The organism is [Clostridium] saccharolyticum WM1, from assembly GCF_000144625.1.
Taxonomy (GTDB): Bacteria; Bacillota; Clostridia; order Lachnospirales; family Lachnospiraceae; genus Lacrimispora; species Lacrimispora saccharolytica.
In genome coordinates this window covers 1,960,082-2,017,752 of the sequence record NC_014376.1, presented here as the reverse complement: position 1 = coordinate 2,017,752, position 57,671 = coordinate 1,960,082, and the positions used below count along the sequence as shown (strand labels likewise).

At 45.5% G+C, this 57,671-nt stretch carries 49 protein-coding genes and 3 tRNA genes (2 of these 52 running past the window's edge); 5 read left to right on the top strand and 47 right to left on the bottom strand.

The window, feature by feature from the left end; translation table 11 throughout:
• Positions 1-245: the 5' portion of an acylphosphatase gene (locus tag CLOSA_RS09450; RefSeq protein WP_013272539.1), read on the bottom strand. The gene continues 40 nt to the left of window position 1, outside the view; only the first 245 of its 285 coding nucleotides appear in the window; its start codon is at positions 243-245; its stop codon lies beyond the left edge, outside the window.
• A 6-nt stretch (positions 246-251) separates the two neighbouring features.
• On the bottom strand, positions 252-2,294 hold the full coding sequence (locus tag CLOSA_RS09445; protein ID WP_049791652.1) for a bifunctional diguanylate cyclase/phosphodiesterase: 2,043 nt from the start codon (positions 2,292-2,294) through the stop codon (positions 252-254).
• Between the two features lie 255 nt (positions 2,295-2,549).
• Between CLOSA_RS09445 and CLOSA_RS09440 the strand changes: the two genes are divergently transcribed.
• Positions 2,550-2,622, top strand: a tRNA-Thr gene (locus CLOSA_RS09440).
• A 135-nt stretch (positions 2,623-2,757) separates the two neighbouring features.
• On the opposite strand, the gene CLOSA_RS09435 is transcribed toward CLOSA_RS09440, so the two are convergent.
• Positions 2,758-4,017: a cytochrome P450 gene (locus CLOSA_RS09435; protein WP_041709076.1), complete on the bottom strand. Its 1,260-nt coding sequence runs from the start codon at positions 4,015-4,017 to the stop codon at positions 2,758-2,760.
• 268 nt (positions 4,018-4,285) lie between these two features.
• Here CLOSA_RS09435 and CLOSA_RS09430 point away from each other — a divergent pair, with 268 nt between their 5' ends.
• A complete protein-coding gene (locus CLOSA_RS09430) occupies positions 4,286-4,852 on the top strand; it encodes a DUF4489 domain-containing protein (RefSeq protein ID WP_013272537.1) in 567 nt (188 codons plus the stop codon).
• Positions 4,853-5,029: 177 nt separating this feature from the next.
• Here the strand turns inward: CLOSA_RS09430 and pta are convergent, their stop codons facing one another.
• The 29 genes from pta to CLOSA_RS09285 all read right to left on the bottom strand — a co-directional run bounded on the left by pta (position 5,030) and on the right by CLOSA_RS09285 (position 41,910).
• Positions 5,030-6,001 carry a phosphate acetyltransferase gene (gene pta / locus CLOSA_RS09425; protein WP_013272536.1) on the bottom strand — a complete coding sequence of 324 codons (972 nt, stop codon included), beginning with the start codon at positions 5,999-6,001 and terminating at the stop codon, positions 5,030-5,032.
• A 167-nt stretch (positions 6,002-6,168) separates the two neighbouring features.
• Complete coding sequence (locus CLOSA_RS09420) at positions 6,169-7,050, bottom strand: GGDEF domain-containing protein (protein WP_013272535.1); 882 nt, start codon at positions 7,048-7,050, stop codon at positions 6,169-6,171.
• 16 nt (positions 7,051-7,066) lie between these two features.
• Positions 7,067-7,612, bottom strand: a complete 546-nt coding sequence (locus CLOSA_RS09415; protein ID WP_013272534.1) for a flavodoxin domain-containing protein — start codon at positions 7,610-7,612, stop codon at positions 7,067-7,069.
• A 140-nt stretch (positions 7,613-7,752) separates the two neighbouring features.
• A tRNA-Glu gene (locus CLOSA_RS09410) sits at positions 7,753-7,824 on the bottom strand.
• A gap of 25 nt (positions 7,825-7,849) precedes the next feature.
• Positions 7,850-7,923, bottom strand: a tRNA-Pro gene (locus CLOSA_RS09405).
• A 155-nt stretch (positions 7,924-8,078) separates the two neighbouring features.
• Positions 8,079-12,629: a PolC-type DNA polymerase III gene (locus CLOSA_RS09400; RefSeq protein ID WP_013272533.1), complete on the bottom strand. Its 4,551-nt coding sequence runs from the start codon at positions 12,627-12,629 to the stop codon at positions 8,079-8,081.
• Positions 12,630-12,637: 8 nt separating this feature from the next.
• The gene (gene ispG, locus CLOSA_RS09395; RefSeq protein WP_013272532.1) at positions 12,638-13,693 is read right to left on the bottom strand and encodes a flavodoxin-dependent (E)-4-hydroxy-3-methylbut-2-enyl-diphosphate synthase; all 1,056 of its coding nucleotides are present in this window, start codon (positions 13,691-13,693) and stop codon (positions 12,638-12,640) included.
• A gap of 163 nt (positions 13,694-13,856) precedes the next feature.
• Positions 13,857-14,915, bottom strand: coding sequence for an RIP metalloprotease RseP (gene rseP / locus CLOSA_RS09390; protein WP_013272531.1), 1,059 nt, complete (start codon positions 14,913-14,915; stop codon positions 13,857-13,859).
• 1 nt (position 14,916) lies between these two features.
• Positions 14,917-16,059, bottom strand: coding sequence for a 1-deoxy-D-xylulose-5-phosphate reductoisomerase (locus CLOSA_RS09385; RefSeq protein WP_013272530.1), 1,143 nt, complete (start codon positions 16,057-16,059; stop codon positions 14,917-14,919).
• Positions 16,060-16,117: 58 nt separating this feature from the next.
• Entirely contained in the window at positions 16,118-16,918 is an 801-nt protein-coding gene (locus CLOSA_RS09380) for a phosphatidate cytidylyltransferase (RefSeq protein WP_013272529.1), read from the bottom strand.
• A 19-nt stretch (positions 16,919-16,937) separates the two neighbouring features.
• Entirely contained in the window at positions 16,938-17,660 is a 723-nt protein-coding gene (locus CLOSA_RS09375; RefSeq protein ID WP_013272528.1) for an isoprenyl transferase, read from the bottom strand.
• 66 nt (positions 17,661-17,726) lie between these two features.
• Positions 17,727-18,281 (bottom strand): ribosome recycling factor, encoded by a 555-nt coding sequence (gene frr, locus CLOSA_RS09370; protein ID WP_013272527.1) that lies wholly within the window; start codon positions 18,279-18,281, stop codon positions 17,727-17,729.
• A gap of 13 nt (positions 18,282-18,294) precedes the next feature.
• Complete coding sequence (gene pyrH / locus CLOSA_RS09365) at positions 18,295-18,996, bottom strand: UMP kinase (RefSeq protein WP_013272526.1); 702 nt, start codon at positions 18,994-18,996, stop codon at positions 18,295-18,297.
• Between the two features lie 157 nt (positions 18,997-19,153).
• Positions 19,154-20,857 (bottom strand): peptide ABC transporter substrate-binding protein, encoded by a 1,704-nt coding sequence (locus CLOSA_RS09360; protein WP_013272525.1) that lies wholly within the window; start codon positions 20,855-20,857, stop codon positions 19,154-19,156.
• Between the two features lie 415 nt (positions 20,858-21,272).
• On the bottom strand, positions 21,273-22,961 hold the full coding sequence (locus CLOSA_RS09355; RefSeq protein ID WP_013272524.1) for a peptide ABC transporter substrate-binding protein: 1,689 nt from the start codon (positions 22,959-22,961) through the stop codon (positions 21,273-21,275).
• Positions 22,962-23,067: 106 nt separating this feature from the next.
• The gene (locus CLOSA_RS09350) at positions 23,068-24,048 is read right to left on the bottom strand and encodes an ABC transporter ATP-binding protein (RefSeq protein ID WP_013272523.1); all 981 of its coding nucleotides are present in this window, start codon (positions 24,046-24,048) and stop codon (positions 23,068-23,070) included.
• Positions 24,045-25,118, bottom strand: a complete 1,074-nt coding sequence (locus tag CLOSA_RS09345) for an ABC transporter ATP-binding protein (RefSeq protein WP_013272522.1) — start codon at positions 25,116-25,118, stop codon at positions 24,045-24,047. Before CLOSA_RS09345 ends, CLOSA_RS09350 begins: the two co-directional genes overlap by 4 nt.
• Positions 25,119-25,133: 15 nt before the next feature.
• Positions 25,134-26,174, bottom strand: a complete 1,041-nt coding sequence (locus tag CLOSA_RS09340) for an ABC transporter permease (RefSeq protein WP_013272521.1) — start codon at positions 26,172-26,174, stop codon at positions 25,134-25,136.
• A gap of 17 nt (positions 26,175-26,191) precedes the next feature.
• Positions 26,192-27,109 carry an ABC transporter permease gene (locus CLOSA_RS09335; protein WP_013272520.1) on the bottom strand — a complete coding sequence of 306 codons (918 nt, stop codon included), beginning with the start codon at positions 27,107-27,109 and terminating at the stop codon, positions 26,192-26,194.
• A gap of 130 nt (positions 27,110-27,239) precedes the next feature.
• Positions 27,240-28,163 (bottom strand): translation elongation factor Ts, encoded by a 924-nt coding sequence (gene tsf, locus CLOSA_RS09330; protein ID WP_013272519.1) that lies wholly within the window; start codon positions 28,161-28,163, stop codon positions 27,240-27,242.
• 111 nt (positions 28,164-28,274) lie between these two features.
• Positions 28,275-29,015 (bottom strand): 30S ribosomal protein S2, encoded by a 741-nt coding sequence (rpsB, locus tag CLOSA_RS09325; protein WP_013272518.1) that lies wholly within the window; start codon positions 29,013-29,015, stop codon positions 28,275-28,277.
• 323 nt (positions 29,016-29,338) lie between these two features.
• Positions 29,339-30,154 carry a GTP-sensing pleiotropic transcriptional regulator CodY gene (gene codY / locus CLOSA_RS09320; RefSeq protein ID WP_013272517.1) on the bottom strand — a complete coding sequence of 272 codons (816 nt, stop codon included), beginning with the start codon at positions 30,152-30,154 and terminating at the stop codon, positions 29,339-29,341.
• 132 nt (positions 30,155-30,286) lie between these two features.
• Positions 30,287-32,356 carry a type I DNA topoisomerase gene (topA, locus tag CLOSA_RS09315; RefSeq protein WP_013272516.1) on the bottom strand — a complete coding sequence of 690 codons (2,070 nt, stop codon included), beginning with the start codon at positions 32,354-32,356 and terminating at the stop codon, positions 30,287-30,289.
• A 14-nt stretch (positions 32,357-32,370) separates the two neighbouring features.
• Positions 32,371-33,471: a DNA-processing protein DprA gene (dprA, locus tag CLOSA_RS09310; protein WP_013272515.1), complete on the bottom strand. Its 1,101-nt coding sequence runs from the start codon at positions 33,469-33,471 to the stop codon at positions 32,371-32,373.
• Positions 33,458-35,005 (bottom strand): YifB family Mg chelatase-like AAA ATPase, encoded by a 1,548-nt coding sequence (locus CLOSA_RS09305; RefSeq protein ID WP_013272514.1) that lies wholly within the window; start codon positions 35,003-35,005, stop codon positions 33,458-33,460. The genes dprA and CLOSA_RS09305 overlap by 14 nt, the downstream gene beginning before the upstream one ends.
• A gap of 179 nt (positions 35,006-35,184) precedes the next feature.
• Entirely contained in the window at positions 35,185-35,964 is a 780-nt protein-coding gene (locus CLOSA_RS09300; protein WP_013272513.1) for a TIGR03915 family putative DNA repair protein, read from the bottom strand.
• Positions 35,961-37,289 carry a putative DNA modification/repair radical SAM protein gene (locus CLOSA_RS09295; protein WP_013272512.1) on the bottom strand — a complete coding sequence of 443 codons (1,329 nt, stop codon included), beginning with the start codon at positions 37,287-37,289 and terminating at the stop codon, positions 35,961-35,963. Before CLOSA_RS09295 ends, CLOSA_RS09300 begins: the two co-directional genes overlap by 4 nt.
• A gap of 213 nt (positions 37,290-37,502) precedes the next feature.
• A complete protein-coding gene (locus CLOSA_RS09290; RefSeq protein WP_013272511.1) occupies positions 37,503-39,740 on the bottom strand; it encodes a hypothetical protein in 2,238 nt (745 codons plus the stop codon).
• Positions 39,727-41,910 carry an efflux RND transporter permease subunit gene (locus CLOSA_RS09285; RefSeq protein WP_013272510.1) on the bottom strand — a complete coding sequence of 728 codons (2,184 nt, stop codon included), beginning with the start codon at positions 41,908-41,910 and terminating at the stop codon, positions 39,727-39,729. Before CLOSA_RS09285 ends, CLOSA_RS09290 begins: the two co-directional genes overlap by 14 nt.
• Before the next feature lie 234 nt (positions 41,911-42,144).
• On the opposite strand from CLOSA_RS09285, the gene CLOSA_RS09280 reads away from it, so the two are divergent.
• The 3 genes from CLOSA_RS09280 (at position 42,145) to CLOSA_RS09270 (ending at position 45,897) form a co-directional block, all read left to right on the top strand.
• Positions 42,145-42,726, top strand: a complete 582-nt coding sequence (locus tag CLOSA_RS09280) for a TetR/AcrR family transcriptional regulator (RefSeq protein WP_013272509.1) — start codon at positions 42,145-42,147, stop codon at positions 42,724-42,726.
• A 114-nt stretch (positions 42,727-42,840) separates the two neighbouring features.
• Entirely contained in the window at positions 42,841-43,893 is a 1,053-nt protein-coding gene (locus CLOSA_RS09275) for a hypothetical protein (protein ID WP_013272508.1), read from the top strand.
• A 330-nt stretch (positions 43,894-44,223) separates the two neighbouring features.
• Positions 44,224-45,897 (top strand): S8 family peptidase, encoded by a 1,674-nt coding sequence (locus tag CLOSA_RS09270; protein ID WP_013272507.1) that lies wholly within the window; start codon positions 44,224-44,226, stop codon positions 45,895-45,897.
• 162 nt (positions 45,898-46,059) lie between these two features.
• On the opposite strand, the gene CLOSA_RS09265 is transcribed toward CLOSA_RS09270, so the two are convergent.
• From CLOSA_RS09265 to CLOSA_RS09195, 15 genes are all read right to left on the bottom strand, one after another.
• Entirely contained in the window at positions 46,060-46,806 is a 747-nt protein-coding gene (locus CLOSA_RS09265) for an SIMPL domain-containing protein (RefSeq protein ID WP_013272506.1), read from the bottom strand.
• Positions 46,807-47,141: 335 nt separating this feature from the next.
• Positions 47,142-47,759, bottom strand: a complete 618-nt coding sequence (locus CLOSA_RS09260; protein WP_013272504.1) for a dihydroxyacetone kinase family protein — start codon at positions 47,757-47,759, stop codon at positions 47,142-47,144.
• An 86-nt stretch (positions 47,760-47,845) separates the two neighbouring features.
• Positions 47,846-48,859, bottom strand: a complete 1,014-nt coding sequence (locus CLOSA_RS09255) for a dihydroxyacetone kinase subunit DhaK (protein ID WP_013272503.1) — start codon at positions 48,857-48,859, stop codon at positions 47,846-47,848.
• Between the two features lie 96 nt (positions 48,860-48,955).
• Complete coding sequence (locus CLOSA_RS09250; RefSeq protein ID WP_013272502.1) at positions 48,956-50,122, bottom strand: iron-containing alcohol dehydrogenase; 1,167 nt, start codon at positions 50,120-50,122, stop codon at positions 48,956-48,958.
• 11 nt (positions 50,123-50,133) lie between these two features.
• Positions 50,134-50,859: a CoA-transferase subunit beta gene (locus CLOSA_RS09245; RefSeq protein ID WP_013272501.1), complete on the bottom strand. Its 726-nt coding sequence runs from the start codon at positions 50,857-50,859 to the stop codon at positions 50,134-50,136.
• 11 nt (positions 50,860-50,870) lie between these two features.
• Positions 50,871-51,683, bottom strand: a complete 813-nt coding sequence (locus tag CLOSA_RS09240) for a CoA transferase subunit A (protein ID WP_013272500.1) — start codon at positions 51,681-51,683, stop codon at positions 50,871-50,873.
• A 45-nt stretch (positions 51,684-51,728) separates the two neighbouring features.
• Positions 51,729-53,066: a CoA-disulfide reductase gene (locus CLOSA_RS09235; RefSeq protein ID WP_013272499.1), complete on the bottom strand. Its 1,338-nt coding sequence runs from the start codon at positions 53,064-53,066 to the stop codon at positions 51,729-51,731.
• Between the two features lie 13 nt (positions 53,067-53,079).
• Complete coding sequence (locus CLOSA_RS09230; RefSeq protein ID WP_013272498.1) at positions 53,080-54,198, bottom strand: ABC transporter substrate-binding protein; 1,119 nt, start codon at positions 54,196-54,198, stop codon at positions 53,080-53,082.
• Between the two features lie 18 nt (positions 54,199-54,216).
• Positions 54,217-54,477 (bottom strand): EutN/CcmL family microcompartment protein, encoded by a 261-nt coding sequence (locus tag CLOSA_RS09225; RefSeq protein ID WP_013272497.1) that lies wholly within the window; start codon positions 54,475-54,477, stop codon positions 54,217-54,219.
• Positions 54,474-55,130, bottom strand: coding sequence for a phosphate propanoyltransferase (locus CLOSA_RS09220; protein ID WP_013272496.1), 657 nt, complete (start codon positions 55,128-55,130; stop codon positions 54,474-54,476). The genes CLOSA_RS09225 and CLOSA_RS09220 overlap by 4 nt, the downstream gene beginning before the upstream one ends.
• A 35-nt stretch (positions 55,131-55,165) precedes the next feature.
• Positions 55,166-55,465: a BMC domain-containing protein gene (locus tag CLOSA_RS09215; protein ID WP_013272495.1), complete on the bottom strand. Its 300-nt coding sequence runs from the start codon at positions 55,463-55,465 to the stop codon at positions 55,166-55,168.
• The gene (locus CLOSA_RS09210; RefSeq protein WP_013272494.1) at positions 55,466-55,825 is read right to left on the bottom strand and encodes a BMC domain-containing protein; all 360 of its coding nucleotides are present in this window, start codon (positions 55,823-55,825) and stop codon (positions 55,466-55,468) included.
• A gap of 55 nt (positions 55,826-55,880) precedes the next feature.
• Complete coding sequence (locus CLOSA_RS09205; protein WP_013272493.1) at positions 55,881-56,162, bottom strand: BMC domain-containing protein; 282 nt, start codon at positions 56,160-56,162, stop codon at positions 55,881-55,883.
• Between the two features lie 5 nt (positions 56,163-56,167).
• The gene (locus CLOSA_RS09200) at positions 56,168-56,506 is read right to left on the bottom strand and encodes a BMC domain-containing protein (protein WP_013272492.1); all 339 of its coding nucleotides are present in this window, start codon (positions 56,504-56,506) and stop codon (positions 56,168-56,170) included.
• 16 nt (positions 56,507-56,522) lie between these two features.
• A protein-coding gene (locus tag CLOSA_RS09195; RefSeq protein ID WP_013272491.1) for an aldehyde dehydrogenase family protein crosses the window boundary here: on the bottom strand, positions 56,523-57,671 show its 3' portion. The gene runs 273 nt beyond the window's last position; only the last 1,149 of its 1,422 coding nucleotides appear in the window; its start codon lies beyond the right edge, outside the window; it ends in the stop codon at positions 56,523-56,525.

The window sequence follows — 57,671 nt, the reverse complement described above, 5'->3', positions numbered from 1 at the left end:
ATCCTTGCTGACTGAAAGCTTTCAATCATGATATAGCGGTCCTGTCCCAGACGATTAAGCAGGCGGTCTATTTCTTCCTCTCTCCCCTGCAGCTCCATTTCCACCCGCCCGTCATACAAGTTTTTGACCCAGCCTGTAAGACCGATTCCTCTGGCCAGCTGCTGGGTCCGGAAGCGAAAACCAACTCCCTGGACCCGTCCGCTGACATAAATATGGGTTCGGATCTTTTCCCATTTTTCCATCATTGTTATCTAGACCCTAATATCTTCCGGTATCAGGGCTTCTCCTTTTTTCTTTAATAGCATTTCATCAAAGGCCTCAATCGGCATTGGCTTCGCAAACACATAACCCTGAATTACATCACAGCCCGCAGACGTTAAAAAATCCACGGTTTCCACATATTCAACCCCTTCTGCGATGGTTCTGATCTGAAGCTCCTTTGCCATGTTTATGATGTTGGATATAACGATCCTCTCTCTTTTTATATCCGTACTTTTCCTGAAAAACATAATATCCAGTTTTAATACGTCAATAGGAAGATTTTTTAATAAATTCAGGGATGAATATCCTGAACCGAAATCATCCAGAGAGCAGACAAATCCCTTTTTATGCAGCCGGCTTACAAGGCTGCTGAAAACCGCATCATCATTCAGCATGACAGTTTCCGTAAACTCCAGTTCCAAAAGTCCGTCAGGTATCTGATACTTTTCTTTCACTCTTCCGTAAAAATCCACAAAATCATCCCGCAGCATTCCAATTTTTGAAACATTGACAGCCAGGTTTACGGGCTCCCTGCCGGTCTTTAAATAGCTGTTTAGCCACTGGCAGGCCACCTCAAACATGTACCGGTCGAGCTTTACTATCTTCCCGTCACGTTCCATTAGAGGTATGAACAGTCCAGGCGGTATGGTGCCCTTACGGGGATTCTCCCATCTTACCAAGACCTCACCTCCTGCAATCCGGTTTCCTTTCTGAATGGATATTTTGGGCTGTATAAACGGCTTAAACTCCCGGTTCCTGATTGCCCTGTCGATTTCTGATTCCAGCTCAGACTCGTAAACCACCTTGTTGCGTATTTCTTTATTATAAAAACCAAACTGGTTGCCAGGCTGACTCTTTACATGCTTCTGTGCAATATTTGCCCGGTTTACGATCCGTTCAATGGACAGGTCCCGGTCATTTTCCTCCATGCAGTAAACACCCATACACAGTTCTATAGTAATCGTTTTATAGGAAGGCAGTTCTCTGCTTTGAAAAAACTCGACCAGATTATGAAACCAGCTGCGCATCTCCTCCCGGGTTTCATATTTGTGGAGACCTGCAAAATTATCGGCGGAAACCCTGCAGAATAAAGCCTCCTCTTCCCCATAATCCCGAAACAGATCCGCAATGGATGACAGGATCCTGTCCCCTTCCTCATATCCCAAAATATCATTGATGAATTTAAATTTCTTTATATCACAATACCACACTGCGTAAGATAAAATATTTTCTTCCCGGATCACCCGCTCCGCTTCCTTTTTAAAAGCCGGAAAATTCCTGCACCCGGTCAGACTGTCCCTGTTTGCCAGTTCCAGAAGGGCTTCCTGGTTTTCATTGATACTCTTGTACTGCCGGCAGAAAAAGTATAGAAACAGCCCTGAGGACAGCAAAATCAGCGCCCCTATTCCGGTCTCTATATGCCTGTCCCTTTTGCCGGATTGCGGAAAAACGCTTAATACATACCAGTTATTAATTTCCAAAGGAATCAATACAGCCATTTGCTGCCGGTTGCCCTGGGAATCCATGGGAAACGGCAGCTGACTTCCTTTGGAAATCACTTCCCGGACTTTTTCCTGATCCTTTGTACCGGCGTTCCCAGCGACCACCATTCCATTCTGGTCAAGGATTTCCGTTACTAAAACTCCTGACAGAACAGTCTCGTCAATCATATTGCGCAATATGTCATCGGGATTGGTAGCATAAAGCAGGCCCAACGGCTGATCTTCCCTGTTCCTTACAGGAACCGAATAATAATCATCATCAGGGTTTGATCCCATCCAATCAGCATTATCCGCGAAACCGATTTTCATAAACTTATTTTCTTCGTTAATATCAGTTATGATCCGATTTATCTCTTCCTTACCAACTGGATCCATGGCTCCAAGGCTTACTGCCAGTCCCTTAAGAGTATGTAAATCTCCCTCCATCCGATTCTTAAGCGTGACCTGGTTTTGTTTTGCAGCACGGAAAAAAATGCTGCGTCTTCCCGCCCGTTTTTCTGTATCAAATAGAACAAAAATATAAAGCAACATACAACAAATATCAAACAAAGGAACACAGGAACCAGCATTTTTTCCTTTTTTATTTTAATATCTTCCATCCTTTGCATAAAAAATAAACTCCTCAGAAATTAGATTTCTCTCTTGGATTCTCCATTAATTATAACTTTTTATGGAAGATTTGGCAATCATTACGTAATTTTAGTTTTTTTTCATGAAAGGGTTGATTTTTAACTGCATTGCTGTTATACTATCAAAGGTTCTGAATCTTTATTGAAAAACCGGATTGCTTCCGTAGCGCAGTTGGTAGCGCAACGCATTCGTAATGCGTGGGTCGGGGGTTCGAGTCCCCCCGGGAGCTTATGGAAAACCTCGTGTATACGGGGTTTTTTCTTGTTTTTAGAGATGTTTCCATTCTGCCTCATAGGAAAGAATAGACCCGGGATAATCCCAGGCCTATATTTCCAGTTTTATCTAAACTATCTATCATGTGAACTTAATATTTCTTTCGAATATTCTTCATAATAAGACCGCTTTTGGGCAAAGTGGGAATTCTTGAAAGACTGTAGCTTGCGTCTTGTTCTGGAATTTCAAAATCAATTTTGTTAACAAGAAAGTTTAAACTTGCTTTCATGATTTCAATAGTAATACCTTCACCTGGACAGCGGTGCCCCTTTCCAGGATCACCCCCTCCCTGAGGGATAAAACTAAATTTCCTGTCTTTTTGTTCCTTAAAACGCTCCGGTCGAAATTCATCAGGATTGCTCCATATGTTAGGATCATGATTCATCCCATAAACATCAAGTAATACAAGTTCTCCTTTTTTAAACTCATACTGATTCCAAACAAAGTCTTTGTGTACTCTTGCTCCTAAAAAAGGGGTAAACGGATAGTACCTGCGGACTTCCTGCACAAACATTTCAAAATAATTATTATCACCACGCATAAGTTCCTCATAGCACTCAGGATGTTCATATATTGCCAAGGCGGTAAAAGTAATATATGTTGAAATAGCGACAATTGGTCTTATTACGTTAATTAACTCTTTTGCGGCCATTGGCAGCTCCATCTGATTCCCATCGGGCTCCCTGTGAATAGCCATCAAATTAAGTACCGAATCATCTTTTACTATCAGCTTCCCTTGTCTTACATCCTCTATGATTCCTCTTATCCACTCCTCTGTCCTATTTCGCGCCGCCTTTCCTTTCCAGTATCTGGGTCCGATTCCGCCTATTCCATCAACCATTGAGCAAAAATCATCTGCCCTTTTTTCTACATCGGATTCCGGCAATGGAACTCCGGTCCAAAAACATGCGACTTTGCATATTATATTCTTGGCTTCATGAAAAAGTACAATTTCATTCATATTCATCCATTTATAAGCAGAAGCCTCCATTTCTTTATCAAAAAGCTCTGCAAGTTCCTTTTGATGAACCTCTGTCATTAACGACATAAAAAATAGTTTTCTCTGAATATGCGCTTTATCATCCATTCCCTGAATTGCATTAACTCCAAACAGGGTCTTTTGTACTCTTTTTGGCATAGCACCTTTTCGTTGAAATAACTCTTCATCATAAAAAATTTTGCAAGCCTCTTCTCCTGTTATGCAAATTGCTTTTTCACCCATTATATGGGTTTCAAATATATTACAATTATAAAGATCCATCCTATTTTTGATAAAGAGATATCCTTCTTCCAATAATTTAAGGGTATTATCTATACCTTTATCATGCATAATCCTCTCTTTTACTTCCATTCCTTTTCTTCTTTCTGTTTCCATTTATATTATTGAAAACTTTTTAAAGTTAATTATCTCTGTATTATAAATCTTTATGCACAAATCAATGGACCTTATATGCTGATTCTTTGATATGAGTGCAAATATGGCAAAAAATGTCTGATTTTGCATCACATGAAATGGATCCGTGCTAAAATCACGAAGAATTAGTTCTCGAATATAATAGACTATAATGATTAGACAACTTCTTTGTAATATGCAAAATCAGGATAAGGAGGATTTTTTTATGAATGCTGATGAATACAGCGATGGATACGAAGACAGAGAAACTGTGTATGAGTGCAGTCATAAATGCAGTAAGCATAAATGCGTTAGTAAATCTGGAAGGATCCTAAAGCCTTTAAAATTTAATAGAACACACTTAAAATGCGGTATGTCGTCAGGATCTTTCACACTTCCTGTGGATACTCCTGCCGGAGTTACATTTACATTAGCTACTGTAAATGCAGATACAAAGGGTATGAACCAACCATGCATTCAATTAGAATATGCAAGTAACATTTTTACTGCCGCCGAATCACTCACTCTTAATTTCCAGATTTTTAAACAATGCGGAAATCAATTGGCGCCTGTTCCTGTAGGGCCAGTTTGGACGTTCTTTGCTGAGGTTACGGAAGGTAGTACCCTTAGTAATCCCTTCGCATTCTCTGTATGTGACTGCGACATAATCTGTGATGACTGCTGCATCTATAGTGCAGCAGTCACGATAGAAGGCGTTTCTATTACTGCTTTAACTATTATTAGCAATTCTTCTCTTGCGGCCATTATTGTAGATGATTCATGTAAATACTAAGTCGGTTTAATTACCTTTGTTCCATGGGCTTAGAAGACAATTCCGAATTTAAAAAACAGGCGAGTCCATACACCGGTTTGGATACTCGCCTTTTATTTATTATGAAAGCCTTATATTCCTAAAGGCGAATGTTCCGGATATCTTAGAATGGCAAAAAGCACCGATAATTTGTGAAACTTATATCAGGGATGCCGTAATAATGGACATCTTATAGACCTCTTCTGCATTGCATCCTCTTGAAAGATCATTAATAGGAGCATTTAGTCCCTGTAAAATTGGACCGAAGGCCTCAAAGCCTCCTAAGCGCTGTGCAATTTTGTAACCAATGTTGCCCGCATCAATGTTGGGAAAAATAAAGGTATTGGCTTGTCCGGCTACCAGGGATTCGGGAGCTTTTGTCTTAGCCACTACCGGAGAAAACGCAGCGTCAAATTGAAGTTCCCCGTCTACCAGGAAGTCAAGATCCATAGCTTTCAATTTTGCGGCTGCATTGTGTACCTTATCAACTGATTCTCCTTTTCCGGACCCCAATGAGCTATAGGACAAAAGTGCAACTTTCGGCTCAATGGAAAAGGTCCTGGCTGTCCTGGCCGTTTCCAATACGATTTCTACCAACTCGTTTTCATCCGGATTAAGATTAATGGCACAATCTCCCATAGCATACATTTCATTGCCGCTCTCTGCTTCACGATAAAGGATAAAACAACTGGATACAATCTTGCTGCCAGGTTTTGTTTTTATCAGCTGCAAAGCCGGCCTTACTGTATCAGCGGTGGAATAGGTGGCACCCCCCAGAAGGCAATCTGCTTTTCCCATTTTGACCAGCATGGTGCCAAAATAATTGGATTTTAAAAGAGCTTCGCGGCAAGCCGCTTCATCCATTTTTCCTTTTCTCAGCTCTACCATTTTAGCTGTCATTTCTTCCATTTCCCCATAGTTTAAGGGATCTACTTTCTCAATTCCTTCCACCGGCCAGCCGCTTTCTTTGGAAGCCGCATCAATTTCATCAGGATTCCCCAGAAGAATGGGGGTAAGGACCCCGTCATGATAAAGGCGGCTTGCCGCTTCCAGGATTCTCGGATCAGTGCCTTCTGTAAATACGATTTTTCTATTCTGCCCTTTCAGTGCAGCAATCATTTGTCTGAACATGTTTTACCTCCGTTTTAGAAACATTTTTTATTATTTATTAGTATAATTCCTTAGGCATGAATAAATCAACCACATTTCGATATTTATAGAATATTTTCGCTTTGTACCCTTCCCCGTAAAAAAAGCAGCCCTCAGGCCGCCTTTCTATCTGTTCTTCATCTTCCCCTTTAAATACCCGGATTCTTTTCTTTTTTTGCCTTATACATTTTTTCATCTGCCCTGCGGATAAGCTCCTCAGCCGTTATGGGAGTGCGACTCATGGTTTCTATTCCATAAGAAATGGAGAGAGGGATGTTTACCATTGCCTTGCTCACCGGCATTTTCTCTATATCCGCTTGTATTCGCTCTGCGATTGCGCGTCCATGCTCTTCATTGGATCCCTTCAGGCAAAGAAGAAACTCATCTCCCCCGTACCTGGCCGCCCACAAGCCCTCAGGAGTAACATTTTTGAAAATAATTTCTCCTGCCGTCCGAATGGCCAAATCTCCGGTCTCATGTCCGTAAAAGTCATTTATGGATTTAAAATTATCAAGATCAATAAAACATACCGATAAAGGCATATTCTTTAAAGTAGCATCAATGATATCCACAGGAAGACGCTCTTCCACAAAACGCCGGTTATAAAGGGAGGTGAGAGGATCCCTTACAACCGCATCATTAAGTTCCTTCATAAAGCGGGAAACAATCTCTCCTTCATTATAATCACCAGACCCGATATACATCGTGTCCGTGGCATTTTTAAACAGTTCCAGTACTGCAGGACTGGCGGCATTTTCAATAGGAATTGACGTTACAAGAAAGACATCTTCCCCGCTTTTTTCCATTTTAACAAAGCTTTTGTTATCGTGATAAGCTCTTACAGAAACGCAGTTGTCGCAAATCCTGTTGTTTCCCCAATACTGATAGCATGTATCCAGTGCTTCCGCCAAAGAGGACTGCCGGTACTCCAGTACTTTTTTATGAAGCGGGTCCACCAGACGTACAACATCATACATCTTATTAAAAAAATCCAATTTATCCTTAATCTCATCAAGCGAAATATGATCCATATTTACCCCGTATTACTTAGAAACCCCGTATATCATTGATCAGTGGCAATATTGCTTCCCTATTAGTAAAATCAACGGCCTTTCCATAATTGGCAAGCATCTCTTTCTCTTCATCTGCCAAGGAATTTGGGGCCTTTTTCGCCAGCACCTTACAAACCATAGTCATCATCCCACGGTGCATCAGGCAGAGTTTGGAATAATCCATGGCTCCGCGAAAATAGAATCGTCTGACCTTTTTCCTCATATCAGAAGAAAGCAGCTTCTCCAGGCTCTTTTCAATTTGTTCCCTGCTGGAGGCATTGGAAGGGTCAGCCAAACCACAAGTAAAAAGCACCAGATTCCTGCCGGTTAGACTGGAAAAGTTCTTTGTCAATCTCTTGATCCCATTGACACTCCCGGCATATATGCCGCCGCCGAAGATGATCGTATTGTACGGTGTGAGATCTCCTGCTTTTATAGTTCTCCCATCAAGCAGATCACAGGATAATTCCTTAGCGATCCATTCCGCATATTTTCTGGTGGCACCATATTTTGATTGAAATACAACAACAATTTTGTTCAAAACAGGCTCCTCCTTCCTTCTATCTTTATGATAAACCTAAGTATTCCAAACTTGATTATACCATCCATCAAGCTTGGCAGCGTTCGAAATTGCTCTGCTTAATAAAAAAACCCTCAGGTTGCGCCTGAAGGTTTTTATTATGACCTATCCGAGAATCGAACTCGGGTTTCCGCCGTGAGAGGGCGGCGTCTTGACCGCTTGACCAATAGGCCATTACAAAATACATTTGGTACAGAATCGAGGCGACAAGATTCGAACTTGCGACCTCTGCGTCCCGAACGCAGCGCTCTACCAAACTGAGCCACGCCTCGATTACGTTAGGTAGTATAATACAAATCCCAGCGTATGTCAACCTTATTTTCAAAATTTTTATATTATTTTAAAATTCTAGAAAAATTACCATAAAATTCAGTAAGCAACCTGTCCGGAAAAGCCCCGGGCATCAGAGACCTTCATTATTTCCTCGTCAGCCCAGGTCAAACAGAGACAACTGGTTGGATTCCGGAAGGTCAAAAAGGAGTTCCAAATCTCCCATTAAATCGCAAACAGTTTTGCTGACCTTTGTCCTGTTTCTGAAATCCTCCCTGGACAGGAAGGCTCCATCCTTTCCAGCATCTACAATGGCATCCGCCGCCTTTTCTCCCAGTCCGTCAATGCTGCTTAAGGATGGCATCAGCTTGCCGTCAATGATCTGGAAATGCCTAGCCTTTGCACGGTAAATGTCAATGGGCATAAAATCATACCCTCTGGCGTACATTTCCTGAACGATCCTCATATCCCTCAGAGTATCCTGCTCCTTTTTTGAAAGAGTGTCCATCCGCTTTTTATAATCAGCCAGGTAGTGTTCCAGCTTATCCCGTCCCTGGCACATCAGCTCGTAGCTGAAGCCGTTGGCCCGGATGCTGAAAAAAGAGGCATAATAAGCCAGTGGATAAAACACCTTACAATAAGCGATTCTCCATGCCATCATTACATAGGCAGCCGCATGGGCTTTCGGAAACATGTACTTAATCTTTTTACAGGACCATATATACCAGTCCGGAACTCCGTGGGCAGTCATCTCCTCTTCCCACTCTGTCTTCAACCCTTTTCCTTTTCGTACGCTCTCCATAATGGAAAAGGAAAGTCCTTCTTCGATACCCATTGATATTAAATAAATCATAATATCATCTCGGGTACAGATTGCCGTCTGAATGGTAGCCTTCCCTTCCTGGATCAGGGTCTGGGCATTCCCCAGCCACACATCCGTACCATGGGCAAGACCTGCAATGCGCACCAGATCGGAGAAATACTTCGGCTGGGTGTCGATCAGCATCTGCATGGCAAAGTCTGTACCAAACTCCGGAACACCCAAAGCTCCAAGCTTACATCCGCCGATATCCTCTGGCGTAATTCCCAAAGCCGAAGTGTTCTGGAACAGAGACATTACTTCCTTGCTGTCCAGGGGAATATCCTTTACCGGATCAAAGCCGATTAAGTCCTGAAGCATACGGATCATGGTAGGATCGTCGTGTCCCAGAATATCAAGCTTTAATAAGTTGTGATCAATGGAATGGTAATCAAAATGAGTGGTTACTGTCATGGTGGTCATATCGTTGGCAGGCCGCTGAACCGGGGTAAAGGAGTAAATTTCCTCCCCATGGGGAAGCACAATGATTCCGCCAGGATGCTGCCCTGTTGTCCTCCTGACACCAACACAGCCCTGTACAATTCTGCTGATTTCACAATTTCGTTTTCTGACCCCATGTTCTTCATAATAATTTTTCACATAACCGAAAGCCGTTTTATCAGCCAGGGTACCAATGGTACCTGCCCGAAAGGTCTGACCCTTGCCGAAGATGACCTCCGTATAATCATGGGCCTTACTCTGGTATTCTCCGGAGAAATTCAAGTCAATATCCGGCTCCTTGTCCCCCTTAAAGCCCAGGAAGGTCTCAAAGGGAATATCAAATCCGTCCTTTGCCAGGGGGAGCCCGCACACCGGGCAAACTTTATCCGGCATATCGCAGCCTGCCATACCGGAAAACTGTTTTACCTCATCCGAATCAAAATCATAATAATGGCAGGAAGCACAATAGTAATGAGGGCTTAAGGAATTTACCTCCGTAATCCCTGACAGATAAGCCACAAAGGAAGATCCGACAGAACCTCTTGAGCCTACCAGATATCCATCCTCATTGGATTTCCAAACCAGCTTCTGGGCGATGATATACATGACCGCGAACCCATTGGATATAATGGAATGAAGTTCTCTTTCCAACCGCTCTATAACAATGGACGGAAGGTTTTCTCCATAGATTGCATAGGCCCTGTCATAACAGATCTTTCTTAAATCTTCATCAGAATTTTCAATCACTGGCGCGCACTTATCCGGGCGTACAGGAGAGATCTTTTCGCACATGTCGGCAATTTTCCTTGTATTCTTTATTACCACCTCTTCCGCCTTATTCGGTCCCAGGTATTGGAATTCCTTCAGCATTTCCTCTGTAGTCCTTAAATACAAAGGTGCCTGGTCATCAGAATCCTTAAAACCCTGGCCTGCCATAATGATCCTTCGGTAAACCTCATCCTCCGGATCCAGAAAATGAACATCACAGGTTGCGCAGACAGGCTTCCCAAACTGCTCCCCAAGGGTCACGATCCTTTGATTGATCTCAATTAAATCCTGCTCTGACTTTACAGAACTTTTCTCATCTCTGAGCATGAACCCATTGTTTCCCAAAGGCTGTATTTCCAGATAGTCATAAAAATTTACCAGCTTTGCCAACTCTGCATCGGAAACGCCCCGAAGAAGAGCCTGATATATCTCACCTGCCTCACAGGCAGAGCCTACGATCAGGCCTTCCCGGTTCTGGTTCAGCACGCTTTTGGGGATCCTTGGCCTTCTTGCATAAAAATCAATATGAGAATATGAAATCAGACGATAAAGGTTCACTCTTCCCACATCATTGGCAGCCAGTATGATGACATGATGGGTGGGAAGCTTTTTGATCATATCCGCAGACATGGTGCTTAGCCCGTTAAGCTCATCAAGAGTCTCCACCCCCCGTTCCCGGAGCATTTTCACAAATGCCACGAATATTTCAGCTGTACAGCCTGCATCATCCACTGCCCTGTGATGGTTTTCAAGGGATACGACCAGCGCCTTTGCAACTGTATCCAGTTTATACCGGTTAAGATTGGGAAGGAGAAGTCTTGCAAGAGCCACCGTATCGATGACGGTAGGCTCAAAAGCCAGGTTAAGCCTCGCTGCATTATAAGCGATAAAGCTTACGTCAAAGGCTGCATTATGGGCTACCAGCACAGAATTCCCGCAGAATTCCAGAAACCTGGGCAGGATCTCATTGATTTTAGGATAAGGAAGAACCATGTTATCATTGATTCCTGTAAGCTTCTCAATTTCAAAGGGAATTGGTACATCCGGGTTAACAAAGGTACTGAATTTATCTGCAATCGTACCATTTTCCACCTTTACCGCACCGATTTCAATGATCCGGTTCCTGGAAGAGCTAAAGCCCGTTGTCTCAATATCAAAAACCACATAGGAATCTGATAAGCTCTGATTTTTGGAATTATCTACAAGCTGCTTTAAATCATCCACCAGATACCCCTCTACGCCGTAAATCAGCTTAAAGTCATCTCCTTTATCCAGGGCATGATTGGCATCAGGGAATGCCTGGACACATCCATGGTCTGTGATGGCAATGGCAGGCATACCCCACCGTTTTGCCCGTTTCACAATGTCCTTGACCTCAGAAACGCCATCCATATCGCTCATTTTCGTATGGCAGTGAAGCTCCACCCGTTTTTCAAGGCTGTTGTCCATCCGCTTTCCGGTAAAATCCTCTGATTTCTTGATTCCCACCACGGAACCGAGAGTCAGCTCCCCATCAAATTTATCAATGGTTGTAACTCCCTTCAGGCGAATAAAACTGCCCTGCACCACTGCAGCCTTTAAATCCTCCAGCTGTTCTTCTCTGGCAAACATCTTCACTGTGATCGTATCCGTAAAATCCGTCACATCAAAGATCATGATGGTCTTCTGGCTTCTCAGTTCTCTGCTGTCTACGGTTAAAATCTTGCCTCGAATGACCACTTCGCCGATTTCTCCGTCAATTTTTTCTATTTCTATGATTTCCCCATCAAAATCACGGCCGTAAAGTACGTCAGGATTATCTGAGCGTCGTCCGTAAAAACTGCCGCCCTTTTTAAAATCCTTCCACTCCTTTTTCCCGGCATCGAAGTCTCCGGACTTAGGAGATTCCTTCTTTCCGCCCATACGCAGCGAAGGTACAGGAGACTGGCCGGTGGCTGCAGAGGCCATATCCCCTGAAGCCAGGAATTCTGCGGAAGAAGCCTCCATCATGGAAGCCCCGGCACTTCCTCCCGCATTTCCTGAGTTATACTCCTCCTGGTCTCCTCCCTTTCTGAACGCCAGAGAGGTCCTGCTTACGATCTCCTCCACCTCCCGCTGCATCTGAAGCTCTTTCTGCTTTGCCAGTTCATTTTCTTTGGGGACTATATAATCGTACTGGATCTCCACCGGCATACCGCAGCGTTCATGAAAAATCTTTTCCAGAATCCGTTTTAAGTCGCCGGCTTTTTCATGGGTAACAATCGTATCTTCTACTGTCAGCCGAAGAAGGTCCGGCTCCGGAAACTTAAATTCCGCTTTGCGGAACATGTTATATTCTATAATGCTGTAATTTTTAAGCTCCGTTAACAGGCTTTCCCGATAGGCCTTTAAAAGCTTCTGGGGGGTGTACTGGCCAGACAGGCAAAACCGCTCAATAATCTTAATGGTAAGCCGCTTGGAAGGAAAAAGCTGATCCTTGATCCCCTTTTCCAGGCCATAAATATTTTGTTTATGTATAAGTCTTGGACTCATCAGATAAATACGAATAGAGCTTCTATCCCTGCCTAAAGTGACCTTCTCCACTTCCACCAGATTTAAAAGCTCCCGTAATTCATCTGTGATATGTAAGCTTGGAAAAACCTCCAAAAATTTCTTTGCCATTCTATCACCTATTGCAGTTTCATAAGCTCTTCCTTTAGGGCATTTAAAAGCTCTTCTTCCGGCACCTTGCGGATGATCTCACCCTTTTTCATCAAAAGGCCTTCGCCGATTCCTCCAGCGATTCCCAAATCCGCTTCCCTTGCTTCTCCCGGCCCGTTTACTACACAGCCCATAACAGCCACCTTAATATCCAGATGGTCAAATTCTGAAACCATTTTCTCTACCTGATTTGCCAGTGAGATCAGATCAATCCGCGTCCTTCCGCAGGTGGGGCAGGATACCACCTCTACACCGCCTCTTCTTAAGCCCAAAGTCTTCAAAATCAGCTTGGCGGCCTTCACTTCCTCAACCGGATCTCCGGTCAGGGAGACACGGATGGTATCTCCAATTCCCTGGTATAGAATAACACCAAGACCTACAGAGGATTTCACCGTCCCGGAGACATACGTGCCCGCTTCGGTTATACCTACATGAAGAGGATAATCCGACTGCCCGGCAATCAGCTGGTGCGCTTTGATGCACATGAGTACATCAGAGGATTTAATGCTTATGACAAGGTTTTCATATCCCAGTTCTTCTATCATACGGACCTTCTGCAAAGCACTTTCCACAATTCCTTCTGCAGTCACTCCTCCGTATTTTTCAATCAGGTTCTTTTCCAGGGATCCGCTGTTTACACCCACCCGAATGGGAACATCATATTCCCTGGCCTTTTCCACCACTGCACGTACCCGGTCGGCAGACCCGATATTCCCAGGATTAATCCGTATCTTATCTGCTCCCCACTCTATTGCTGCAATGGCCAGCCGGTAATCAAAGTGAATGTCCGCTACCAGAGGTATGGATATCTGTTTTTTTATTTGTTTTAAGGCGGCCGCCGCCTCCATATCCGGTACCGCAACCCGAATGATATCACACCCGGCCTCAGTCAAAGCTTTGATCTGATCCACAGTTGCTTCCACATCCTGTGTTTTTGTATTGCACATGGACTGAATCAGCACCGGATTTCCTCCGCCGATCACCCGGTCACCAATACGGATTACTCTTGTTCGTTCTCTGCTCATACGTTCCTCCATTCTGCCCATGCCATTCCCACACTGCAAATTCTGTGCATACCTTAAACCGGAAGCAACCGGCTTCGCCAGCTCCATCCGGTTATTACGGCAGCGGCCAGGTGTCCATGCAGGCAGGTTGGTTTGGCTCGCTGCACGCGTAACTATGGCTTGCTTACGTAAACCTGCTGATATCGTTAAACACCACGAAAATCATAAGAGCCATTAGAGCTGCCATGCTGATCATATTTACCAGGCCTTCCTTTTCCGGGTCCATGCGTTTGCCTCTGATGGCTTCAATCATGAGAAACAGAAGCCTCCCTCCGTCAAGGGCCGGAATGGGAAGAAGATTCATTACTCCCAGGTTTGCACTTAGAAGAATGCACATGCTGATCACATTCATAAGGGCCGCAGCAACGCTGACCGAAAGTCCTGCCTTAACAGAATCATCGATCATGACCACAATGCCTACGGGGCCGCTTAAATCATTAACACTGGCTTTTCCTGTAAAGAGCATGCCAAGACTTTTTACTGTCAGCTTTACATCGTATTCCATTTCCATATATCCGTATTTTACCAGTTCCCCAATAGAAGCCGCCTTCTTATTCTCAGGTGCAATGGTAATACCGATTAAATACTTTCCGCTTTCCTCTGAATACTGAGGTGTTACGGTTGAAGACTGGATTATGGCATTGCCGGTAGATGGGTCGGTCCTGGAAAATTCAACCAGATTCATCTTTTCCTCAGGTCTTAAAAGCTTGAAAAGTATATAATCCCGATACATGGATACATTTTCCCCATTGATTTTAAGAAGCTTATCTCCGGGACGGATTCCCGCCTCATAGGCAGGGGAATTTTCCGTTACTTCCTTGATATAGGTAGTATCATATCCATTCATCCCCACCAGGATCAATGCCAGGAAAAAGGCTAAAATAAAGTTAAATATGGGACCCGCTGCAATGACTGACATCCTGGCTGGAATTGATTTATTCTGGAAAGCCCGCTCATCGGGATTTTCCTCATCCTCCCCCAGCATCATACAGGAACCGCCTAAAGGAAGTGCTTTAACAGAATAAATGGTTTCACCTCTTTTAAAACGGACCAGTCTTGGTCCCATACCGATTGAAAACTCAACCACTGCGATCCCGTTCATTTTTGCGAATAAAAAATGCCCTAATTCATGAATTAATACGATCAGTCCAAAGACCAGAATCGCTACGATAACACTGGACAATTTACCACCTGCTTTCTATATATTCATAAGCTGCAGCTTCTGCTTCAAGAATTTCCTCTACGGTAGGATTCTCCTTTACAGTATGCCCGTTCATAGCCCCCTCTATCATATCAGTTATGGATGGATATGAAATTTCTCGGTTTAAAAATTTGGCAACTGCCCGTTCATTGGCAGCATTAAAAACGGTTGGAAGCGTTCCGCCTTCCCTTCCTGCAAGATACGCCAGTCGCAATCCGGGAAAATTTACCATATCTGGTTTTTCAAAAGTGATTTGACCAATGGTCCAAAAATCCAAACGTTCACCGGGAAGAAATCTTCTCTCCGGATAATAGAGCGCATACTGAATTGGAAGTTTCATATCCGGCGTTCCTAATTGGGCCATAACTGCCCCGTCCTCAAATTCTACCATGGAATGGATCACACTCTTAGGCTGGACCACCACCTGGATCTGGTCCATATCCACGCCGAACAGCCACCTGGCCTCCATGACTTCAAGACCTTTGTTGACCATCGTTGAGGAATCTATGGTGATCTTCCTTCCCATAGACCAGTTGGGATGATTTAAAGCATCCTCCACCTGCACAGATTCCAGCTCTTTTCTTGTTTTTCTCCGGAAAGGACCGCCGGAAGCCGTTAAAAGGATCTTATGTATGGATTTTTTATCTTCTCCGTTTAAACATTGAAAAATGGCACTGTGTTCACTGTCCACTGGAAGGATGGTAACTCCCCGTTCCTTTGCCAGGGGCATAATGATATGTCCTGCGGTCACAAGGGTTTCCTTGTTGGCAAGAGCAATATCCTTCCCAGCCTGAATGGCCGCTATGGTAGGACGTATCCCGATCATTCCAACAATAGCAGTGACCACGGTTTCCGCAGAACTTTCTGTAGCAGCTTCAATCAGTCCATCCATTCCGGAAACAACACGGACTGGCAGATCCTTTACCGATACTGCCAGCTCCCTGGCCTTATCTTCCCTCCACACGCAAGCTACTTTTGGATGATATTTTCTGATCTGTTCCTCCAGCAGGCGGATATTGCTGCCTGCCGCCAAGGCGGTTACCTCTATGTCCTGTTGGTTTTCAGCTACTTCCAAAGTTTGTTTCCCAACGGATCCTGTAGAACCCAGGATTGCTATTTTCCTCATCTTATGCTGCTGACTCCTTTTCTTTTCCAATTTATTGAAATTCCATATAATAATAATTTTAACGCAAAAATGTCACCGCAAAATAAATAGCGGGAGCTGTAAAAAGCATGCTGTCAAACCGGTCTAATATTCCTCCGTGGCCCGGAATCAGTTTTCCATAATCCTTTACCTGATGATTGCGTTTGATTGCAGATGCAGCCAGGTCTCCGATCTGGGAAATCACCGCCCCAATGGCGCAGGCCAGTCCGCAGGCAGCCTGGGGGTTGCGTATTTCCGTCATAAAACCTCCAAAAACAGATGCGTAAAGGAATCCCAAAAGTGCCGCGCCTGCCACCCCGCCGACTGCCCCTTCTATGGACTTTTTAGGGCTGAGTACAGGAGCAAGCCTGTGTTTCCCCATAAGCATTCCCACACAGTAAGCACAGGTATCACACCCCCATGAGCTTAAAAATACCAGCCATACCAGGTACTTCCCATCTGCCATGGTGCGGACCTGATAAAGATAGGACAGCATGACAGCAACATAAAAAACTCCAAAAAATGCCACGGTCACCTCTTCCATCTGACACCTTGGAAAGGTAAATACATAAATACTCATAAGGATCATCAAAAATGCAATGGACATGAGCATCATAAATCTTTCTTCATGAAACCACAGCATCCCATAATAGGACAGGGCCGTTATATACCCCACATATCCCAATGGGCTATTCTGTATCTTCATCACACGATACAACTCAAACAAACCAATCATGGAAATGAAAATGGTTGTGGCAAAAAGCAAGATTCCCCCGCTTCCTACTGTAAAAAGAGCAATTAAAACGAGAATGACTCCGCTTATCAGTCTGGTTGTAAACATGGCGTTTCCTCCCTCCGAATTACTTCACTCCTCCAAATCTTCGTTCCCTACTATTGTACGCTGCAATTGCCTTTTTCATTTCTTCCATATTAAAATCAGGCCAATAGCAGTCCGTTACATAAAGTTCTGTATAAGCCAGCTGCCACAGCAGATAGTTGGAAAGCCGCAGTTCCCCGCTGGTACGTATGAGAAGGTCCGGATCGGGAATTCCCTCTGTATCCAGATAAGAAGCAAAAATCTCTTCCGTCATATCCTCAGGCAGCAGCTTTCCTTCTGCAGTATCCATCATAATTTTCCGGGCAGCCCGAACAATCTCATCACGGCCCCCATAATTGACTGCAATGACAAAGGTCAGGCCGGTATTGTTCTTTGTCTGCTCCACCAGCTTACTGATACCCTCTATAATATCCTGATCAAACCTGTTCCGGTCACCGATCATCTTCACACGAACGTTATTGGCCTTGGCAACTTTTAAAAGCCTGACCATATAATACCGAAAGAGCTGCATCAAGGCACCCACCTCATCTGAGGTGCGTTTCCAGTTTTCTGTTGAAAAACCATAAACAGTCAGAAATTTGATTCCCAGCCTGGCCGCGTCCTCCACCGTCTTTTCCACGGTCACGCAACCTTCCTTGTGGCCCATGCTCCTTGGAAGTCCTCGTTTTTTTGCCCATCTGCCATTGCCATCCAGTATAATGGCTACATGCTCCGGAATCACCATATTCTCGTTCATTTTATCCATAGAATGCCGCTCCTTTAAAAACATAAAACAGGACAGGCAAAATGCCTGCCCCCCTGTTCAAGATTTTTATACCGTAAGAAGATCCTTTGACTTTTCTTCAACCGATTTCTCTACCTTGTCGATCATCTTGTCTGTCAGTTTCTGGATCTGATCTTCTGCCTCTGCCTGCTCATCCTCAGAGATTTCCTCTGCCTTTAACTGCTTCTTAAAGGCATCATTGGCATCACGGCGGATGTTACGGATGGCAATCTTAGCAGCCTCTCCTTTTTTCTTAACATCCTTTACCAGATCTTTTCTGCGTTCCTCCGTAAGCTCCGGAAAAACAAGACGAATCACATTGCCGTCATTGGTCGGGTTAATTCCCAGTTCGGAAGTGAGAATTGCCTTTTCGATTGCTTTTAACAGACTCTTCTCCCATGGCTGGATCACGATCATACGGGCTTCCGGAATGGAAACATTACCCACCTGCTGAATGGGAGTTGGTGTTCCATAATAATCCACTCTTATTTTATCCAGTACATGTGGATTGGCACGTCCTGCGCGGATCGTCATAAACTCATTTTCCAGCGCTTTTAATGTCTTGTTCATCTTGTCTTCGTAAACCTGTAAACTCTCCTGCATATCGTCCTCCTGGTTATGCGGTCACTATGGTACCGTTTATTTTTCCCTGCATTGCATTGGCAATGCCATCTTTTTCATTTAAGCTGAATACCGCAAGGGGCATCTTATTCTCCATACACATGATGGAAGCTGTTAAATCAATGACACCGAGCTGTTTGTCGATGACCTCCTGAATGGAGACCGTATTATATCTTACAGCATTTGGATTGGTCTTTGGATCACTGTCATAGACTCCATCAATAGATTTTGCCAGCAGAATACAGTCTGCATTCATCTCAATGGCCCGGAGCGCAACACCTGTATCCGTTGAAAAATAAGGATGACCTGTTCCTCCGGCAAAAAATACCACTTCTCCCTGTGCAAAGTACCCATTAGCCCTGTCCTTGGAAAAAAGCTCTGTCATGGAACCGCATTCAAAGGGAGTCAGTATGTGAGTGTTCATCCCGGAATTACGGAAAATCTCAGAAACATAAATGCAATTCATTATGGTAGCAAGCATGCCGATCTGATCCGCCTTGGGACGGTCGATGGCATCGCTGGTTCTGCCTCTCCAGAAGTTACCACCGCCTATGACAATGCCCACCTGGATGCCTGCCTCTACGGATATTTTAACCTGCCGTGCAACCTCCTTAACAGTCGCTTCGTCAAAGCCTGTTTTATTGGGGCCTGCAAGCGCTTCGCCACTGAGTTTTAATAATACACGTCTTGGATTCATCGTCTTAATTCTCCTGTACTTTTGTATTGTCTTAGGAGATTATAACATACTTTCGGATGGTTGGAAAGAGGAAGTTTGCTGGCCGGAAGCAAAGACCGTTCAAAAGTAAAACACCCGGGGAATAATTCCCGGGTGCTCTCTTCCTATTCAGACGATCTTACTGAGCCATGGTAGCGTACTGGAAGAACCAGTATCCGTAAGGAGAATACCATGTGCCCTTTAACTTAGGATCCTGTAACCATGGCTGGCTGTAATAAGCTACCGGCGCAACTGCAGAATCCTCTAAAATCATGTTCTCTGCTTCATGAAGCAGTGCATAATGCTTAGCAACATCAGGAGTGGAGTTTGCTTCATCTATCTTCTTATCATATTCTGGATTGTTGTACTTACCATCGTTATTGCCGCTGGTAGATTTAAACAGATTCAGCATATTGGATGGATCGTCATAATCATATAACCACCCATTACGTGCGATCTGGAAATCACCTGCACGGCGGGTAGGTGTAAAGGTAGCCCATTCAACGATCTTGATATCCAGATTAACTCCCAGCGCTTCCTTCCAGCAGCTTTGTAAATACTCAGCTAAGGGTTTGTGGAAAAGCTGGTCATTGGTCATGTATTCAATGGTCGGGAATCCTTGGCCATCGGGATATCCTGCTTTTGCAAGAAGCTCTTTTGCCTTTGCAACATCAGCATCATGGTCGCTTACATTAAAGAAATCACCGCCGTTGTTCTTGCGGGTTGCTTCCTCAAAGGAGGAACCATTCTCAGCATCGGAGATGCCAGGGCCGACAAAGTTGGTTGCAGGAGCATAGATTCCCTGCATAACAGTATTGGCAACATAGTCGCGGTCAATGGCAAGGCTGAGTGCCTTACGTACATCCGGATTATTAAAGGGTTCCTTCTGGGTCTGGAAGCTTATATAATAAGTACCCATAGTGGATCCTATCTGGAAATCCTCTGTCTTTCTCAGAGTTGGAATTTCTTCTGTAGGAAGGGTCTTAATCATGGAAACTTCACCTGCCTGATATGCGCTGTATGCTGCATTGGCATCTTCCATCAGGACAAATTTTAAGGTATTTACTGTAACCTTATCCGCATCCCAGTAATTTTCATTTTTAGCAAAGGTAATATGAGAGCCTGGTACCCATTCAACCATCTTTAATGGACCATTGCTCACATAAGTTTCCGGCTTCAAAGTCCACTGGTCGCCGTTGGCTTCAATGCTGGCCTTCTGCACCGGAACCATGGAGGCATGGGTGATCAGCTTTGAAAAATATACACATGGAACAGATAACTCAACCACAAAGGTCTTATCATCAGGAGCCGTAAGAGCAAGGGCATCCAGATTTCCTGCCGCTGCTTCTTCATATCCCTTTACGTAGCCCAGCATATCTCCTGCATATGGAGCAGCCGTATTGGGGTCAGCAAGCCTCTTCCAGGAATACACAAAATCACTGGCTGTAAGGGGTGTGCCATCGCTCCACTTTAAACCGTCACGAAGGTGGAAGGTAAAGGTAAGTCCATCCTCGGATACATCATAGGATTCAGCCTGACCGCCTACGATTTTGTTCTCTGAATCAACAATCATCAGCGGTTCAAATGCATGAACAATGATGTTCGCACCATCTGCGGCGCTGTTCAGTGCCGGATCAATGGTCTCAGGATTTGGACCAACCTGAACTGCAAGATCAAGTCCTGTGGCTGCTCCTTCCGCGGGAGCTGTAGTTTCGCTGCCGGCCGCCGCAGTAGTGGTTGTGTCTGTGCCTGCTTTTGTACCTGCAGTATTATTCCCGCCGCAAGCGGTAAGAATCATACCGGAGGTCATAATAGCAGCCAGCACAAGTGACATTTTTTTCATAGATCGTCCTCCTAATAAAAATCGTTTTCTATCAACGCAATAGCACTTTAATCAGTTACTGCGCCAACTTATTTAATTAGCATATCATAAAAGCCAAAAAATAGCAATGAGAATTTAGCCTAGCACAACCTTTGCAACTGTTCTGTGTATTTTACCAAGTTACACGGTTACCCCCCAGTTGTAACATTCTTTTAATTCTGGCTCTTTTATGCGATTACAGTTCGCCGGTCCATAGGTTAGCCGACACCATCCTTCATGATTCTGTCTCTGGGCGAATCCCCTTTCTGTTCAGCTACACACTTCCCTCGGCCTGAATGTGCTAAGGACTTTCCCCCACAAGAGTCCGCCCATGGCAGGTAGACGTCAAAAACACCCAGGAATGCTTCCTGGGTGTTTCTTATTTAACAGATCTTTCTTATTCCATGGTAGCATACTGGAAGAACCAGTAGCCATAAGGAGAATACCATGTTCCCTTTAACTTAGGATCCTGTAACCAGAATTCATTCCGGTAAGTAATAGGAGCAATGGCTGCATCCTCAAGGATTATGTTTTCTGCCTCATGAAGCTTTGCATAATGCTCTTCAACGTCAGCCGTGGAATTGGCTTCATTAAGCAGCTTGTCAAGCTCCGGATTCTTGTACATTGCATTGTTATTCCCGCTTGTTGACATCATAAGGTTCAGCAGATTGGAAGGATCATCATAATCCAGACTCCATGCATCACGAGCAATCTGATAATCTCCTGCACGGCGGGTCGGTGTAAAGGTGGCCCACTCAACGATCTTAATATCCAGGTTAACGCCAAGGGTTTCCTTCCAGCAGCTCTGTAAGTACTCTGCCACTGCTTTGTTATGGCCTGCATCATTGGTCATGTATTCAATAATTGGGAAGCCCTGTCCGTCAGGATATCCTGCTTTAGCAAGAAGCTCTTTTGCTTTTGCAACATCTGCCTCATGATTTTCAATGTTAAAGAAGTCGCCGCCGTTGTTCTTGCGTGTTACATCCTCAAAATTGGTTCCGCCTTCTGCATCAGAAACGCCACGGGGAACAAAGTTTGTTGCCGGAGCACCAATGCCCTGCATAACCGTATTGGCTACATACTCACGGTCAATGGCAAGACTTAAGGCCCTGCGCACATCCGGATTGTTAAATGGCTCCTTCTGGTTCTGGAAATCTATATAGGAAATACCCATGCCTGGCTCCACATGGAACTCTTCTTTGCCCTTAAGCGCCGGAATTTCCTCTGTTGGAACATCCTTAATCATGGCTACTTCACCAGTCTGATATGCGCTGTAAGCCGCATTGGAATCTTCCATCAGGACAAATTTCAGAGTATTTAAAGTGATCTTATCTACATTCCAGTAATTTTCATTCTTTGCGAAAGTAATATGAGAGCCTGGGACCCACTCGATCATCTTTAAAGGTCCGTTGGAAATATAAGTTTCAGGCTTTAAGCTCCACTGCTCCCCATTTGCCTCAACAGATGCTTTCTGTACCGGTACCATGGATGCATGGGTGACAAGTTTTGAAAAATAAACACAGGGAACGGATAATTCTACCACAAAGGTTTTATCATCGGGGGCGGAAACACCAAGCGCATCCAGATTACCGGCGGCAGCCTCTTCATAGCCCTTTACATAGCCCAGCATATCTGCTGCATATGGTGCTGCCGTATTGGGATCCGCCAGCCTTTTCCAGGAATATACAAAGTCATTGGAAGTCAAAGGACTTCCGTCGCTCCATTTCAGACCATCACGAAGATGGAAGGTATAGGTCATCCCATCCTCAGATACATCATAAGATTCTGCCTGACCAGGTACAATTTTGTTTTCTGAATCCACAATCAGCAGAGACTCAAAGGCATGTACAATGACATTTGCACCATCAGCCGCACTGTTTAAAGCTGGATCAATGGTTTCCGGGTCCGGGCCGACCTGAACTGCAAGGTCAAGACCTCCGGTTGCTCCTTCTGCAGGAGCCGTTGTCTCCCCGTTTGCTGAGGTAGTACCGCCTGCAGACGGGCCAGCAGATTTATTACCGCCGCAAGCGGAAAGGATCATGCCGGTTGCCAGAACAGCAGCCAATACAAGTGACATTTTTTTCATAAATTCCCTCCTATATGATATATTTATCGGCACAGCAATACATGATCTGTATTCTGTGCCGATCTTCTTTCAGCATATCATAAAAACAGTAAATAAGCAATATAAATCAGTTCACCTTATCCAGATGATGGCATGCAGCATAATGTCCGGAAGAAACTTCTTTCCACTCCGGTTCCTGGGCAGCACAAAGCTCATCCGCATATGGGCATCTTGTACGGAAACGGCATCCAGAAGGCGGATTGACCGGACTTGGTACATCACCTTCCAGAACAATTCTCTTGGATTTACGGCTTGTTTCCGGGTCCGCGATGGGAATGGCGGAAATCAGGCTCTTGGTATATGGATGCACGCTGTGGAAGGTCAGTTCGTAACTGTCTGCAAGCTCCACCATCTTTCCTAAGTACATAACGCCGATCCGGTTGGAAATGTGCTTTACAATGGAAAGATCATGGGCAATAAATAAATAGGTCAATCCCATTTCTTCCTGAAGCTGTTCAAACATATTGACAACCTGCGCCTGAATGGAAACATCAAGTGCCGACACCGGCTCATCACAGACAATGAACTGAGGATTCACTGCCAGAGCCCGGGCAATTCCCACACGCTGGCGCTGCCCGCCGGAAAATTCATGAGGATAACGGTTTGCATGCTCTGAATTAAGTCCTACCGTAGACAAAACGGAAATGATCTGGTCCTGACGGTCCTTTTTACTGGAAGCCAGTTGGTGGATGTCGATGGCTTCCCCGATAATGTCTCCGACGGTCATACGGGGGTCCAGGCTGGCATAGGGATCCTGGAATACAATCTGCATCTTCTGGCGGTAAGGGAGCATATTGACTTTTGTAATATCTTCCCCATCAAAGAAAATCTTTCCGGCAGTAGGCTCATAAAGACGGAGCAAAGTACGGCCTGTTGTGGTCTTTCCGCAGCCGGATTCCCCAACCAGTCCCAGGGTTTCGCCTTTTTTGATTCCAAAGGAAACATTATCTACTGCCTTTACTACCTTTTTCTCAAATAATTTGCCTCCTGCTACAGGGAAATACTGTTGTAAATTCTGTACCTCTACAAGATTTTTATGGTCCATCATGCATCTCCCTTCTGCGCCTGTTTATGATCAAGCGGACTTTGGCAATCCGCTTCCGCTGCTTGCTCATGAACACCCGATGCTGTGCTGCGTTCAAACTCCTGTTTCTGAAGCAGCCAGCAGGCACTGTAATGAATATCAGACAAATCCGTATAGCTGGGCATTTCACGCAGACAAATCTTCATGCAGGCCCTGCATCTGGGCGCAAACGGACAGCCTGCAGGCGGATTCAGCATGTCAACAGGGCTTCCTTCAATAGGAACCAGCTTGTTGTGTTCCTTTTCCGTAAGCTTTGGAATGCTCCGGATGAGACCCTTGGTATATTCGTGGCTCGGATTGTAGAAAATATCATCCGTATTGCCGTACTCTACTACTTTTCCTGCATACATAACCGCAATGCGGTCGCACATATTGGCAACAACCCCCAGATCATGGGTGATCATGATGATTGCCATTCCAAGCTTTTCTTTTAATTCCATCATCAGCTCCAGAATCTGTGCCTGGATGGTAACGTCAAGAGCCGTAGTAGGCTCATCGGCAATCAAAAGCTTCGGCTCACATGCCAGAGCAATGGCGATCATGACACGCTGGCGCATCCCTCCGGACAGCTCATGAGGATACTGCTTCAACCGCTTATCCGGCTCATTGATACCTACCAGAGCGAGAAGCTCTCTTGCTCTTTCATTTGCCTGATGTTTGTTTTTATTTGTATGAAGCATGACCACTTCTGTGATCTGGTTTCCAATGGTATAAACCGGGTTTAAGCTGGTCATTGGGTCCTGGAAAATGATAGAGATTTCATTTCCCCGGATCTTTCTCATTTCCTTCTCCGTCATCTTCTCAATCTGATGTCCGTTAAACTGGAGAGATCCGCCGATCAGGCGTCCCGGATAAGCCGTAAGGCCCATAAGGCTGTAAGCTGTTACAGACTTACCGGAACCGGACTCTCCTACAATTCCCAAAACCTCTCCCTCGCGAAGATGAAGAGATACATCATTAAGCGCCTTGACTTCTCCAGCCGGAGTAAAGAAGGAAAGACGTTCATTTTCAATATTAACTAAATATTCACTCATGGTATCTCTCCTCCTTTAATCTTTCAGTTTTGGATCAAATGCGTCACGCAGGCCATCGCCCAGCAGGTTAAAGCTTAATATAATGACCGAAATGGCAAGCGCCGGTGCAAACAAACGGTGAGGATAGCTTTGCAGACCATTTAACGCAGCGCTTGCAAGACTTCCCAAAGATGGCATAGGCGCAGCAACGCCAAGGCCCAGGAAGCTTAAAAAGCTCTCCGTAAAAATAGAAGAAGGAATCTGCAGCGTAGTTGTAACAATCAAAGTACCGATACAGTTTGTAAGCAGGTGCTTCTTAATGATATGACCGCTGGAGGCGCCAAGAGCCCTTGCTGCGGTTACATATTCCTGCTCCTTTAAAATCAGGATCTGGCTTCGCACGATACGTGCCATACCCACCCAGTAAAGTAAGGCAAATACAACGAAAATACTGATTAAGTTAACGCCGATGATCTGGATCCACTGAAAACCGGGCCTTTGAGACAAGGCCTTTAAGGGCTGGTCAAACGCAACGGACAGCAATACGATGATCAAAATATCCGGCACCGTATAGATCATGTCTACAATACGCATCATGATCATATCCACCCATCCGCCGAAGAAACCGGCTATGGAACCGTAAAGGGAGCCAATAAGTAAAATAATACAGGAAGCGATCAGACCGACCATCAGGGAAACACGGCTTCCCATCATGACACGGACTGCATAATCACGGCCCAAGTTATCCGTTCCTAAAATATGGGGAAATACATTCTCTCCTGCGTCCATGGCAGTCTGCTCCTTCTGGGAATACTGCATGGGAGCGAGATTTTCACTTCCGCGGATCTGCTGTTCATAGCTGTACGGATAAAACTGAGGTACAACAAAGGATAAAACAAATACAACCAAGATCACTGCAAGGCTGACCATTGATATTTTGTTCTTCTTAAGGCGCCTGATTCCATCCTTCCAGAATCCAACGCTTTTCCGCATGACTGTCAGGCTTTCTTTTTCTGCATCGCTTGCCGGGAGAAAGTCTTCCACATTAAGCTGCATTGATAATTTATTCTTTGGCATCTTCTTTCTCCTTTCCCTTACTTCAGATTAATCCGCGGATCAATGAATTTATAAGCAACGTCCACCAGCACATTCATGATAACCATTAAAGTAGCAAGGAAAATCGTAGTACCCATAATCAGCGGATAGTCACGTCCTGTAATGGAACCAATGAATTCAGATCCCAGACCCGGGATCGTAAATATCTTCTCCACAATAAAGCTTCCCGTTACGGTATAGGCCAAAAGGGGTCCTAAGTATGTAACAACCGGAAGAATGGCATTACGAAGCGCATGCTTAAAGATGCTGACCATCTGGGAAAGCCCCTTGGCCCGGGCGGTCCTCATATAATCCTGCCCCATAACATCCAGCATGGAAGATCGCATCAGACGTGCAATATAGGAGGATGGATAAAGCGACAAAGCCATTACAGGCATAATGTAGTTTTTCCACGATGCCAATCCGAAGGTAGGCAAGAGACCCAGCTTTAAGCTTAATACATACATCAATATTGTACAGACCACAAAGCTTGGTACCGCGATGCCGCATGTACTGAATACAATAATAACATTATCTACAGCGGTCCCTCGCTTGAACGCAGCTATACTGCCCAATGGAACACCAACTAAAACTGCCGTCAGAATGGCGATTCCACCGATCTTTGCAGACACCGGAAATTTTGTTTCGATGATCATATTCACCGTACGTCCACGCTGTTTAACACTCAATCCCAAATTGCCATGAAGCAAATCCTTCATATAGGTCACATACTGTTCACTTAACGGTTTGTCCAGGCCGTACTTTTCATTAAGGGCCGCCTGAGCCTGTGGGCTGATGGCCTTCTCAGACATGAAGGGGCCGCCTGGCACCATATTCATGACAAAGAAAGTAACCGTTGCAACAGCAAAAATGGTTACAATCGCCATAGCGATACGCTTTATAATATATTTAGCCACTTTCCTCAACTCCTTTGGTATAGTGATGTCCGCCTGATATGGAAACATCTGTCAATGGTAAACGGACATTGTTTGAATAGAAAAATCCCATGGATACCCATGGGATTCCCCCCAGAATCCTGTTACAAGATTACTGCATCTGCCTTGCTACTTCTTCAGCAAAGTTCTCTTCCTTCTTTTCAAGACCTTCACCAGTCTCAAAGCGTACAAACTTCTTCACTTCTACCTTACCGCCGGCTTCTTTGGAAACCTGCTCCAAATACTTGCCGACAGTTAAATCTCCGTCTTTTACATAAGCCTGGTCTACCAGACAGAATTCTTTTAATTCTTTATTTAAACGGCCGGCAATCATCTTCTCAAGAATGTTATCCGGTTTATCCGGATTCTCGTTCTTTGCCTGCACCTTTAAAATTTCCATTTCATGATCAATGAATTCCTGTGGAATTTCATCTCTCTTTACATACTTTGGTGTTAAGGCCGCGATCTGCATGGCAATATTCTTTAACGCTTCCTTTACCGTATCATTCACCACTTCTGCATCAGCTTCAATTAAAACGCCGATTCTTCCGCCGCCGTGGATGTAATCAACAACCACACCGCCGGTAACGATCTTCTCAAATCTTCTGATGTTCATGTTCTCACCGATCACTGCGATCTGGCTGGAAAGTGCCTGAGCAACGGTTAAAGAACTGTCCTTTGCCCAAGTCTCTGCAAGGAATGCTTCCATGTCATTTGCCTGGGAACCAAGCACCTGGGCAGCAACATCTGCAACATAGCCCTGGAACTGAGCATTCTTTGCAACAAAGTCCGTCTCACTGTTAACCTCTACGATAGCAGCAGACTTTCCGTCTTCGCTTACAACAGTGGTAACAATACCTTCTGCTGCAATTCTTCCTGCCTTCTTAGAAGCAGCTGCAAGTCCTTTTTCTCTTAAGAACTCCACTGCTTTGTCCATATCACCATCTGTTTCTGCAAGAGCTTTCTTGCAATCCATCATACCTGCGCCGGTCATCTCTCTTAATTCTTTTACCATTCCAGCTGTAACTGCTGCCATTTGTTTTCCCTCCATCATTGATTCATTCTTTATTCACAGGAACATTTTTCCAGTAAAAAAAGCTCCGACCCGCTTCTCAAAGCAGGTCGAAGCATTTAATCGCCTGAATAATTAAGCCTCTACAGTCTCTTCTGTTTCCTGAGCTGCTTCTGCTTCTTCAGCTACTGCCTCGCCCTGGTTTGCCTCGATTACTGCGTCTGCCATTTTAGATACAATTAACTTAACGGCTCTTATCGCATCATCATTGCCTGGAATCACAAAATCAAGTTCTTCAGGATCACAGTTTGTATCAGCGATACCAATTAACGGAATACCCAGAGTATGAGCTTCCTGAACGCAGATTCTTTCTTTCTTAGGATCTACAACAAAAATCGCATCCGGAATCTTCTTCATATCCTTGATTCCGCCTAAGTTCTTCTCTAACTTCTCCCACTCTTTCTTAAGAGCAATCACTTCTTTCTTAGGAAGAACATCAAATGTACCGTCCTGGGACATGGTCTCAATCTGCTTTAATCTTGCAACTCTGGACTGGATTGTCTTAAAGTTTGTAAGCATACCGCCAAGCCATCTCTCGTTAACGAAGTACATACCGCAGCGCTCTGCCTCAGATTTGATGGCATCCTGAGCCTGCTTCTTTGTTCCTACAAAAAGGATCTTACCGCCTTCTGCAGCAATGTCAGACACTGCCTTATAAGCCTCATCTACCTTTACAACAGATTTCTGCAGATCAATAATGTAGATACCGTTTCTTTCTGTGTAAATGTATGGAGCCATCTTAGGGTTCCATCTTCTAGTCTGATGACCGAAGTGTACACCAGCTTCCAAAAGCTGCTTCATTGAAATAACGCTCATGTTATTACCTCCAATTGGTTTTTACTTCCGCCTGCTTCTTATGCTTCCGGGGAGACCGGTATCCGGCACCCTCCTCTGGAATCCGCAGACGTGTTTTTTGTCAGCCTAGCCAGTATAGCATATCTTTCTACACGTTGCAAGTATTTTTTTATATTTTATGTGCAAAACAAACATATTCTGCCAGAATTTGTGATTTATTGAATCAACCGGATTTCATGGACTGGAGGGCTGAACCGCAGTCCTTTTGGTAAGAGTCTTTTCTCCTGGCTTTATAAAAAAAGAGCAGTTTTTTCCACCTGCTCTTTTTTCTCCGACACTGGATTTTATAGTTCTTTGATATCCCGGCGCTCCGTCATATTTTTAATGGTTCCGGCTTTAATGGCTTTCAATTCATCAAACACGACGTCGTTTAATACCTTGATATAAGTTCCCTTCATGCCAGAGGATCTGGATTCGATCACTCCTGCGCTTTCAAATTTCCGAAGAGCATTGACGATAACGGAACGGGTAATTCCTACCCGGTCGGCGATCTTACTGGCCACCAGAATTCCCTCGTTTCCATCCAGTTCCTCAAAGATATGGGTAATGGCTTCCAATTCAGAAAAAGATAAGGTACTGATCGCGGACTTGACAATCTGCACTTTTCTGGTTTCCTCTGCATTCTCTTCATTAACCGAACGCATCATCTCTAAGCCTACCACTGTTGTACCGTATTCACTGAGTATAATGTCGTCAATATCGTATTGGGAATCGGATTTATAAATAAACAGGGTTCCAAGCCTTTCCCCCGCAATATCAATTGGTGTGATGATTGCCTGGTATTTTCTGATATTGTCACCAGTGAAACCCAGCGTTTCCAGATTAACGTTTTCCTTGGTCGATAAAATGCTGAGCAAACGCTCGTTTAACATTGTATCTACATAGCCGCCAACCTGGTCCGCGATCAGCTCCTGAATCTCCTCGATGTCCGGTGTCAGGCCAATGCCTAGCACCTTTCCCTTCTTGCTGATCACAAGAATATTCGAATTCAGGATCTCGGTCAGCACTTCACAGATATCGTTAAATACAACCTTATGCGAATTATTGTTATGCAATAATTTGTTAATTTTTCTAGTTTTGTCCAACAACTGTACGCTCATAGCCGAAAACCTCCTTAAGAATTTATGTGAAAATCTAAAATACACCTCTAATGATTAAATATTAACATTATTATATTCAAATAACAATAGTTTTTTGAAGATTTTCGATTTTCTTAATTATTATTCTTTTTCCTATTTGTCAGTGCTATATCCGCATTGCTCGTTTGAGCAAAGCAACTTGCTTCCCTTCTCTACCATATATGCTCCGCACTTGGGGCAGGTCTTCGTAGAGGGTTTCTGCCAGGACATAAAATCACATTCCGGATTTGCTTCACATCCGTAATAGATTCTTCCCTTTTTGGTTTTCTTTATTACCACTTCTTTTCCGCATTTGGGACAGGGAACGCCGATCTTTTCCAGATAAGGCTTCGTATTCTTGCATTCCGGAAAACCGGGGCAAGCCAGGAATTTGCCGTGAGGGCCGTACTTTATTACCATATTCCGTCCGCATACCTCGCAGATCTCATCCGTCACCTCATCGGCAATGGTTACAGTTTCCAATTCCACAAGGGCTTTATCCACTGCTTCCTTTAAATCCGGATAGAAATTCTTCACAACCGTTTTCCATTGGACGGAACCATCTCCCACTTTATCAAGGAGGTATTCTAAATTGGCAGTAAAGGTGATGTCAACAATGCTTGGAAAGCTTTTCTTCATCATGCGGTTGACTACTTCTCCCAGCTCTGTCACATACAGGTTTTTATTCTCCTTGGCCACATACCGCCTGGCTATGATGGTAGTTATCGTAGGGGCATAGGTACTCGGACGTCCAATCCCCTGCTCTTCCATGGCTTTTACAAGAGATGCTTCCGTAAAATGGGCCGGCGGCTGGGTAAAATGCTGACCGCTCTCCAGTTTATCCAACTTAAGGAAGCTGCCCTTTTCCAGATTGCCCAGCAACACATTCGCTTCTTCTTTATCATCTTCCTGTACATATACGGACATAAAGCCGTCAAAGGACAGCCTGGAGGCGGAAAGAGTGAACAAATATTTACCGGCTCCCACTCTGACTGAGGTGGTCTCATATACGGCAGGCTGCATTCTGCTGGCTGTAAAACGCTTCCAGATCAACTGGTACAGCCGGAATAAATCCCGTTGAAGGGATTCCTTTACCATAACCGGTGTCAGGGAAATATCCGTTGGACGGATGGCCTCGTGCGCATCCTGGATCTTTGCATTGCTTTTTTTCTGCTGCTCTCCATTTGCCACATACTGGCCTCCGTACTGCTTGCCTATATATTCTCTTGCCGCAGCATCTGCTTCCTCTGCGATCCTGGTAGAATCAGTTCTTAAATAAGTGATGAGACCCACGGTACCCCGTCCTGCGACTTCCACACCTTCATATAACTGCTGGGCCAGACGCATAGTTTTCTGGGTCGAAAAATTAAGTACCTTGGAAGCTTCCTGCTGAAGGGTGCTGGTGGTAAACGGTATGGGGGCCTTTTTAATCCTTTCCCCATTCTTGATTTCCTCCACCTGGTAGGTCTGTTTTTCAAGTCCTGCCAGAATCTTTTCCAGCTCTTCCTTATTCCGGATGGGAATTTTGCCATCTTTGTCACCGTAAAATTTTGCGATCAAAGGCTTTTTGCTTCCTTCCTGCTTTAAAACTGCTTCCAGGTTCCAGTATTCCTCAGGAATAAACGCACCAATCTCTTCCTCCCGGTCACAAATCAGACGCAGTGCCACAGATTGAACACGGCCGGCACTTAAGCCTCTCTTAACCTTTGCCCAAAGGAGAGGACTTATCATATATCCCACCATTCGATCCAGGACCCTTCTGGCCTGCTGGGCATCTACAAGGTCCATATCAATGACTCTTGGGGTTTTTAAGGAAGCCTTAACCGCATTCTTTGTGATCTCGTTAAAGCTGATCCGGTACACCTGCTTATCCTTCAGCTCATCCAGCTTCAATGCCTTCATCAGATGCCAGGAGATGGCTTCCCCCTCCCGGTCAGGGTCCGTTGCAAGATAGATCTTATCTGCCTTCTTTACTTCTTTTCGAAGCTTAGCCAGAATGTCACCCTTTCCTCTGATTGTTATATATTTCGGATCAAAATCATTCTCTACATCAATTCCCATCTGGCTTTTCGGCAGATCCCTTACATGTCCGTTAGAGGCATCCACTTCATAATTCGCTCCCAGGAACTTTTTTATCGTCTTTACCTTTGCCGGTGATTCCACAATTACTAAACAGTTCGCCATACCAAACTCCTCGCCTATCGTTTCTTTCCATAATATTGATGGGACGTCTGCACAACGCAGCCTTTAAGCTCTAATTCCAAAAGGGTGCTCATACAATCGCTGACAGACAATCCGCTTAAAGCTATAATCTCTTCCAGATTCTTTGGATGCAAATCTAGGCAACTATACACCATTTTTTCTTTTTTGACAAGTCCGTTATTATCTTTTTCATGAACTCTTAATATATTACCACTCTGTAATTTGAAATATTCCAGCACAGAATCAGGACCTAACAAGATTCCGGCACCTTCAGAAATAAGACGGTTGCAGCCGGCACTCAAGGGATCTGTAACCCTTCCCGGAAGGGCAAAAACATCTTTTCCCTGCTCAAGTCCTAAGTTCACCGTGATCAGAGAACCGCTCTTTTCCCTGGCCTCAATTACCAGTATCACATCCGACAGCCCGCTGATGATCCGGTTCCTCATGGGAAAATTACATGGCCTCGGCGCTTCATTGGGCAAAAACTCTGTAATGATTCCCCCCTGGTCTACCATTCGCTGGTATAATCCAAAGTTTTCCTTTGGATAACAGAGATTGATTCCGCAGCCCAAAACCCCATAAGTGTCCCCGCCTGCTTTGAGGGCTCCCAGATGCCCTGCTCCGTCAATTCCCCAGGCCAGGCCGCTGATGATCTGAATCCCTGCACCGGAAAGCTCTGCTGCCAGGGAAGAGGCCATTTGTTTTCCGTAATTGGTACAGTTTCTGGCTCCGATGATAGCAGCCGCAGGCCTATCATCCTCAGGCACCTTTCCTTTCACAAAGATTCCCATAGGATATCCATAAATTTTGAGAAGACGTTTCGGGTATTCCCTGTCATAAGGTGTGATAAAATGGATCCCTCTGTTTTCCAAATCCGCCAGCTCCGATTTACAGCCGTCTATCTCTATTTTCATATTCTCAAAAAGGGAAGCCTCCGTCTGATTTAAGAGCCCGGAACGTTCCAGTTCTTTTCCTTCTATATTATATATTCTTTTATAGCCTCCAATGTAATCATACAGTTTTTTTATTTTCACTGCCCCAAGAGACGGAACATGGCAAAGCCAGAATAAATACTCCCGTTCTTCATGATTGTCCATAAATTCCTCCCCAATATTTTCCTTCCAGACTGCGCAGTCCCACCGCCTCTGCCAGATGGTCCTTTTTGATTATATCACAGCCCTCCAGATCCGCTATGGTCCTTGACACCTTCAATATCTTTTCGTAACCTCTCACACTGAGACCCAGATTTTCATAAACACTTTTTAAAAATTCCTGTTCCTTCTTTCCGAGACTGCAGAATTCCCGGATCTGAGCCTTTTTCATTGAGCTGTTAAAGTGCATTCCCTGTCCTTCAAACCTCTTTTTTTGGATCCTTCTTGCTCCCTCCACACGTGCCCGTATGGAGGCTGAAGACTCTCCGCCTTTATTCTCCTGGAGTTCTTCATAAGTAACTGCACCTGATTCTGCACAAATATCGATCCGGTCCAACAGAGGTTTTGATATTCTGCTTAAATATTTGCGTACCTGTTGTTCAGAGCATCTGCATCTTGTACGATCCGGAAAAAATCCACAGGCGCAGGGGTTCATGGCAGCTGCCATCATAAAATCTGCCGGGAATTCATAGGCTCCGAACATCCTGGAAACCGTTATTTTTCTCTCTTCAAGTGGCTGCCTTAAAATCTCTATGGTGTTTTTCTCAAATTCGGGTAATTCATCCAGAAACAGAACGCCTCCGGAAGCCAGGGAGATCTCACCTGGTTTTGGGATCCGCCCTCCCCCGGCCAAGGCCGTAGGGCTGATGGTATGGTGGGGACTGCGAAAGGGCCGTATTGTCATCAGGGGTCTTTCCTGAGAAAGCAGTCCGCAAACGCTGTAGATTTTTGATATTTCTACGGCTTCCTCCAATGACAGGGAAGGCATGATGGTGGGGATCCTTTTAGCCAGCATGGTCTTTCCGGTTCCCGCAGGACCAATATAAAGTATGTTGTGCATACCTGCCACAGCCACCTCAGTGGCCCGTCTTAACAGCAACTGGCCTCCAATTTCTGAAAAATCCGCACCATAAAACTCCTCCTGCCCCTTCAGCCATTCATTTCCATGACAATCCGCTCTTTGCTTCTCCGGAAAATTCAGCAGATCCGTCAGATCCTTCAGATGATCCACTCCAATGATTTCTATTCCTTCTATTACTAAGCCCTCCCTGACGTTTTCACGGGGAAGAAAACATTGTCGCTTTCCATCCTTTTTTGCAGCCAAAGTAATGGAGAGAGCGCCTCGTACAGGCTTAATTTGCCCATCCAAACCCAATTCCCCGGAAATCACACTATCGATCAAAGCACCCGGCGCTATCATGCCGGATGCAGTGAGAATGGCCACCGCAATGGGCAGATCAAAAGCAGTCCCCTCCTTGCGGATGTCGGCAGGGGATAAATTAATGGTAATCTTTCTTGCAGGCAGTCGGAAGCCGGAGTTTTTCAGAGCCGTTCTCACCCGGTCCTGGGCTTCCTTTACTTCGGATGAGAGATATCCAACCATGGAAAACCCCGGAAGCCCTTCACTGACATCCGCCTCTACCAGGATCGGAACCCCCTCCACTCCCTTAATCCCTACGCTATGAACTTTACTATACAAAACCGCCTCTCCTTTCATCCTTCTGTATCACTTAAAAAGTCTGGAAAATATGCAGAAACGCATCTGGAATGTTCCTGAACCGGAACCTGCTTTTATGATAGCCGAAATAAAGGAAAAAGGCAATGGTTTTTTTCCCTGGTGCCGCTCAATCTTCTGATATGCAAGAATTGCTGAAGGATTCAGCACTCCTTTAAACCATGGGAAAATTCAGGCATATAGGCCCGGTAACGAAGTGGCATGTGATTGCGCTGACAAGTCGGATTCGTCCTTTCTTTTATGGAAATACTTTTTCTGAAGCACTGAAAAAGTGTTTCATATTCGTCTTCATCCGACGCTTTACTTATTCGATCCTCCCATTCCGACGAAATCAGATCAGCCAAAAACCACGGCCGCAGAGCGGGATGCAAAACCGCCTTTTTCCTGTTTTCATCGTATAAAACCCAATTTTCTCCTGACAGACGATCTGCAAAATGAGGAGCCAGAAGAACAAGCACATCATTCTTTGGACCGATCCGGCTTACCAAAAGGCCCTCCTCCATTTCCACAAAACGTACAAAGCCTGTGAGCAGATGGGCCTCATGATCAATATGGCGGCATATTTGAAATATATCGTATACCTCCTGGACCTGAAGCATGTGGACAATGTCAGCTCCGAAATGAAAGCCGTAAACCAAGAAACGGTAGATTTTATCCGCACGGTCCTTGTCCTTGCTTAAGGCTGCTTTGTACACAGCAATATAGGCATCTTCCGATATCTTCTTCCTTACAGCCTCCACCACTTTATCCGCATTCCCGGCATTGACCGGAACCTCCTCATACTGGCAGAACAGCTCCATGGTGTCCTCATTCCCCATAAGACCCAGTTTTACATTCTTATGCCCCTTTCTGCCGGTCCAGGCTGCATATACGCCACTTAGAATGCCTTCTACATTGTTTTCACATAAATAGACTGTTTTCATAACCTGACTCCTCCAAAATCTGATAAAGCGGGTAAATTCATGTCATCAAACAGAGAAAGCTGGCGAAACGTTCCCGTTGTACCGATATCCCAAATCTTTCTCTGTTCCTCACCTATGAGATGGCCGGATATATAATCCTCCTCAATCTTAACCGGATACATCATCCTGCCGGAGCAAGTGATAAAATAAAGTGCCCGTTTTAATACCACACCGATTTTTTTCAAAGCATCAAAATCCAAAGGTCCATTTCTTCTCGCTGCAATGATCCGTTTTACTGATTTCACTCCCATTCCAGGGACCCTTAGAAGCGTATAATAGTCTGCCCGGTTTACTTCCACCGGAAACATCTCCAGATGGCGCAAAGCCCAGTCGCACTTGGGATCCAGAAGCACATTAAAATTAGGACGGTCCTCAGAAAGCAATTCCCCCGCTTGAAATCCATAAAAACGCATGAGCCAGTCAGCCTGGTACAGCCTGTGTTCCCTCAGAAGGGGAGGTCCCCCGGGAAGAGCAGGCAGACTGCTGTCCTTATTGACAGGGACAAAGGCAGAATAGAACACTCTTTTTAAATCATAATTCTGATATAGTGCCTCCGCTACCATCATCATCTGGAAATCATTTTCCCCGGTGGCTCCCACGATCATCTGAGTGCTTTGTCCTGCGGGTACAAAAGAAGGGGACTTTCCATATTCCATCAACTCATAACGGTTAGCCGCGATTCCTTTCTGTATCTGCTTCATGGGCGTAAGGATCTTGCTCCTGCTCTTTCCAGGAGCCAGCTTCTTAAGTCCGTCAGCCGTGGGAAGTTCTAAATTTATGCTCATACGGTCCGCAAGAAACCCCGTCTTTTCAATGAGAACCGGATCTGCGCCGGGAATGGCCTTAACATGGATATACCCGCGGAAATGGTACTCCTTCCGAAGCTTTTTCAGGGTCTGGTATATCAGATCCATGGTATAATCAGCATTGTAAAGAACTCCGGAGCTGAGAAACAGTCCTTCAATGTAATTGCGGCGGTAAAACTGGATCGTCAGCTGGCATACCTCTTCCGGAGTAAAGGCAGTCCTTACCACATCGTTGGAGCAACGGTTGATGCAGTACTTACAGTCATAAATACACTGGTTGGTAAACAATATTTTCAAAAGGGAGATACATCTTCCATCTGCGGAAAAGCTGTGGCAGATCCCAGGTGCCGTTGTATTTCCAAGGGTCCCCGCCTTTCCTTTGCGGTCCACTCCGCTGGAGGTACAAGCGACATCATATTTTGCGGCATCTGATAAGATTTCAAGCTTTTCCTGAATACTTATTTCTTCCTGAATCAGCATAATCACACCTCGAACACATGTTCTTTTTCTTTATTGTAGCATAGACAGATTATTTTTTCAAGCTTTTTCGAATGTATGTTCTCATCATAAAAAAGCAGCAGAAAAAGAGAGAACGCTTGATCCGCCTCTCTCCTCTGCTTTCAGATAAACTTTAAGCTTTTTTATGTATGATACATCTTAATGTTCTTCTGCCGGTTCCGGTATGGCATGCTGTCATTTAAAAACTGAGGTGACAGTCTCCCAGATATGTTTAAAAATAGATCCGATTCTATGGAAAATATTACCGTCGGGATGAAAATCTTCATCCACAGTTCCATCGTCTTTTCCCTTTTCAGCCTTAATTTCCTCTGTGCGCAGGATCATCTGAATGCTTCTGGGGGATGGATTCTTCGATGAGGTTATGGACACCGGGGAAGCCTCCGTGTCGATACTTAATATCGTCGTCTTATCCGTTGTATATTCATCCCATTTATCGTCAATCATTCCCTTGATCGTATCCTTTGCATTTCTCAATACATCCGTCTGGTTTAAACCGCTGCCGGCCTCATCCAAGGTACCGGCCAGGCCATTTAAGGTTTTCTCTGTACTTCCGTTTAAGGAATTCCCCACCGTCTTCATCTGGTTTTCCAGGGACCGGAAAAATACATTCATGGAATCAATGCCCCTGGAAGCACTGTCAGTCATTTTACCAACATCGTTCAGTGTTGTGATCATTTCATCATGGTGACGGTTTAAAATACCATTTAATTCATCGGCAGAGTTGATCAGATCATCAGCCGTATCACAGATATTTCCTGCCGCCGTAGCTATGCCCATGGCGCCGTCAAAAACTCCGTTTACCGGGCCTCTTAAGGAATACAGATCAGCCACCAGTACCTGGGTCATCCCAAGCATTTTTCCCAGATCTCCGGTCAGTCCCGCACCACTGTCAACCAGCTGGGGAAGAAGCGCTGCCAGAGGAGCTGCCGCTTCCACCATGACCTTGGACCCATTGCTGGGGGTTGCTGTCCGGCCGGTTTCCAGCGCCGTAGACAGATAACCGGTCAGTGCATTGATTTCCGGAAGAGAATACCCTTTTTCATTAAATAAATAAGAGGAGATTTCATCTTCGTCCATGAGTCCTTCATCCTGAATCTCCTGGATCAAATCCTGCAATTCTCCGGCCTCAATTCCCGCTGCTGAGCTGCTTAAGGAATTATTCAGAGCCGTCAGTTTAGGAAGGGTCTGCCCAAGGGAAGCAAGGGCCTTTGCAAGTTTCTGCTGCTCAGCGGTCAATGTATATAAGTGCTCTTCTACCTTTTTTACCTGCCCAAGAAATGCCTGGGATTTTAAATCCGTCTGAGAGTTCTTTGCCATTTTCCGCAGCTCATCTACTTCATCTCTTAAATGGCGGACACTGTCCTGCAAATCACCCAGATCCGGTGACAGATCATCAAGAATTTCTACCGTATGATTTGTCTGGGTCCTGATTTCGTTTAAGGCATTTCCAGCATTCTGGGTGTGGTTGTAAAAGGGCCGCAAGGTCTGAGACAGGCCGTCTAAAGCTGCAAGTGCCTCATCCGCATTCTCATACACCTTGCCCTTGGAATCAGCAAAAATCTGCCTTGTTTTATCCAGTCCCCTGATGCCATCTGCCGTATCCTCAATGCTTTTTTGCATGTTTCCCATGGTATCTAAAACCACATCAAGGCTGTCGCTGATGGCATCTGCGGAGTCCTCCATGGTCTCCTTGGCATCTCTTAGATCCGCAACTTTATCCAGCTGGCTCACAGTCAATGGCACCATGGCAAAAACGATACCAGGAAATTTAAAATCTTCCGAACCGATGCGTATGGAATAATGGCCTTCCTCACCCGGCAGTTCAAAGAAAACTACCATGTTTAAATTTCCCATGGCCTGCACCTGGGCTCCTTCCGCCTCCAGACTTAAGTTTTTATCCATATCCACCACGGAACTTGCCATCAGGGCTATGTTATTCTGGTAATAGTCGGAAAGCCCTTTGTTGGGGATGAGATCCACATTGATTTCAATCAGTCCCTTTTCTCCGGCAAGCTCTTCCGCCCTTTTTTCCACTCCATTTAACCGGTAGCTCACCTTTATATCCCATGGGAGCTGGGATTTCTCTGTTTTGGTCCGGCCTTCAAAATAAAACCGGCTTCCCGTCTCTTCCGGCGAAAAGGTAATCGAGCCGTCATCTCCCTGGACAGGTTCTGAGTGATCCGTTAAGTTCATTACTTTCTCATAAGTACCGTAATCCACCACCTTGCTGTTTCCATTCATCTGGTAATTCTTTACAATGCTGCTTTCTTTTATCTCCCCATAAGGATCCATCGTCACATAAAGTGTTTCATCATACTGTGGCACCTCCGGCGAAGCCAAAGCCGACAACACCGGTTGAAGGGAAAATATGGCAGCCAGGCCCATACTCAGGATTCTATTATACTTTTTCATGGTCATTCTCTCCTTTTATTTTCACTTTTCCGTATCGTAAACGCCGTTTTTCCTTCCTCCTCGCCGAACGAAGCTGCTGTTTCTGGATCTGTTTGTCAAAGGTGCTTAACAGAGCCGGAAGAAGGGAAAGAACCAGAACCATACTTAAGACCGCTCCTCTTCCTACCAGGCGTCCCACCTGGGAAATGGCCTGAATTGACGACGTAAAGTACAAAAGATAGCCTACGACCGTAAGAATTCCTCCTGACGTCAGAATGGATAAGGTACTTTTTGATATAGCAGCCATGGCGGAATCTGTGTTGCTCATGGTTTTTCGAAAGCCCAGATAATTATTGGTCATCAGGATAGAATAATCAATGGTGGCTCCCAGCTGCAGACAGCTTACAATGATATAACCGATGTACACCATGCTGTCTCCCATCACATATGGCAAGGTCATATTTAAATAAATGGCCACCTCAATGGGTATGATAACAAGGATCGGAACCAGGACAGACTGAAATGTAGCAAAGACCACCAGAGCCACCCCTGCCAGGGATAACAGGGAAACCTTATTGTAATCATCTGTCAGTATGTCGCGGATATCAATGGTTGTGGGAGTCATGCCTATGACATAAGCATCCTCCGGATAATATTCCCTGACCACCTGTTCCAGCTTCTGGCTGCAGTCAAAGGCGTACCGGCTCTCCTGTACCGTATTTAAAGATATCAAAAGTCTGGCGTAGCGCTCACTTCGAAGCTGTTCCCTTACTTTATCCGGAAGAAAGCTTTCCGGGATGCCCTTTGGCACTGTCCCGGCCATGGACATGGCATTATTCACGAAATCCAGGTCTTCCAAAGCCTCTGTCAGCTGCCGCTCCTTTACAAGATCGCCGTTGGGAACAATTCCGATGATCATGTTTGATTTTCCAAACTCCTCATTAATTGCCCTGGTATCCTCATAAACCCTGGTTCCCGGCCCTGCGCCAATGGCATCATCACCGTAATAAAAAACATTCATATTCTGACCGAAATAACAGGGTACCGCCAAAAATATGGCAATTACGAAAACAGGCTTACGGATCCGGTTCATCAGTTTTGCAAAACGGTCAAAAGATGGAAGAAAAGGCTTATGTGCTGTTTTTTCAATCTTATCGTTAAAGTGCAGAATCAAAGTTGGCATAAGGAACAGTACGGTAGCCAGACTGCAGATGATTCCCTTGGTCAGCACGAATCCAACGTCTCTGCCAATGGTAAAACGCATGAATGCGATCACTATAAACCCTACAATGGTGGTGGCCCCGCTTGCCAGGATAGAACTGCAGGACTCCTTAACCGCCAATTCCATGGCATCATGTATTTCAACGCCGGTATTTTTAATTGCCGTAAAAGTATGTAAAAGAAATATGGAATAATCCATGGATACTGCTAATTGTAAAATCGCTGCCGTGGAAAATGTAAAGAACGATATGGTACCAAACATCAGGTTGGATCCCATATTCAGGATGATGGCCACAATCATAACGGAAATAAATAAAAAAGGTTCCATCCAGGACGTCGTGGTAAGTGTCAGTATCAGCCATATGATCACCAGCGCCATTCCGATGGCCATGGTGATTTCCTTTGTGATCGACTCTTCACGCTCCTTACTGGAAACAGCGCTTCCGGCAAAATAACCTCGGTCCTTTCCTACAATGCGGTAGATCGCGTCAACCCCTTCCCGTGTCAGAGGGCTGTCATCTCCATTTTCAAATATCACATCCATCAATGCATACCCATCATGGTAATAATCCTCCATGGAAAAGGCATCCACAGACATCATATCGGTAATTCCCTGATTCACAAAAGAAGCTCCCATATAAACATCCGTGGTCAGATCCGGACCTATGACCAGATCCACTCCATCCAGATCCGATATCTGCTGTCTTATTTTTTTCGCCTCCTGAAGGCTTACATCTTTTACCATGATCCGGGCCATACCGGGATACCCGAACTCATCCTCCATCACATCCAGTGCCTGTTTTGTCTGGGCGAAATGGGGCAGGTATTTGCTCAAATCATAATTGACCTTTACAAAGGGAAAGCAAATTGCACAGATGATGGTGGCAAGAAAGAAAAAAGTTTCTATTTCCTTTCCCCAGTACACAATCACATGCACCATTTTATCAAATAAACTTTTGTTTTTTTTCATGGCTTCCTCCATTACCCATCCTTATTCTACTAATAGATATATTATTGACTTTTGAACATGTGTACATTATAATACTCTTGTAGATAACTTTCAATAATCAATCATTAGCGATAATTCTATTAATAATCATAAGTAAATTTTTCATGCAATACTCAACACTTTTTATCATAGTGTTCATGATCTTAAGTCCCTGAAAATGAAAAGCAAGTATAGAAACGCAATTGGAGGAATGATATGGAAATGCAGAAACAGGATCGCCGTATCCGAAAAACTCAGAAACTGTTAAAGGAAAGCCTTCTAGAGCTCATGGTAAAAAAAGACTTTAAGAATATTTCTGTAAAGGATATCACGGAACTGGCTGACTTAAACCGGGGTACCTTTTATCTCCACTATGCCGATACCTACAGCCTGCTGCAGGAGATGGAATCCGAAGTTCTCAGTGATTTCCAGGATATGGTCAGTAATTGCCGTTATGCCTTTAAAAAGGACTCGCTCCTGCCCGTTGTTATCCCCATTATTCAATACATCGAGGAGAACAAAAAGATATGTAAAATACTTTTTGAAAACAGCTCCTCCAATGACTTTGTAAACCGCTTCCACATGCTCGTCTTAAAAAACGGCACAGCGATCATTAAAGAACAATACCCTGATGCAAAGGAAGTAACCATGAACTATTTCCTTGAATTCATCACCTATGGACTGACCGGCGTCTTAAAGCAATGGGTGGATACCGATATGCAGCAGCCCAAGGAGGAAGTCGCCGAATTTGTGGATAAGGTGGTCATGGGAACGGCAAAAAAACTTCTTGCTGTATAACAATTTTATCCGAAAACCTTATTTTTCAAAGGAAATGAACCGATATATGGATAGCGATGTTAAGCAGCCGTTTGATCTGTATTCCGCATCAGTAAATACACAAGGATGATCATTATGCCAAAATTCATAAAAGCCAAGAAAGAGAAGGTTCCCAAGACAAAAACAAAGAAAACAAAGGCCGCAAAAGTAAAAAAAGCAAAAGGGAAGCCGGCAAAAGCTGCAAAAACCAAAGGAAAAAGCCTGTTGCCTAAAAATAAGAGAGTTCTGGTTTTGCTGGCAGCAGCTCTTATGATCATTATAATAGGATCTGCCCAGGCCATTATCCTGCTCACTGCAAAGAAAAAGGATGTTTCTAAAGAGCAGGTGCAAAAAGCTCCCTCCTTTTACTTTTCCAAAGACGAAGATATCTCCTCTGTGACGGAAATCGTGGGAGAACGTGAATTTGAAAAGCAGCCGGCCTCTGAAGCCGGCCAGGAAACGGAAACAAAAGAAACCGGAAGCCAGGCACAGGAAGCCGGAGAATCTTCCGCTGGTTCCTCTCCCCAAACCCCAGGATCGGAGGACCGGTACAAGTACCTTCATGTAGATGATACCTCTGCTGATTTAAAAAGCTACATGGATTATCTTGAGGGAGAAAAAAATTTCATTGACGTAACGGATCGATCTCAAAAACCAGGACAGACAACCACGGAGGAAGCTTCAAAGGCCGATACAGAGATTTACCAGCTGGCAGGCCCCTCAAAGGATTCCTCTTCCTATCTATCCATCACCTTAGAATCCCAAGCCGGCAGTTATACCGTAACCACTGCCAAAGAAAACCAGCCCTGGAACACCTATTTTAAGGACCAGTGGAATCAACAGAAAAAGGTAATCGCGGATTTTGAAAAACAGCCGAAAGCGACCAATACCATTGAACAGGCAGAGGAAACTGTCCGTTCCCAAGGCCAGGAAAAGCTTGGCCTGCCGGATGCTGCCGAATCCTATGAATATATTGCGGCGCCAGGAATATCTAAAATAGACGGCAAAAATTATTATACGGTCAGGGCATACAAACGTCATTCCGACGATACCCTGATTTACGTTGCTTCGTATTTATTTGATTATGATACAAGCAGTGTGGCATTTCAGTATGATGAAGTGACAGAAAAAGCAACTCCTCTCGGCTGAATTCCCACCACAAAAAGACGGACAGTCCCCGGACTGGTTCCGTCTTTTTATATAGTTCCTGGACCTTCATGAACCAATATCAGGAACGCATGCAAAAAATCTCTGTGCACTTTGCTCATTTTCCTTTTTCTGTTATAGGAATCATATAATCCAGGGAAGACTGCGTTCCCATCCCATATCACAAAAAACGGTATAACCTAGAGCATACGGTTTTCTACAAACTTTTAAGGACGTTGAGCCGCCCAAGAAAGATAACATTTCATGAACCCCCATATCTACGCATAAGATAACTATATACTGCGTTTAAAAAAGCAGGATGGGGGCTTTATCATGAATAAAATATTTGACAACGAATATTATGATTTAATCATCAGCAACTCTTTAGTTCCCGATTTAAATGCCAGCAACAATATTACGGTCCTGAATGACAAGTTCTCACTGCTGCATATATGGAAAAACAGTATGGATGCCTGCGACCTGGGTCTATATCCTTACGACAATTTTCCCTCTCTTTTTACATTATCCTCAAAAATAAGTATTGATAAATCCGGCATCAGCAATATCCGCCAGCACCCCCATTTAAGTTTGATGGGTCTGGGGGTGCTGATCGGCTTTGTTGATACCGGTATTGATTACCAGCATCCAGCATTCAGAAATCGCGACGGTTCCACCCGTATTCTCTCCATTTGGGACCAGACAGATCAAAGCGGCAAGCCTCCTACAGCTTTTAGTTTCGGTTCTGAATATAGTAAAAACCACATTAATACCGCATTAAAATCAAGTGATCCTCTGTCCATTGTCCCCACATTTGATGCCAGCGGACATGGCACTGCAATTGCAAGCATAGCCTCCGGCAGTGCCAATGAAGAACAATCTTTTACCGGTGTTGTTCCTCAGTCAGAGCTGGTAGTCGTAAAATTAAAAGAGGCAAAGGAAAATTTAAAAAAACTGTTTTTTGCTCCGGATCAAGCCATGTGCTATCAGGAATCAGATATTATGCTGGGAATCCGTTACCTTCTCTCTGTTTCTGAAAGAACCGAACTGCCCATTGTCATATGCATTGCAATGGGAAGCAGCCAGGGAGGCCATGACGGACTGGGTGTCTTAAGCTCCTACTTAGACCATATTGTGCGGCTGCCTAAAACAGACGTAACAGTGGCGGCCGGAAATGAAGGAAATAACCGAAGACACTATTTCTATTATTCTGCAGCAGCGCCCTTTTGCAATGGATTTAATTTAAATATCGGAAAAAATGATAAAAAATTTTCAATGGAAATCTGGCCCTTTCTTCCCGGGAAAATAACCATCGAAATTTTCGCACCCAACCGGGAGATCGTCCAAAGCATATCTCCTGCGTCCACGGATTGTCAAAAATACAGACTTTCCCTGGGCCAAACTACCATTTGGATCAACAATATCCTTTTAGAAGGCTCCAGCGGAGACCAGCTCCTTTTATTACGGTTTGACAATCCAATTCCCGGAATCTGGTATTTTCAGGTTTCCAGTATTGATAACGAACCTTTCTCTTTCCATTCCTGGCTGCCATCAGGAAATTTGATCACGAACGAGACTTATTTTTTTGGTTCAAGCCCGGATAACACCATAACCTCCCCCGGAAATGCCAGAACCCCCCTGACCGTTTCTGCTTATAACCAGTTTGACGGCAGCATACTGAAAGAATCAGGAAGAGGCTTTTCCAGGTTCGGAGAGATTGTCCCCGATGTAGCTGCTCCCGGATACCACATCCCCTGCGCCATTCCCGGAAATCAGTATGGAAGCATAACCGGAACCGGTGCCGCTGCAGCCCACGCAGCAGGAGTAGCAGCGCTTATTATGGAATGGGGATTCTGCAAAGGCAATCATACCTCAGTCACAGGAGTTCAGATCAACCATATGATGATGCGGGGAGCATACAGAAACAGTGCCTATACTTATCCCAACAATATCTGGGGATATGGCCAGATGGATGTATACAAACTGTTTCAAAAAATTGCCGCTATTTAAAGAATGCAAGATTAAACGGCACAGCCTTTGGCTGCCAATTAAAATCATAAAAGTAATGCCGGGCTTTTTTTCAAAGCCCGGCATCCATATATGTATCTGTAAGATAGTGAAAACGTAGTCAATCCAAAACATGACACATGTTCATAGAACCATGTGAAACTGTTATTTTGCAATTTCAAACTGGCAATGCACTACTGCGGTAATTTCTTTCTCCAGAGATGAGGTATCATTGATCCCATAATCGTCTACTTCATTGGAATATAAGGGAGTGATCTGCATGACACCCATATCCGCATATTTTAAATCGCCCAGTTTATTTCCTGCATTTTCTACGATCATTTCGGCACGTTTTCTAGCATCCTTAGTCGCTTCCGCTAGCATGGCAACCTTTAAGTCCGCCAGTTTTGTGTAAAAATACTGGGGAGGATCGGATTCAAAAGCAACATCCTGATTCAGCAGTTCCGTCGCATTTCTTGAAATCTCCGTAATCTTATCAATTTCCCCTGAGCTTATGGTTACGGTCTGGCTTAAGGCATAATTATCAATTTCATTGGTATAATTGCCATACTCGTTCATGGCATAATTGACGGTGGTCGTAATGGCTGAGAATACAAAATCATCCTTTGCGATGCCATTGCCCGTCAGATAAGCGGAGACCTTATCCCTGCCTGCCTCTAATTTGGTATAAGCATCCTGCAGATTCGCTGACTGGGCATTAAAACTGCCGGTCCAGACAATTAAATCAGAGGAGATCTGCTGTTTGGCAGAACCGGTAACTACGACATTGGTCTTGGAAGCTTTGACTTTCACAATGCCGTTAGTCAGGATAAGTGCGGCTCCGATGACACCTGTGGCCAAAATAATGGCTACAGCAATGATGCTGACTGACCTTTTGTTCATTTCATTCATAATGAAACTCCTTTCAATGTAACCTTTCCCTCCGGTTTTCTGTCTTATTCTTTCCTTCGTTTTTCATAATATGATAACGTCAAAAGGTGCTGGGCGCATTTCCGGAAGCATGATGTATTATAACGATACTATATTATATCTGTCCTGTATAAGTCAAATTAATAATATTTAACATTTTATTATTATTGGTCACTGTAATCCAGGTATACTACCGGGCACTTTTCATCATAAGGGCGGTTATTGCATCCGGATACGCCAACAACAGGTGTATCCGGTGCGAAAAGAGGGAGAATCATAGAATTCTCCCTCCTGTCTCATCATAGATATCCGTCTTTTTACTGGTCAGCAACAGCCTTCATAATCAGCGCTGCCACAGCGGCTCCCGGATCCTTTAAGGACCGGGAAGCTTCCCCCCTGGTAGCCGCTCTTCCATGAACGGCTATGAGAGTTGTTGTTTGTTCAAAGCCTTCCCAGGCAGCTTCAGCAGCCTTGCCAAAAGCTTCCCTAAGGGAGACTCCTGCTTCCAATTCAGCCTTAAGAGTCTGCACTCCGGGATGAAATCCGTCCAAAAAGGTTTTATCTCCTAATTTCGCCTTACCCAGATCTGCAACACCGGCTTCATAAGCTTCAAACAGTCCGGCAACATCTGCACAGGACAAATCCGTCTTTCCTTTTAAGACTTTTCCGGCACGCATCAGCCCTGCCGCCATTAATGTCCCCATGGTGGAAGGAACCTTATTTCCCATGGTTTTTCCGGCTTTGTACAAAAGCTTGCCCAGATCTGGTTCCGCCCCATCGGAAACCGATTCATAGGCTGCTCCGAATCCATCCGCCATGGTCAGCCCCAGATCACTGTCTCCTACAACACTGTCCAGCTCAATTAAGTAGTTCCGGTTTTGCTCCATGATTTTACTTATTCTTTCAAGCATGGCTATCAGTTCCTGCTGGTTCATATCAGCCTCCATTCTGCCGCTGCTCCGGCGGCATATATAATCATGACATACAATATCCGCCACTTTCCATTTCCTGCAGCATTTTTTTAGATAGTTCCCTGTTTAAAGAACGGCGTATCAGCGGGAGCATCCAGGTAACCCTTCAGTTCCTCATCCATTTTTAAAAGAGAAATGGATAAGCCCGCCATCTCAATGGAAGTCACATATTCCCCTACATAATAGCGGTGAACCATGATCCCCTTTTCTTCCAGAATCTGATTGACCTTTCTGGCCACAATATACTGTTCATCAAGAGGAGTTGCCCCCAGTCCGTTTACAAGGACTGCAACCTCATCTCCAGCAGCAAATGGGATGTCCTCAAGGATCTTTTCCATCATTTCTGATGTGATCTCATCTGCAGTCTCAATGTTCCCCCGGCGGATTCCAGGCTCCCCATGGATTCCCATACCGATTTCCATTTCATCCTCTCCGATTTCAAACCCGGGATGACCCACTCTCGGCACAGTACATGGCGTCAGGGCAACACCCATGGTTCTGACACTGGCGGCTGCCTTCTCTGCTATCCGTTTTACTTCCTGCAGATCCTTCCCTGCCGCAGCTGCCGCGCCTGCGCATTTATATACAAAAAAGATGCCAGCCACTCCTCTTCTGGTATTCTTCTCTCCTGGCGCCGCCTTGGGAGATGCCACGTCTTCCCCCGCTACGACGCTTTCCACCTGGATTCCCTCTTCCATATCCGCCATCTCTGCAGCCATGTCAAAATTAAAGATATCCCCGTTATAATTGCCGTATATATAAAGAACGCCTGCTCCGGAATCAATACTCTTGGTCACATGCAGCATCTGCTCTGCGCTTGGAGACTGGAAGACATCTCCAACAGAGCAGCCATCCAACATTCCCTTTCCCACATAGCCTAAAAACAGAGGAAGATGTCCAGAACCTCCTCCGGTTGCGATTCCCACCTTTCCCTCCACCTTATTGGAGGTGACCAGACAGCGTAAATCGCCTGCGGTATAAGTGACGTGATCCGGATGGGCAAGATAGATCCCCTCCAGCATCTCATTTACATAGTTTTCCGGTACATTAATCAGTTTTTTCATTTATTTCCCTCTCCTTCCCGCAATTTATTGCCATTGAGCCATACAGAAACTTTTCATGCGTATCCTGTGTTACTAAAATTAGCTACATAGGCCAGCCTATTTTCCATAGGCGTTCCGATATACCTCTATTACCTGTTGGAGCGTAGGCCGGAAGGGATTATCTTCCATACAGGAATCACACAGCGCAACCTCTGCCAAAGCCTTAAAATCCTCAGGATTCACCTTAAGATCCTGCAAACTCTGTGTGATACCAACTTCCTTAGACAACCGCCTGATACATGCTACTGATTCCTTTACCGCCTGTTCCCCTGTCATGGCAGCCGCCCCTGGAAGCCGAAGTCCCTCTGCCACCTTTTTATACCGCACTGCGGTCTCCGGCCTGCTTCCGTTAAATTCCATAACAAAGGGCAGCAAAACCGCATTGCAGATGCCATGAGGCAGATTATTGCGGCCGCCCAGGGAATGTGCCATGGCATGGACCATGCCAAGCCCTGCATTGGAGAAAGCCATTCCTGCGCTGTATTCCCCATAAGCCATCATCTCCCTGGCCTTTTCTTTGCTGCCGTCTGCCACCGCTTCCGGCAGATAGGTCCGGATCACTCCCATAGCCCAGAGAGCATCTTTATCTGTAAATGGTGTAGCTCTCTTTGCCACAGCCGCTTCAACGGCGTGAGTCATGGCATCCATTCCTGTAGAAGCCGTAAGGCCCTTTGGCATGGTCATCATCAGGTCCACATCATTGACTGCAATGGTGACCATAGCGTTAGGGTCCACCATACACATCTTGGAATGCCTCGCCGGGTCAGTCACAATATAAAATGCCGTAACTTCGGAGCCGGTCCCTGCGGTAGTGTTCACTGCCACAATGGGAATCCCCGGTTTGCGGGAACGGTTCACTCCCTCATAATCCTCTACCTTGCCGCCGTTTGCCATGACAATGCTGACTGCCTTTGCCGTATCAATGGCCGAGCCTCCACCCACGGCCACCAGCAGGTCCACTTCCAGTGCCAATGCCGCATTCAGGCAGTCATTGACAATGGTTGTGGAAGGATTCGGTTCAACCAGATAATAAATGGCATATTCCACCCCGGCCTTTAAAAGGCAGGCTCCTACGTTATCTCCGGTACCATTTTCATACAGAAACGGGTCTGTAACAATAAGTCCCCGCTTAAATCCCCGTTTCTTAAGCTCATCCGGCAGCAGTCCCATGGAGCCGCGGCCAAAAAAGCTGGTTCCTACTGCATTGATCCTTTCAAGCGCCATAACTGGCCTCCTTAGAATTCTATATTTCTGAAATCTCCCGGATCGATCCGTTTCAGTGCACTCAGTTCTTCCCTGGTAGGAAGTGGCGTATAGGCGACATGGGAGCATTTTATAGGAAATCCGGTATTTTCCTTCACCTCTTCTAAGCTGGAAGTGGGATGGATGGTTTCCAGTACCATTTCCCCGTTTTCCATTTTAAAGATGCACAAGGGTGTAACGATCCGGTCCACGTTTCCCCTGGTCGTTACAAAATCCACCTGGTTGACAAAGGTGCGCTTATCATGCTTTGTCCTCCAGAGTATAGCCCTTTTTGCGGTTGGAATGAGTACGGCGCTGCCTGCCCCTCCCGGCATCCTTACCTTTGGTTTTTTATAATCTCCGATGACTGATGCATTGACATTGCCATGGAAATCAAACTGGATGCCGCTTAAAAATGCCACATCCAGATCCCCTCTCATGGCCAGGTCAAAAACCTCCATGAGCGGGAAATAAGCGGTAGCCCGTTCCATAAGCTCGGGACCTGCGCTGGTATACTTCTTAAGCCTTATTGGTTCCGGATCTGTTCCTCCAGGTATGTTCAGATGCACGGCTCCCGGCGCATGAAGTGCCTTTGCCAGCAGAAGGGCTATCATGGGCATATGGGAAGAAACCCCGTGAAACACCTTGCTGCCGTCAGGTATGAAGCGGGCCATGGCGCAGACCATAATATCGCAGACTCTGTATTTTTCTTCCATCATGCCATGCCCCCTTATCCTTTATAGTCGGATTTTTCAAATGCCTTTAAATAGGCATAAAGGCCATCCATATCTTTTAAGCCTTTAAATTCCTTTAAATTCTTTCCGTCAATGTCATACAAGCCCGGGCAAGAGCAGGGAGAAGCCCCCTTGGGAACCTTGACCACCGCTTCCACCAGAAACCGGGGTATGTCTGCCTTTTTCTGGCTGCCCTTAAATACGGATCCATGGACGATATTTTCCGTTGTCAGGATGACTCTTTTGGCTGCTCTGGAAAACAGGACATCTTCAAACAAAGGTCCTGTGATCCTTGCATTTCCATCCTCATCCGCCTCCTGGACATGGAGGACCGCAACGTCCGGCCTTATGGCCCTTACCACAGTAACCGGTTCCTTGGTAAAGGGATCCTCGACCCGAATAAAATAGTCATTTGCATCAATCAGATCGCTGATCACAAGCCCTTTTACAGGCATGAAACCTACCCCGTAGCTGGCGGCACGGAGGGCGGATATCACCGTATAGCAGGCATGTTCATTCCCTTTTACAGCCCCGCTTTCAACCGCCCGGCGGTAATGGCCTGCCAGGGAATATTCGCTTTCATAGCTGATAAAGCCGGCATCAACGCTGGTAACGCAGCCGCCAAAGCACAGCAGATCCACATCCATGGCTCCTGCGGTCTTTACCAGCTTTAGATTTCTTTTCTTCTGACGCACCAGTTCCCGTACCATTGCCATGGGCGCCCGATGAAGCACATTGCCCCCAAGGCCCAGAATATCCCCATCCTGGATCCGGGATGCCGCCTCCTGCAAAGATATGACTTTGCTCATGGTCTGACCTCACTTTCTATCCTTCACTCCGCCGTTTGCCTTTCATCAGCCTTTTGCCGCATTGCAGGCAATCTGGATCGCATCCCACACGCCGGAAAAAGGAGGCGCATAAATAAGATCCGTCATTCCCAGCTCCGCCGTTGTCATTCTGCAATGGATTGCAACTGCAAACACGTCGGCCCGCAAAACTGCTCCTTTTTGCCCGCAGGTCTGTGCACCCAGCAGCCTTTTTGTTCCTTTTTCATAAATCAGCTTAATGGTGATGGGGGTTGGATCCGGGTAATAAGCCGGATGATCGTTGGCCTGTACAATCAGGGTCTTGTAATCCTTTTGAAGGCGTTTGGCATCCCCTTCTCCCATGCCTGTGCGCCCTAGTTCCAGCCCGCAAACCTTAATCGCCGCCGACCCCAGGGCACCCAGGAACTGCTCATGGCCGCCTGCCAGGTTGGTTCCTGCAATTCTTCCGCATTTGTTAGCCACCGTTCCCAAAGCAAGGAAGCTGTCTTCTTCTAAAACCTCATGATGGACAAGGATACAGTCTCCTGCCGCATACACATCCGGCAATGAGGTTTTCATTTCCCTGTCCACGATCAGTGCTCCGTTTTTTGCCATGGAGATCCCCGTATCTTTCAAAAATTCCGTACAGGGGCGGACTCCTACCGCAACAATTACCAGATCTGCTTCATAGGTTCCTCTGTCCGTTTTTACACGCTTCACATAAAGACCGTCTCCATAAAAACCTTCTACCTTTTCCCCAAGATTGAGTTCTATTCCGCACCTTACCAGTTCTTCCTGGGCCAGGGCTGTAATTTCCTCATCAAAAGGCGTCAGGATTCTGGGAGCCGCTTCCAGGATACGGACCTTTTTTCCAAGGCTTAAAAACGCTTCCGCACATTCGACTCCAATGTATCCTCCTCCAACGATGACAACATTTTGGATCTCCGGCATTTTTGCATATTCCTTTAAAAAAATACCGTCTTCCATGGATTTCAGCACATGGACACCTAAAAGCTCCCGGCCGGGAAAGGGCGGAACTACAGACGATGCCCCAGTGGCTATCATCAGTTTGTCATACCTGTCTTTCCATTCCTGACCATTTTCAAGATTCCTTACAAGGACCTCTTTCCTATCTGCATCAACAGACAATACCTGATGACGGAGAAAGGTCTTTATTCCCATTTTGGTAAAGGTCTCCCGGGAGCGGGCGATCATTTTACGGTAATCATCGTTATAATCTCCCACATAGTAGGGAAGGCCGCACGCTCCATAAGAAAGAAAACCTCCCTTTTCATAGACCGTCACTTCCATATTCGGGTCCATCCTGCGGATCTTGGAAGCGGCACTCATTCCTGCCGCCACTCCTCCAATTATAATAATTTTCATGTTTTCTCCCTGATCATTTTACACAGTCAATCTCTTGTCCTGCTTCCCGCATGGCTTCCTCAGCCGTCTTTTTTCCGGAAAAGGCCTCGAAGATTTTCTCATATAGAACACCGTTTTTCTCCCCTGCCTTTGACAAATGAGGAAGAGGCCTTGCAAGCTCTATCATCTTTTGCTGTACCGGAAACCAGGGGCAGTCCCCGGCCCCTTCCATATAGCTGCCGCTCCGAATGGGAGCACCGCTTTTTCTTCCCACCTTTTGATCCACCAAAGGGGACCTTAAGTACTTAAGAAATGCTTCAGCCTCTTCCTTTTTTCCGGAGCTTTTACAGATCCCAAAAGACCAGGTTACATTCCAGGCAGTAGAAAAGGTGGAAAATCCCAGATCCGGCCGTTCCAGGCAGCCTTCCTTGAAAACCTCACCCATCTGGCCGCTCCAAGTAACCGCCATGGCCGCTCCCTTTTCCCGGATCGCTGCCGCAATTTCCCCGTTTCCGAAGAATTCCGTGCCATCCACTGCATAAGCTTTCAGTTCCATGTAGGATTTTAGTCCCTTTACAGCTTCTTCCTTTCCACAGGATGCTGTTCCGTGAGGATCATAAGCATCTCCTCCATACATACGCAGGAAGGGAAGCGCATCGGTAAAGATTTCTGACCGGTCAGCCTTCATGGCCACGGCCTGCTTTCCTAAAGCAGTTTTGCATGCCTTTGCTGCCTCTATGTATTCCCGGGGAGTGATAACGCTTTCAAGCTCCCTTCCCAATGCCTGACAAAGCTGGCTCCTGCGGTAAACAATCATATGGCCGTCACAGAAGGAGGGGGATAAATACGCCTTGCCCTTATACCTCATTTCCTCTGCAATGACCGGAAGAATATCTTCTTCCTCAAGCTCAAGCTCTGAAAGGAATCCCTGTTCAACAAAGTCACGAAGCCATAAATGGCCTGCAACCATAACAATGTCGTAATCCTCTTCCCCGGCAAATGCTCTCATCATCATGGGGTAGTAATCTGCCCAGGGCACGATATGGAAATCCACATTTCCTCCATATCCCTCTAAAATACCCAGCTCTTCATCCAGATAACCCTCCACAGCCGGGTCTGCCACTGCCAAAACCTTAAGAGTTTCCCGTTCCATAAACTTTCCCTCTCCTTTTTACCTTCCCGGCTGAGGCGGCGCGTCAACAATGCCTACAATGTAGGCATCCACAGGCGCCGAACGGTCCAGTGCATATTGGGTGGTATTATCCGTGGTTACCAGTACCAGTTCCCCGATTCCTGCACCTATGGTATCGGCGGCCACAAAAATATCCTTCTTATCCCCATAATAGGGTTCGACCAAAAGGAGCTTAAACCCAACCAGATTTCTGCATTTTCTCGTGGAAACCACAGTTCCCATAATTGTACCTAATATCATCGGGCCACTTCCTTTCTGATGGTTACCCACTGTCCTTGTTTTAGCTGGAATGCATTTGCGTCATCCGTGTCCAAATGAAAATCCAGCCTGCTCTCCTGGGTGACACGTATCAGTACCTGGTCCAGCACGCCGCCCTTTGGTCCATTGACCGCAACGCTTACCCGGTCCTGATCCGATACCCCAAACCAAAGGGAATCTTCCGGCGTCATATGAATATGGCGGTCTGCTATAATGACACCCTCTGTCAGCAGTACTTCTCCCTTTGGTCCCTTCAGCAGGATTCCCGGCGTTCCCTTTAAATCTCCTGACGACCTCACCTGGGGCTGTATTCCCAGCCCCCTGCAGTCACTGAAGGCCATTTCCACCTGACTTTGTTTTCTTTCCGGTCCAAGGATCCTTACCCTGGGAAGTGTTCCCAAACGGCCGCAGACAGCTACCTGCTCTTCACAGGCAAACTGCCCCGGCTGGCTTAAAGCCTTAATAGGAGTCAGCCGGTAACCGGTTCCAAAAAGCATTTCCACATGTTCCTTGGACAGGTGAACATGCCTTGCTGAGATTCCTACAGGAACCTGATAAGGCTGTGTGCTCAGCCTCGTCCAGTTTTCCACGACCAGTGAGGTTACCTTTTGAATCAGTTCTTCCCTGTTTTCCATTGAAAGCCTCCAACCTAGACAATTTCCTGTTCTTTCTATTTAATAAATGGAAGGATTTGCCCGATGGAATTATGGGGTCTTGGAATTACATGAACTGCTACCACCTCTCCCACTCTGGAGGCTGCTTCCTCTCCTGCTTCCACAGCCGCCTTTACAGCTCCTACATCTCCCTGAACCATAACGGAAACCAGTCCGGAGCCGATCTTCTCGGTTCCCACCATTTCAACATCCGCTGCCTTTAACATAGCGTCTGCCGCCTCGATGGATGCGGTAAGTCCTCTTGTTTCAATCATTCCCAAAGCCAACATTCCTTTTTTTACTACTGCCTCTGCCATTTAATTTTCCTCCTTAATCACGGGTTCATTTTCCTCTGCTTTTGCAGAATCCTTTTCGCTCTCATGTCTGTCTATCATGTTTAAAAGCTTCAATACCTCCGGGTGAGGGTTTTCGATGGATACGGAAACTTTTATGTTCTCGTCTCCCACCATGCTCCCGGCCTCTCTGGCTGCTTCCACAGCTGCCCGGACCGCCGAGGTCTCACCCGCTATTACGGTGTGGCACATCCTGCCTCCCAGCTTCTTATGGCAGCTTACGATTTCCACTTCCGCCGCCTTTAACGCCTGGTCCACTACCACAACGGTATTTGCGTAATAATTAATCTCTAAAACCCCTATGGCGTTTCGGTTCGTTTTCATGACGCCCACCTTTTTCTGATGCCTGTTATTATTTGCCCCTATCGATGCTTATCTTTTAACCTTTGATATTTGGTAAAATCTTTGCAATGTCCTGATGCGGCCTCGGAATCACATGGACCGCCACCAGCTCACCGACTCTGGAAGCCGCTTCACTGCCTGCTTCAGTAGCCGCTTTTACCGCACCTACTTCACCGGTCACAATAACAGTTACAAGACCGGATCCGATTTTTTCCGTTCCCACAAGCTCAACGTCCGCTGCCTTTAACATTGCATCGGCCGCTTCGATGGATGCAGTCAAACCTCTTGTTTCAATTAACCCAATTGATGTGGATGCCATTTTTGCTACCTCCTGAAATTATCAATATTTTTTTCCGCTAGGTCTACTTTTGTTATATGAGACAATGCCCTTGTTCCCTCATATGGTTTTTCGATCATCTCTACCAGGACCTCTTCCGGTCTGTTGATCTTAAGAGCCGCCCTTTTTGCCACTTCACAGGCTTCTTTCACATCGTCTATTCCGCCTTCAAACTTCACCTGGGCCGTAAGGGGAATAAATGCAGTCGCATCCTTGGGATTAATGGTGTCGATCCCGATGATTCTCACATTCGCCGCCTTACAGGCCTTATCCATGGCATAGAGAACAGCTCCGTATCCCGCACATTCCAAAAAGCCGATGGCCATATGTACCTTCCCCTCTCTAGATGATCCGCAAGCCTCCTTCTGCCAGCATACATCTGCGTCTTCTTGTAAAGCTTCTAGCACAGGTAAGTCCTTCTCCGGTAGGGCCTGCAATGGTCATGGTCGTATGGCCCTCTCCGCCGATCCCTACCCCTTTTAAGGTCGAACCATTCTTCGTAAATATAGTTGTTTCAATGACTTTTCCGAATCTGGTCATGTTTTCAACATTTCTGGAAAACATGGAAGCCGTATGCCGGTTGCCTGATTCTGCTGCTACTGCACTTTCCACACATTCTTCAAAGGTCCTTAAGCGGACAATGGGAAGTATGGGCATCAGCTGCTCTACCATGACAAATGGATGGTTTCTGTCTGTCTCGCAGATCAGAAGGCGGACATCCTTATGGCCGGAAACCCCTATGGCCTCTAAAAATAATCCCGCATCCTTTCCTACCCATTTTTTATTCACTTCGCAGCTGCCGTTCTTTTCAATCATGGCAAACTTAAGAATTTCATTCAGCTCCATGGGATTCAGTAAGTACGCACCTTCTTTTACCAGATTGTTTACCAGCTCGTCTGCGGCCTTCTCCATAACAAAGACTTCCTTCTCTGCCAGGCACAGGATATTATTATCAAAGGAAGCTCCCCGGTAAATCTCTCTTGCCGCAAGACTGACATCCGCTGAATCGTCCACAATAACCGGGGGGTTACCTGCACCGGCTCCGATGGTCTTCTTTCCGGAACGCAGCAATGCATTTACCATGGGCATGCCCCCAGTCCCCACCATGAGCCGGATCCTGGGATCAGACGTCATTTTGGTCACTGCCTCCATCGTTGGCTCTTTCTGCATGGTGATCAGATTTGCCGGACCTCCATTTTCCACAATGGCCTGATGAAGAAGCTTTAAACAGTGAGCACAGCACTTTTTTGCACCTGGATGAACATTAAACACAACGGCATTTCCTCCGGCTATCATGCTGATGGTATTATTGATGATAGTCTCTGTTGGATTGGTGGAGGGTGTAATAGCTCCGATCACCCCAAAAGGAGCATATTCCTCTATCATCAGTCCTTCGTCACCGGAAATGGCATCTGTAGTGAGACATTCCACACCTGGCGTTTTCTCTATCACTGCCATATGCTTTTGAATCTTATCCTCAAAACGCCCCAT

What these genes read in the sequence shown, in the direction of transcription:
- CLOSA_RS09445 (WP_049791652.1), bottom strand. Translation starts at nt 2,294, where the DNA reads ATGTTGCTTTATATTTTTGTTCTATTTGATACAGAAAAACGGGCGGGA.
- CLOSA_RS09435 (WP_041709076.1), bottom strand. Translation starts at nt 4,017, where the DNA reads ATGGAAGTAAAAGAGAGGATTATGCATGATAAAGGTATAGATAATACC.
- CLOSA_RS09430 (WP_013272537.1), top strand. Translation starts at nt 4,286, where the DNA reads ATGAATGCTGATGAATACAGCGATGGATACGAAGACAGAGAAACTGTG.
- pta (WP_013272536.1), bottom strand. Translation starts at nt 6,001, where the DNA reads ATGTTCAGACAAATGATTGCTGCACTGAAAGGGCAGAATAGAAAAATC.
- CLOSA_RS09420 (WP_013272535.1), bottom strand. Translation starts at nt 7,050, where the DNA reads ATGGATCATATTTCGCTTGATGAGATTAAGGATAAATTGGATTTTTTT.
- CLOSA_RS09400 (WP_013272533.1), bottom strand. Translation starts at nt 12,629, where the DNA reads ATGGCAAAGAAATTTTTGGAGGTTTTTCCAAGCTTACATATCACAGAT.
- ispG (WP_013272532.1), bottom strand. Translation starts at nt 13,693, where the DNA reads ATGAGCAGAGAACGAACAAGAGTAATCCGTATTGGTGACCGGGTGATC.
- CLOSA_RS09385 (WP_013272530.1), bottom strand. Translation starts at nt 16,059, where the DNA reads ATGAGGAAAATAGCAATCCTGGGTTCTACAGGATCCGTTGGGAAACAA.
- CLOSA_RS09380 (WP_013272529.1), bottom strand. Translation starts at nt 16,918, where the DNA reads ATGTTTACAACCAGACTGATAAGCGGAGTCATTCTCGTTTTAATTGCT.
- CLOSA_RS09375 (WP_013272528.1), bottom strand. Translation starts at nt 17,660, where the DNA reads ATGGATAAAATGAACGAGAATATGGTGATTCCGGAGCATGTAGCCATT.
- frr (WP_013272527.1), bottom strand. Translation starts at nt 18,281, where the DNA reads ATGCAGGAGAGTTTACAGGTTTACGAAGACAAGATGAACAAGACATTA.
- pyrH (WP_013272526.1), bottom strand. Translation starts at nt 18,996, where the DNA reads ATGAATCCAAGACGTGTATTATTAAAACTCAGTGGCGAAGCGCTTGCA.
- CLOSA_RS09360 (WP_013272525.1), bottom strand. Translation starts at nt 20,857, where the DNA reads ATGAAAAAAATGTCACTTGTGCTGGCTGCTATTATGACCTCCGGTATG.
- CLOSA_RS09355 (WP_013272524.1), bottom strand. Translation starts at nt 22,961, where the DNA reads ATGAAAAAAATGTCACTTGTATTGGCTGCTGTTCTGGCAACCGGCATG.
- CLOSA_RS09350 (WP_013272523.1), bottom strand. Translation starts at nt 24,048, where the DNA reads ATGATGGACCATAAAAATCTTGTAGAGGTACAGAATTTACAACAGTAT.
- CLOSA_RS09345 (WP_013272522.1), bottom strand. Translation starts at nt 25,118, where the DNA reads ATGAGTGAATATTTAGTTAATATTGAAAATGAACGTCTTTCCTTCTTT.
- CLOSA_RS09340 (WP_013272521.1), bottom strand. Translation starts at nt 26,174, where the DNA reads ATGCCAAAGAATAAATTATCAATGCAGCTTAATGTGGAAGACTTTCTC.
- tsf (WP_013272519.1), bottom strand. Translation starts at nt 28,163, where the DNA reads ATGGCAGCAGTTACAGCTGGAATGGTAAAAGAATTAAGAGAGATGACC.
- rpsB (WP_013272518.1), bottom strand. Translation starts at nt 29,015, where the DNA reads ATGAGCGTTATTTCAATGAAGCAGCTTTTGGAAGCTGGTGTACACTTC.
- codY (WP_013272517.1), bottom strand. Translation starts at nt 30,154, where the DNA reads ATGAGCGTACAGTTGTTGGACAAAACTAGAAAAATTAACAAATTATTG.
- topA (WP_013272516.1), bottom strand. Translation starts at nt 32,356, where the DNA reads ATGGCGAACTGTTTAGTAATTGTGGAATCACCGGCAAAGGTAAAGACG.
- dprA (WP_013272515.1), bottom strand. Translation starts at nt 33,471, where the DNA reads ATGGACAATCATGAAGAACGGGAGTATTTATTCTGGCTTTGCCATGTT.
- CLOSA_RS09300 (WP_013272513.1), bottom strand. Translation starts at nt 35,964, where the DNA reads ATGAAAACAGTCTATTTATGTGAAAACAATGTAGAAGGCATTCTAAGT.
- CLOSA_RS09295 (WP_013272512.1), bottom strand. Translation starts at nt 37,289, where the DNA reads ATGCTGATTCAGGAAGAAATAAGTATTCAGGAAAAGCTTGAAATCTTA.
- CLOSA_RS09290 (WP_013272511.1), bottom strand. Translation starts at nt 39,740, where the DNA reads ATGAAAAAGTATAATAGAATCCTGAGTATGGGCCTGGCTGCCATATTT.
- CLOSA_RS09285 (WP_013272510.1), bottom strand. Translation starts at nt 41,910, where the DNA reads ATGAAAAAAAACAAAAGTTTATTTGATAAAATGGTGCATGTGATTGTG.
- CLOSA_RS09280 (WP_013272509.1), top strand. Translation starts at nt 42,145, where the DNA reads ATGGAAATGCAGAAACAGGATCGCCGTATCCGAAAAACTCAGAAACTG.
- CLOSA_RS09275 (WP_013272508.1), top strand. Translation starts at nt 42,841, where the DNA reads ATGCCAAAATTCATAAAAGCCAAGAAAGAGAAGGTTCCCAAGACAAAA.
- CLOSA_RS09270 (WP_013272507.1), top strand. Translation starts at nt 44,224, where the DNA reads ATGAATAAAATATTTGACAACGAATATTATGATTTAATCATCAGCAAC.
- CLOSA_RS09265 (WP_013272506.1), bottom strand. Translation starts at nt 46,806, where the DNA reads ATGAATGAAATGAACAAAAGGTCAGTCAGCATCATTGCTGTAGCCATT.
- CLOSA_RS09260 (WP_013272504.1), bottom strand. Translation starts at nt 47,759, where the DNA reads ATGAACCAGCAGGAACTGATAGCCATGCTTGAAAGAATAAGTAAAATC.
- CLOSA_RS09255 (WP_013272503.1), bottom strand. Translation starts at nt 48,859, where the DNA reads ATGAAAAAACTGATTAATGTACCGGAAAACTATGTAAATGAGATGCTG.
- CLOSA_RS09250 (WP_013272502.1), bottom strand. Translation starts at nt 50,122, where the DNA reads ATGGCGCTTGAAAGGATCAATGCAGTAGGAACCAGCTTTTTTGGCCGC.
- CLOSA_RS09245 (WP_013272501.1), bottom strand. Translation starts at nt 50,859, where the DNA reads ATGATGGAAGAAAAATACAGAGTCTGCGATATTATGGTCTGCGCCATG.
- CLOSA_RS09240 (WP_013272500.1), bottom strand. Translation starts at nt 51,683, where the DNA reads ATGAGCAAAGTCATATCTTTGCAGGAGGCGGCATCCCGGATCCAGGAT.
- CLOSA_RS09235 (WP_013272499.1), bottom strand. Translation starts at nt 53,066, where the DNA reads ATGAAAATTATTATAATTGGAGGAGTGGCGGCAGGAATGAGTGCCGCT.
- CLOSA_RS09230 (WP_013272498.1), bottom strand. Translation starts at nt 54,198, where the DNA reads ATGGAACGGGAAACTCTTAAGGTTTTGGCAGTGGCAGACCCGGCTGTG.
- CLOSA_RS09225 (WP_013272497.1), bottom strand. Translation starts at nt 54,477, where the DNA reads ATGATATTAGGTACAATTATGGGAACTGTGGTTTCCACGAGAAAATGC.
- CLOSA_RS09220 (WP_013272496.1), bottom strand. Translation starts at nt 55,130, where the DNA reads ATGGAAAACAGGGAAGAACTGATTCAAAAGGTAACCTCACTGGTCGTG.
- CLOSA_RS09215 (WP_013272495.1), bottom strand. Translation starts at nt 55,465, where the DNA reads ATGGCAGAGGCAGTAGTAAAAAAAGGAATGTTGGCTTTGGGAATGATT.
- CLOSA_RS09210 (WP_013272494.1), bottom strand. Translation starts at nt 55,825, where the DNA reads ATGAAAACGAACCGAAACGCCATAGGGGTTTTAGAGATTAATTATTAC.
- CLOSA_RS09205 (WP_013272493.1), bottom strand. Translation starts at nt 56,162, where the DNA reads ATGGCATCCACATCAATTGGGTTAATTGAAACAAGAGGTTTGACTGCA.
- CLOSA_RS09200 (WP_013272492.1), bottom strand. Translation starts at nt 56,506, where the DNA reads ATGGCCATCGGCTTTTTGGAATGTGCGGGATACGGAGCTGTTCTCTAT.